Source organism: Micromonospora sp. NPDC049523 (assembly GCF_040676775.1).
GTDB lineage: Bacteria > Actinomycetota > Actinomycetes > Mycobacteriales > Micromonosporaceae > Micromonospora_G.
In genome coordinates this window covers 1-57,671 of record NZ_JBFAPP010000028.1, presented here as the reverse complement: position 1 = coordinate 57,671, position 57,671 = coordinate 1, and the positions used below count along the sequence as shown (strand labels likewise).

General features: G+C 71.4%; 46 protein-coding genes and 1 tRNA gene (1 of these 47 running past the window's edge). 33 read left to right on the top strand and 14 right to left on the bottom strand.

The window, feature by feature from the left end; translation table 11 throughout:
• Together AB0J90_RS31145 and AB0J90_RS31140 are read left to right on the top strand one after the other, a co-directional pair.
• Nucleotides 1-2,045, top strand: partial view of an ExeM/NucH family extracellular endonuclease gene (locus AB0J90_RS31145; RefSeq protein WP_363601994.1) — the final stretch only. Its footprint begins 2,338 nt before the window's first position; 2,045 of the gene's 4,383 nt are visible here — the last part of the coding sequence; its start codon lies beyond the left edge, outside the window; the stop codon is at nt 2,043-2,045.
• 248 nt (nt 2,046-2,293) lie between these two features.
• Complete coding sequence (locus AB0J90_RS31140) at nt 2,294-3,208, top strand: NADP-dependent oxidoreductase (RefSeq protein WP_363601992.1); 915 nt, start codon at nt 2,294-2,296, stop codon at nt 3,206-3,208.
• 48 nt (nt 3,209-3,256) lie between these two features.
• Here AB0J90_RS31140 and AB0J90_RS31135 read toward each other — a convergent pair whose 3' ends face one another.
• Nucleotides 3,257-4,780, bottom strand: coding sequence for a PQQ-binding-like beta-propeller repeat protein (locus AB0J90_RS31135; protein WP_363601990.1), 1,524 nt, complete (start codon nt 4,778-4,780; stop codon nt 3,257-3,259).
• 210 nt (nt 4,781-4,990) lie between these two features.
• Here AB0J90_RS31135 and AB0J90_RS31130 point away from each other — a divergent pair, with 210 nt between their 5' ends.
• The 7 genes from AB0J90_RS31130 to AB0J90_RS31100 all read left to right on the top strand — a co-directional run bounded on the left by AB0J90_RS31130 (nt 4,991) and on the right by AB0J90_RS31100 (nt 16,893).
• Nucleotides 4,991-6,349 carry a hypothetical protein gene (locus tag AB0J90_RS31130; protein ID WP_363601988.1) on the top strand — a complete coding sequence of 453 codons (1,359 nt, stop codon included), beginning with the start codon at nt 4,991-4,993 and terminating at the stop codon, nt 6,347-6,349.
• Nucleotides 6,346-7,386, top strand: a complete 1,041-nt coding sequence (locus AB0J90_RS31125; RefSeq protein WP_363601986.1) for a transporter substrate-binding domain-containing protein — start codon at nt 6,346-6,348, stop codon at nt 7,384-7,386. Before AB0J90_RS31130 ends, AB0J90_RS31125 begins: the two co-directional genes overlap by 4 nt.
• A 7-nt stretch (nt 7,387-7,393) precedes the next feature.
• Nucleotides 7,394-8,707, top strand: coding sequence for a hypothetical protein (locus AB0J90_RS31120; RefSeq protein WP_363601984.1), 1,314 nt, complete (start codon nt 7,394-7,396; stop codon nt 8,705-8,707).
• The gene (locus tag AB0J90_RS31115; protein WP_363601982.1) at nt 8,704-11,148 is read left to right on the top strand and encodes a tetratricopeptide repeat protein; all 2,445 of its coding nucleotides are present in this window, start codon (nt 8,704-8,706) and stop codon (nt 11,146-11,148) included. The genes AB0J90_RS31120 and AB0J90_RS31115 overlap by 4 nt, the downstream gene beginning before the upstream one ends.
• 61 nt (nt 11,149-11,209) lie before the next feature.
• Nucleotides 11,210-12,787 carry a vWA domain-containing protein gene (locus AB0J90_RS31110; RefSeq protein ID WP_363601980.1) on the top strand — a complete coding sequence of 526 codons (1,578 nt, stop codon included), beginning with the start codon at nt 11,210-11,212 and terminating at the stop codon, nt 12,785-12,787.
• Entirely contained in the window at nt 12,787-14,523 is a 1,737-nt protein-coding gene (locus AB0J90_RS31105; protein WP_363601978.1) for an NACHT domain-containing protein, read from the top strand. The genes AB0J90_RS31110 and AB0J90_RS31105 overlap by 1 nt, the downstream gene beginning before the upstream one ends.
• 234 nt (nt 14,524-14,757) lie before the next feature.
• On the top strand, nt 14,758-16,893 hold the full coding sequence (locus AB0J90_RS31100) for a substrate-binding domain-containing protein (protein ID WP_363601976.1): 2,136 nt from the start codon (nt 14,758-14,760) through the stop codon (nt 16,891-16,893).
• Between the two features lie 60 nt (nt 16,894-16,953).
• On the opposite strand, the gene AB0J90_RS31095 is transcribed toward AB0J90_RS31100, so the two are convergent.
• From AB0J90_RS31095 to AB0J90_RS31085, 3 genes are all read right to left on the bottom strand, one after another.
• Nucleotides 16,954-17,610: an HNH endonuclease family protein gene (locus AB0J90_RS31095; RefSeq protein ID WP_363601974.1), complete on the bottom strand. Its 657-nt coding sequence runs from the start codon at nt 17,608-17,610 to the stop codon at nt 16,954-16,956.
• A 138-nt stretch (nt 17,611-17,748) separates the two neighbouring features.
• Nucleotides 17,749-19,584: a maltose alpha-D-glucosyltransferase gene (gene treS / locus AB0J90_RS31090; protein WP_363601972.1), complete on the bottom strand. Its 1,836-nt coding sequence runs from the start codon at nt 19,582-19,584 to the stop codon at nt 17,749-17,751.
• A gap of 534 nt (nt 19,585-20,118) precedes the next feature.
• The gene (locus AB0J90_RS31085; protein WP_363601970.1) at nt 20,119-20,670 is read right to left on the bottom strand and encodes a CGNR zinc finger domain-containing protein; all 552 of its coding nucleotides are present in this window, start codon (nt 20,668-20,670) and stop codon (nt 20,119-20,121) included.
• Between the two features lie 337 nt (nt 20,671-21,007).
• Between AB0J90_RS31085 and AB0J90_RS31080 the strand changes: the two genes are divergently transcribed.
• The 3 genes from AB0J90_RS31080 to AB0J90_RS31070 all read left to right on the top strand — a co-directional run bounded on the left by AB0J90_RS31080 (nt 21,008) and on the right by AB0J90_RS31070 (nt 23,145).
• On the top strand, nt 21,008-21,421 hold the full coding sequence (locus tag AB0J90_RS31080; protein ID WP_363601968.1) for a hypothetical protein: 414 nt from the start codon (nt 21,008-21,010) through the stop codon (nt 21,419-21,421).
• A 20-nt stretch (nt 21,422-21,441) separates the two neighbouring features.
• The gene (locus tag AB0J90_RS31075; RefSeq protein ID WP_363601966.1) at nt 21,442-22,050 is read left to right on the top strand and encodes a hypothetical protein; all 609 of its coding nucleotides are present in this window, start codon (nt 21,442-21,444) and stop codon (nt 22,048-22,050) included.
• Nucleotides 22,051-22,125: 75 nt separating this feature from the next.
• A complete protein-coding gene (locus AB0J90_RS31070; RefSeq protein WP_363601964.1) occupies nt 22,126-23,145 on the top strand; it encodes an NADPH:quinone reductase in 1,020 nt (339 codons plus the stop codon).
• Between the two features lie 86 nt (nt 23,146-23,231).
• Here the strand turns inward: AB0J90_RS31070 and AB0J90_RS31065 are convergent, their stop codons facing one another.
• On the bottom strand, nt 23,232-23,939 hold the full coding sequence (locus tag AB0J90_RS31065) for a TetR/AcrR family transcriptional regulator (RefSeq protein ID WP_363601962.1): 708 nt from the start codon (nt 23,937-23,939) through the stop codon (nt 23,232-23,234).
• A 143-nt stretch (nt 23,940-24,082) separates the two neighbouring features.
• Here AB0J90_RS31065 and AB0J90_RS31060 point away from each other — a divergent pair, with 143 nt between their 5' ends.
• Together AB0J90_RS31060 and AB0J90_RS31055 are read left to right on the top strand one after the other, a co-directional pair.
• The gene (locus AB0J90_RS31060; RefSeq protein WP_363601960.1) at nt 24,083-25,312 is read left to right on the top strand and encodes a DUF418 domain-containing protein; all 1,230 of its coding nucleotides are present in this window, start codon (nt 24,083-24,085) and stop codon (nt 25,310-25,312) included.
• Between the two features lie 277 nt (nt 25,313-25,589).
• Nucleotides 25,590-26,720, top strand: a complete 1,131-nt coding sequence (locus AB0J90_RS31055) for a serine hydrolase domain-containing protein (protein ID WP_363601958.1) — start codon at nt 25,590-25,592, stop codon at nt 26,718-26,720.
• A gap of 72 nt (nt 26,721-26,792) precedes the next feature.
• Here the strand turns inward: AB0J90_RS31055 and AB0J90_RS31050 are convergent, their stop codons facing one another.
• Complete coding sequence (locus AB0J90_RS31050; protein WP_363601956.1) at nt 26,793-28,673, bottom strand: phospholipid carrier-dependent glycosyltransferase; 1,881 nt, start codon at nt 28,671-28,673, stop codon at nt 26,793-26,795.
• 34 nt (nt 28,674-28,707) lie between these two features.
• Between AB0J90_RS31050 and rsmI the strand changes: the two genes are divergently transcribed.
• Complete coding sequence (rsmI, locus tag AB0J90_RS31045) at nt 28,708-29,550, top strand: 16S rRNA (cytidine(1402)-2'-O)-methyltransferase (protein ID WP_363602068.1); 843 nt, start codon at nt 28,708-28,710, stop codon at nt 29,548-29,550.
• Nucleotides 29,551-29,590: 40 nt separating this feature from the next.
• On the opposite strand, the gene AB0J90_RS31040 is transcribed toward rsmI, so the two are convergent.
• Nucleotides 29,591-30,394 (bottom strand): hypothetical protein, encoded by an 804-nt coding sequence (locus AB0J90_RS31040; protein ID WP_363601954.1) that lies wholly within the window; start codon nt 30,392-30,394, stop codon nt 29,591-29,593.
• A gap of 992 nt (nt 30,395-31,386) precedes the next feature.
• Between AB0J90_RS31040 and metG the strand changes: the two genes are divergently transcribed.
• Complete coding sequence (metG, locus tag AB0J90_RS31035) at nt 31,387-33,189, top strand: methionine--tRNA ligase (protein WP_363601952.1); 1,803 nt, start codon at nt 31,387-31,389, stop codon at nt 33,187-33,189.
• A 151-nt stretch (nt 33,190-33,340) separates the two neighbouring features.
• Here the strand turns inward: metG and AB0J90_RS31030 are convergent, their stop codons facing one another.
• On the bottom strand, nt 33,341-36,112 hold the full coding sequence (locus AB0J90_RS31030) for a BTAD domain-containing putative transcriptional regulator (protein ID WP_363601950.1): 2,772 nt from the start codon (nt 36,110-36,112) through the stop codon (nt 33,341-33,343).
• 155 nt (nt 36,113-36,267) lie between these two features.
• Nucleotides 36,268-36,528, bottom strand: coding sequence for a hypothetical protein (locus AB0J90_RS31025; protein WP_363601948.1), 261 nt, complete (start codon nt 36,526-36,528; stop codon nt 36,268-36,270).
• A 174-nt stretch (nt 36,529-36,702) separates the two neighbouring features.
• On the opposite strand from AB0J90_RS31025, the gene AB0J90_RS31020 reads away from it, so the two are divergent.
• From AB0J90_RS31020 to AB0J90_RS31005, 4 genes are read left to right on the top strand one after another with little or no spacing between them, the layout of a single operon-like run.
• Complete coding sequence (locus AB0J90_RS31020) at nt 36,703-37,776, top strand: iron chelate uptake ABC transporter family permease subunit (protein ID WP_363601946.1); 1,074 nt, start codon at nt 36,703-36,705, stop codon at nt 37,774-37,776.
• A gap of 26 nt (nt 37,777-37,802) precedes the next feature.
• Nucleotides 37,803-38,867, top strand: coding sequence for an iron chelate uptake ABC transporter family permease subunit (locus AB0J90_RS31015; RefSeq protein ID WP_363602066.1), 1,065 nt, complete (start codon nt 37,803-37,805; stop codon nt 38,865-38,867).
• Nucleotides 38,864-39,709, top strand: coding sequence for an ABC transporter ATP-binding protein (locus AB0J90_RS31010; RefSeq protein WP_363601944.1), 846 nt, complete (start codon nt 38,864-38,866; stop codon nt 39,707-39,709). The genes AB0J90_RS31015 and AB0J90_RS31010 overlap by 4 nt, the downstream gene beginning before the upstream one ends.
• A gap of 48 nt (nt 39,710-39,757) precedes the next feature.
• On the top strand, nt 39,758-40,780 hold the full coding sequence (locus AB0J90_RS31005; protein WP_363601942.1) for an ABC transporter substrate-binding protein: 1,023 nt from the start codon (nt 39,758-39,760) through the stop codon (nt 40,778-40,780).
• A gap of 100 nt (nt 40,781-40,880) precedes the next feature.
• Here AB0J90_RS31005 and AB0J90_RS31000 read toward each other — a convergent pair whose 3' ends face one another.
• Nucleotides 40,881-42,131: a hypothetical protein gene (locus tag AB0J90_RS31000; protein WP_363601940.1), complete on the bottom strand. Its 1,251-nt coding sequence runs from the start codon at nt 42,129-42,131 to the stop codon at nt 40,881-40,883.
• A gap of 170 nt (nt 42,132-42,301) precedes the next feature.
• Between AB0J90_RS31000 and AB0J90_RS30995 the strand changes: the two genes are divergently transcribed.
• Nucleotides 42,302-43,243 carry a TatD family hydrolase gene (locus tag AB0J90_RS30995; protein ID WP_363601938.1) on the top strand — a complete coding sequence of 314 codons (942 nt, stop codon included), beginning with the start codon at nt 42,302-42,304 and terminating at the stop codon, nt 43,241-43,243.
• Nucleotides 43,244-43,275: 32 nt separating this feature from the next.
• Here the strand turns inward: AB0J90_RS30995 and AB0J90_RS30990 are convergent, their stop codons facing one another.
• Together AB0J90_RS30990 and AB0J90_RS30985 are read right to left on the bottom strand one after the other, a co-directional pair.
• Nucleotides 43,276-44,376 carry an Lrp/AsnC family transcriptional regulator gene (locus AB0J90_RS30990; protein WP_363601936.1) on the bottom strand — a complete coding sequence of 367 codons (1,101 nt, stop codon included), beginning with the start codon at nt 44,374-44,376 and terminating at the stop codon, nt 43,276-43,278.
• Nucleotides 44,376-44,513 (bottom strand): hypothetical protein, encoded by a 138-nt coding sequence (locus AB0J90_RS30985; protein WP_363601934.1) that lies wholly within the window; start codon nt 44,511-44,513, stop codon nt 44,376-44,378. Before AB0J90_RS30985 ends, AB0J90_RS30990 begins: the two co-directional genes overlap by 1 nt.
• 218 nt (nt 44,514-44,731) lie before the next feature.
• Here AB0J90_RS30985 and rsmA point away from each other — a divergent pair, with 218 nt between their 5' ends.
• The 5 genes from rsmA (at nt 44,732) to AB0J90_RS30960 (ending at nt 49,746) form a co-directional block, all read left to right on the top strand.
• The gene (rsmA, locus tag AB0J90_RS30980) at nt 44,732-45,601 is read left to right on the top strand and encodes a 16S rRNA (adenine(1518)-N(6)/adenine(1519)-N(6))-dimethyltransferase RsmA (protein WP_363601932.1); all 870 of its coding nucleotides are present in this window, start codon (nt 44,732-44,734) and stop codon (nt 45,599-45,601) included.
• Nucleotides 45,602-45,688: 87 nt separating this feature from the next.
• Nucleotides 45,689-46,642, top strand: a complete 954-nt coding sequence (locus AB0J90_RS30975) for a 4-(cytidine 5'-diphospho)-2-C-methyl-D-erythritol kinase (protein ID WP_363601930.1) — start codon at nt 45,689-45,691, stop codon at nt 46,640-46,642.
• 105 nt (nt 46,643-46,747) lie between these two features.
• Nucleotides 46,748-48,592, top strand: a complete 1,845-nt coding sequence (locus AB0J90_RS30970; RefSeq protein ID WP_363601928.1) for an ABC-F family ATP-binding cassette domain-containing protein — start codon at nt 46,748-46,750, stop codon at nt 48,590-48,592.
• A gap of 106 nt (nt 48,593-48,698) precedes the next feature.
• Nucleotides 48,699-49,157, top strand: a complete 459-nt coding sequence (locus tag AB0J90_RS30965) for a DUF4383 domain-containing protein (protein ID WP_363601926.1) — start codon at nt 48,699-48,701, stop codon at nt 49,155-49,157.
• A gap of 112 nt (nt 49,158-49,269) precedes the next feature.
• Nucleotides 49,270-49,746: a DUF4383 domain-containing protein gene (locus AB0J90_RS30960; RefSeq protein WP_363601924.1), complete on the top strand. Its 477-nt coding sequence runs from the start codon at nt 49,270-49,272 to the stop codon at nt 49,744-49,746.
• A 37-nt stretch (nt 49,747-49,783) separates the two neighbouring features.
• Here the strand turns inward: AB0J90_RS30960 and AB0J90_RS30955 are convergent, their stop codons facing one another.
• Both AB0J90_RS30955 and AB0J90_RS30950 read right to left on the bottom strand, forming a co-directional pair.
• Nucleotides 49,784-50,386, bottom strand: a complete 603-nt coding sequence (locus AB0J90_RS30955; RefSeq protein ID WP_363602064.1) for a TetR/AcrR family transcriptional regulator — start codon at nt 50,384-50,386, stop codon at nt 49,784-49,786.
• A 136-nt stretch (nt 50,387-50,522) separates the two neighbouring features.
• Complete coding sequence (locus AB0J90_RS30950) at nt 50,523-51,494, bottom strand: acyl-CoA desaturase (protein ID WP_363601922.1); 972 nt, start codon at nt 51,492-51,494, stop codon at nt 50,523-50,525.
• A gap of 153 nt (nt 51,495-51,647) precedes the next feature.
• Between AB0J90_RS30950 and AB0J90_RS30945 the strand changes: the two genes are divergently transcribed.
• The 7 genes from AB0J90_RS30945 to AB0J90_RS30915 form a co-directional block, all read left to right on the top strand.
• Nucleotides 51,648-52,517 carry a helix-turn-helix domain-containing protein gene (locus AB0J90_RS30945; RefSeq protein ID WP_363601920.1) on the top strand — a complete coding sequence of 290 codons (870 nt, stop codon included), beginning with the start codon at nt 51,648-51,650 and terminating at the stop codon, nt 52,515-52,517.
• Nucleotides 52,518-52,530: 13 nt separating this feature from the next.
• Nucleotides 52,531-52,602 (top strand) — tRNA-Gln (locus AB0J90_RS30940).
• Nucleotides 52,603-52,669: 67 nt separating this feature from the next.
• Complete coding sequence (gene glmU, locus AB0J90_RS30935) at nt 52,670-54,250, top strand: bifunctional UDP-N-acetylglucosamine diphosphorylase/glucosamine-1-phosphate N-acetyltransferase GlmU (protein ID WP_363601918.1); 1,581 nt, start codon at nt 52,670-52,672, stop codon at nt 54,248-54,250.
• Between the two features lie 49 nt (nt 54,251-54,299).
• Nucleotides 54,300-55,280 (top strand): ribose-phosphate diphosphokinase, encoded by a 981-nt coding sequence (locus AB0J90_RS30930; protein WP_363601916.1) that lies wholly within the window; start codon nt 54,300-54,302, stop codon nt 55,278-55,280.
• A gap of 267 nt (nt 55,281-55,547) precedes the next feature.
• Entirely contained in the window at nt 55,548-56,231 is a 684-nt protein-coding gene (locus AB0J90_RS30925; protein ID WP_363601914.1) for a 50S ribosomal protein L25/general stress protein Ctc, read from the top strand.
• 77 nt (nt 56,232-56,308) lie between these two features.
• Nucleotides 56,309-56,899: an aminoacyl-tRNA hydrolase gene (gene pth / locus AB0J90_RS30920; protein WP_363601912.1), complete on the top strand. Its 591-nt coding sequence runs from the start codon at nt 56,309-56,311 to the stop codon at nt 56,897-56,899.
• Nucleotides 56,900-57,022: 123 nt separating this feature from the next.
• Nucleotides 57,023-57,671: inositol monophosphatase family protein (locus tag AB0J90_RS30915; RefSeq protein WP_363601910.1), on the top strand; the 649-nt coding region annotated here is incomplete at its 3' end.

The window sequence follows — 57,671 nt, the reverse complement described above, 5'->3', positions numbered from 1 at the left end:
CCGGCCCGGTGCAGGTGCAGCTGCTGGGCATCAACGACTTCCACGGTCGGCTCGAATCGCCGGGCAACGCGCCCGACGGCCGGCCGATCGGTGGAGCCGCCCAGCTCGCCGGCCTGGTCGGTCAGCTCCGTACGGCCAACCCGAACACCGTGTTCGTGTCGGCCGGCGACAACATCGGAGCGTCGACGTTCATCTCGGCCATCGACGGGGACAACCCGACCCTGGACGCGCTGAACATGATGGGCCTGGACGCCGCCTCGGTCGGCAACCACGAGTTCGACAAGGGCTTCGCCGACCTCGCCGGCCGGGTCACCGACCGGGCCGACTTCCCGTACCTCGGTGCGAACGTGTACCGGGGCACCGAGCGGGCGCTGCCCGCGTACGCGGTGAAGACGGTCGGCGGCGTACGCGTCGGCATCGTCGGTGTGGTGACCGAGCAGACCGCGTCGCTGGTCAGCCCGGACGGCATCGCCGGCCTCACGTTCAAGTCGCCGGTTCCGGAGGCCGAGGCGGTCGCCGCCGAGCTGAAGGACGGCAACCCGGCCAACGGCGAAGCCGACGTCGTGGTCCTCGTCGCGCACGAGGGTGCGGCACTGGAGAACATCGCCACCCCGGAGGCGCTCGCCGCCGACCCGGTGTTCGGTGCCTTCGTACGGGCCAGCGCCGACATCGACGTCATCGTCAGCGGGCACACCCACCAGCCGTACGCCTTCGAGATGCCGATCCCCGGCACGGACCGGCTCCGGCCGGTCGTCGAGGCACAGGAGTACGGCCGCAAGCTGGCCCAGGTGACGCTGAGCGTCGACCCGACGACGAAGGCGGTCACCGCCGCCGACGCCGGCCTGCTCGACGTCGTCGGCGCACCGTCCGACCCGGCGATCGCCCAGCTCGTCGCGACCGCCAAGGCCAACGCCGACGTGCTCGGCCAGCAGCCGCTCGGTGCGATCACCGCCGACATCCGGCGGGCGACCACCAACGGCCAGGAGGACCGGGGCAAGGAGTCGGCCCTCGGCAACTTCATCGCCGACGTGCAGCTCGAAGGCACGAAGGACGCCGGTCGCGGCGGGGCGCAGATCGCGCTGATGAACCCGGGCGGTCTCCGCGCCGACCTGGTGTACGCCCCGGACGGGGTGGTCACCTACTCCGAGGCGTTCTCGGTCCAGCCGTTCTCGAACGACGTGGTGACCAAGACGTACACCGGTGCCGAGATCAAGCAGGCGCTGGAGCAGCAGTGGCAGCCGGCGGGCGCGTCCCGTCCGCTGCTCTGGCTCGGTGTCTCGAAGGGGTTCAGCTACACCTACCTCCCGACTGCGGCGCAGGGCTCGCGGATCACGTCGATGAAGCTCAACGGCGTGGCGATCAACCCGACCGCCAGCTACCGGGTGACGGTGAACTCCTTCCTGGCGGCGGGTGGGGACAACTTCCTCGCCCTGGCCGGCGGCATCAACCGGGTCACCACCGGTGACAACGACCTGACCATGCTGACCGACTACCTCGCCGCGAACTCGCCGGTGACCGCCGACGCGGCACCGCGTTCGGCGATCGGTCAGCCCGGCCCGCAGTGCACCACGACGATCACCGGCCGCTACAGCCGGCCGCTGACCGTCACCGCGGGCCTGACCTGCCTGGATGGCGCCACCATCTCCGGCCCGGTCACGGTTGCCTCCGGCGCGTCGCTGATCAGCACCAACAGCACCATCTCCGGTCCGGTCACGGCCAACCGCCCGGTGCTGTTCACCCTCACCGGCACCACGATCTCGGGTCCGGTGACGGTGACCGGCGCGACCGGTGCGGTGCTGATCGAGAAGGGCCGGATCAGCGGCCCGGTCACGGCGACCGGCAACACCGGCGGGGTACGCCTCGACATGCTCACCATCGCCGGCCCGGTCACCGTGACCGGCAACTCCGGCAGCCAGCCGGTGCTGGTGGCGGCGAACGCGGTCAACGGTCCGCTCTCCTGCTCGGGCAACACGCCCGCGCCGGGCAACGACGGCCGGCCGAACAACGTACGTGGTCCGGCGAGCGGGCAGTGCGCCCGGCTCTGACCTGACGACGTACTGAAGCAGTAGCGCACACCCCGGTCCGGGGTCGCCTTCCACGGCGGCCCCGGACCGGTCCCTTTTCCCGGGTGCCGGCGCTCGAATGCGCCGGGTGCCGGCTCTTTCCGGTGTGTGCCGGCTCTCGGATCCACCGATCCGGCAAGATTCGGGAAGGGTCCGGTGTTGTGCCCATCGGCGTCCCGCCGTCGGCGGCGTCACCCGTGATCCAGCGGTATCTGACAAGGGAGTCCGACGTGAAAGCCGTTCAGTTCAGCGAGTACGGAGAGCCGGAGGTGCTGCGGCTGGCCGAGGTGCCCGAGCCGCACGCCGGGACGGGTCAGATCCGGGTGGCGGTACGGGCGGTCGGCGTCAACCCGTGGGAGTGGAAGGTACGCAGCGGCGCCATGCAGGGTTTCCTACCGCTGACCCTGCCCACCATTCCCGGCAGTGAGGTCGCCGGAGTGGTCGACGAGATCGGCGACGGCATCACCGGTGTCTCCGTCGGGGACGAGGTGTTCGGTTTTGTCGTCGGCGCCGCGTACGCCGAGTACGCCGTCCTGGCGCAGGACCACTTCGCCCACAAACCGCCCGCGCTGCCCTGGCCGGAGGCGGCGGCGCTGCCGGTCGCGGCCGAGACCGCCGTACGCGCCCTGGACTCGCTCGACCTCGCGGACGGGCAGACCGTGCTGGTCAACGGTGCCGCCGGTGGCGTCGGACTGGCCGCGGCGCAGTTCGCCCTGCAGCGCGGTGCGACCGTGATCGGCACCGCCAGCGAACCGAACCACGACTTCCTCCGCTCGATCGGCGTCACCCCGGTCAGCTACGGCGAGGGTCTGGTGCGGCGGGTGCTCGACATCTCCCCGACCGGGGTGGACCGGGCCCTGGACGTGGCCGGCCGGGGCGCTCTGCCCGACCTGATCGAGCTGGCCCACGGCACCGACAACGTGCTCACCGTCGCCGACCCCGAGGCCCAGAAGTACGGCGTACGCTTCGCCGCCAACCGCAGCAAGCACCCGTTGCCGGCGCTGGACCAGGTCGCCCGCCTGATCGAACAGGACAGCTTCACCCTTCCCGTCGCGGAGACCTTCCCGCTGGAGCGGGCCGCCGACGCCCACCGGATCAGCCAGGCCGGTCACATCCGCGGCAAACTGGTCCTCGTCACCGTCTGAACCATTCCTGTCGCCAGGGCCCTGACCCCGTAGGACAAGAGCCCTTTCCTACTGGGTCAGGGCGTGGAAGGCGCCGGCTCGGGTGGCGACGTAGATGCGACCGCGCCAGACGGCCGGGGTCGACTCGACACAGCCGCCGAGCTTGACCTGCCACAGGGGTTTCGGCATCACCGTGGTGTCGGCGACGTCGTACGCGTGCAGGACACCGGCGCAGTCGCCGATCAGCAGGATGTCGTCGACCACCACCGGGGACTGCCACGTCGGCCCGGGCAGGTCGAACCGCCAGCGGACCGTTCCGGTGGCCCGGTCGACGCCGAGCACCTCGCCGCCGTTGGTGTCGAAGATGGCCACGTCCCGGTGCAGGGCGGGGGTGCCCCAGGCGCCGGCGGGCCGGCCGTCGGTGTCGTGCACCCGCCAGACCAGCGGGTCGTCCGAGCGCCGGGGATCGAGTTTGACCAACTGGCCGACCTCGCGGGAACGGGCGGTGCCGCGCTCGTACTCGGCGCCGACGTAGAGCGCGCCCTCGGCGTCGACGACCACCGTGGCGTCGGTGTCGTCGCCCATCCAGAACCGGAAGACCCGTTTCGGCGTACGGCCCTCCTTCAGCCCGCCGATGTCCCAGCCCTGCACCAGGCCGCCGGAGTTGGCGAAGTAGACGGTGTCGCCGTACACGGCGACCGAACTCTCGATCGACACCATCTTGTCGCCGATGTCGCGCAGCAGTTGCGCGTCCCAGCCGGGGGCGTGGAAGACGAGCTTCGGCGCGACCGTCACCTTGCCGTCCGGGCCGTAGCCGCGGTTGAGCTTGACGATGTGGAACTGACTGTTCTCGCCGCCCTCGAACAGGTAGTCGTCGATGACGATGGCCGAGCCGTCCCAGTCGTCGTTCCAGAGCGTCGGTGAAACCGCCCGAGCCGACAGTTTCCACAACTCGGTGGACTTGCCCCGGTCGATCGCGATGATCCGGTAGTAGTTGTCCCGGGAGCCGGTGTAGACCAACGGGAAGCCGTCCGGGTCCACCGTGACCGAGCCCTTGATGATGTCGCCGGTGGGGAAGTCGGGCAGGATCCGTTCGCCGGTCATCGCGTCGAGGAAGTGCACCTTGCGGTCGTACGCGCCGAACACCACCCAGGTCCGCCCGGCCCGTTCGAACACGGCCGGTTGGCCAGTCCAACCGGATCCGCACCACTGCCGGGTGCCCTTGTCGTCGGTGGATTCCGCGCACAGCCCGCCGCTGCGGGGGAACTTCCACGCCGGCTTCGGGGCGGTGCGTGGCAGCGGGCCGGTGCCGTACCAGGTGCGGGTCGGGTTGCCGCGGAAGGTGAGCAGACCGGGTACCTTGTCGCCGTACGGCTGACCCACCCCGGCCGGGTTCGACCAGCGGGTGTCGGGCGCGGCGGTCGCGGTGGGCGCGCTCGCGCCGGCCGTCGCGGACCTCGCCCCGCTCACCCAGGACGACCCGGTACGGTCAGGCGCCTCGCCCCGGTCGCAGGAGGCCGCGCCCAGCAGCAGCCCGAGTACGACGATCGCCGCGACGAGCCGGCTCGGGCGCCGATCATGGGGTGGCCTCATCGGGTAAGTCTGCCCACCGTCCCGTCGGTCGACGCTCATCCCATCCGACTGTTTCGATATCTGCGCTGTCAGTGCATGTCGGACGAACGGACGAGCCCGCGCCGCCGTGGCGCGGGACCTCACCTGTCGCATGCCCTCAGTAGCATTGCGTGCGAATGTGGGACGGGTCACCATCGACCCGCCGCACCCGGTCGACGAGGGGTGGTGACGATGACACTGACCGAACTGGACCCCGATCCGCGGCCGGACCTCGCGCTCGCACCGACCGGGCCCGGTCGGCCGGGTCGCCGGCTGCGGGGTGTCCGGCGCCGCCGGTTGCGCCGGTTGCTGGTGCCGACCCCGAACCGGTTCATCCTGGTCGGGATCATGCTGGTGCTGCTGTTCGCGCTGACCGCGGGCGTCGCCGGGCTGGCCGCACGGGCCGCCGTCGATGCCGGGGAGGTGATGGTCACCAGCGCCGCCCAGATGAGCGGCAACGCCCAGGCGATGCACCGCTGGCTGGCCGAAGCGGACGCCGCCGCCACCGGTCGGTTCCTCGCCCCGCCCGATTCCGGTCAGCGGGTACAACTCAACCGCAACTACGAGGACGCGCTCGGCGAGGTACGCCGGCTGCTGGGCGAGTCGGCCGGGCTGACCGGCGGTGACCCGGCCCGCGCCACGGGGCTGGCCCGGGTGGCGAACCAGCTGTCCATCTACACCGAACTCGTCCGGCGCGCCCAGGAGCTTGGCGCGGAGCCGGCCGACGAACCATTCGACGCGCTGCTCGGCTCGGCGTACCTGCGGGAGGCGTCCGGCTACCTGCGCGGTGTCCTGCTGCCCGCCGCGCAGCAGCTCTGGGAGGACGAGACGGCCAGGCTGAGCGAGGCCCGGCGGGACGGTCAGTTCGCCCTCTTCGGGTCGATCGGCACCACCCTGCTCACCCTGGTCGCGCTCTGGTGGGGTCAGCGCTACCTGCGGCGGCGGACCAAGCGCCGGGTCAGCCCCGGACTGGCGCTGGCCACCGCCGCCATGCTCGCCACCACCGGCTGGCTGGTGGTCTCCTGGCGACACTGGCCACAGGCCGAGGAACGGCTGACGGTCGCCGGCCGCAAGCTCGACCAGCACCGGGATCTGATCGAGATCCAGCGCGACGCACTTCGCGCCCGTGCCGACGTCCACTTGCGACTCGGCGGTAACAGCAACCAGTTCGGCATGGTGGCGCTGAACGAGCGGTTCAAGCGGGACGCGCACTGCGACTCGACCGTGGCCGGCTTCACCGACCAGATGCGGATCCTGGTCGGGGTGTGGTGCAGCGGCCACGAGCGGTACATCGTGGAGAACGAGCGGCTCGGCGCCCACCCGGCGGCGGTTGCTGCCGCGCTGCCCGGCGGCGAGGTCGCCACCGCGTTCACCCACTACGACAACGAGCTCACCAAGGAAATCGACCGGGTCGACCGGGAGATCTACCAGGAGCTGACCAACACGCCACCGGCACCGACCTCGCTGGGTGTGGTCACGCTGCTGCTCTGCCTGATCGGCGCCGCCGGGGTGGCGGTCGGCATCGGGGTACGGGTGAGGGAGTACCGATGACGATTTACCCGACCGGACCGCGTCGCGCCACCGCCGTACTCGCCGTGGGGCTGCTGCTTGCCGGGAGCGGCTGCGCGAGCAGTTACCAGCCGCCGCCGGTGGCTTCGCCGTACCCGGTCGGGGCGCAGCAGCCGGCGCCGACGCCCAGCCCGATCAACCCGCCCGACTGTGACGCGCGGCTGAGCCTGCGCCCGGATCCGACCCCGCCGAGCAAGTACGTGGAGCAGGGTTACATCCGGGCCGGGGTGGACCAGACCATGACCCGGATGACCTTCCGGGACCCGGCCACCGGCGAGTTCACCGGTTTCGACATCGAGCTGCTGTACGAGGTCGCCAAAGCGATGTTCCCCGGCAAGGACCCGAAGGAGACGCTCCGGTTCGTCGTGGTCACCTCGGGCGAGCGGCAGCAGCGGCTCAACGACGGGACGGTGGACATCGTCGCCGACTCGATGACCGCCACCTGCGCCCGTGCCACCGAGGTCGCCTTCTCCACCGACTACCTCGACTCCGGGCAGACCGTGCTGGTACGCGGCGACTCGCCGTACCAGGGGATCGGGGACCTGGGCGGCAAGGCGGTATGCGCGGCGACCGGCACCACGTCGCTGGAGCACACCCGGGCCCGGCCGGAGAAGCCGCTGCCGGTGTCGGTGCCGAACTGGACCGACTGCCTGGTCATGTTGCAGCAGAAGCAGGTCGAGGCGATTTCCACCGACCACAATGTGCTGCTCGGCCTCCGGGACCTGGACCCGACCACCAGGTTGGTCACCCAGCCGCCGTCGCGCCCGACCGGCGACACGTCCTGCGACTGGCACGACGAGCCGAAATCGGCCTGCACCTGGTTCAGCGACGAACCGCACGCGATCGCCACCCGGCAGGACGACGTCGCCCTGCTCCGGTTCGTCAACCACGTGCTGGAGCAGATCCGGCAGAACGGCAGGTGGGTGCAGATGCACGAGGAGTGGCTGCCGGAGCACCCGGACAACGGGCCGCCGCCGGCCCGCTACGGCCCCAACCTGTCCTGGCCCCCGGGCATGTGAGGACGGGATGGCCGAACCACGCGCGCGGGAACATCCGGGAGGACGGCACCAGCCGGAGGTGCAGCATCAGCAGGGCGGGTCGGCCCAGCCGGAGGCGGAACTGCGCCGACTGCGGGCCGAGTGCGCCCGGCTGGCCGGCGCGCTGGTGGTCCGCGACGAAGCGGACGGCTACCGGCAGTTGGAGCGGCCGGACGCGGCCGGGGCGACCGCCCGCGCCTGGCAGGACGTCCAGTGGCGGATCGGTGAACTCGCCGCCCAACTCGCCGCCGCACAGCAACTGCTCGACCGGGCGGACGCGCTGCGTCAGCGCCGCTTCGCCGACCCGGTCGAGCCCGTGGGCCCGGTCGTCGCGTCGGACCCGGTCGTGCCGGCGATCGACACCGAGCTGTGGGCGCTGCTGCGCGGCCCGTGCGAGGTGGTGCTGACCGCGGCGACCGGCGCACCCGTCGAGGTGATCCGGTTGCCGCTGCCGGAGGTGATCGTCCGGGCCGGCGAGCACCACGCCGCGATCCTGGCCGTGGCCGAGGCGGTCGCCGCCGCACGAGCCACCATGTTGACCCGACTCGAAACGGTGATCGCGCGACTCGCCGAGGTGCGGGCCCGGGCCGCCGGGGTGGCCGTACCGGACGGGCTGATCGAGGGTCTGCAAAACGAGATCGACACGCTGCGGCGGGCCGGCGAGCGGGACCCGCTGGGGGCAACGGACGGGGTGGCTTGGGCCGCCGCCCGGGACCGGCTCGGCGGTCGGGTCACCGAACTCGGCGTACGGGTGGGACGGGCCGAGGAACTGCGTGGCCGGTTGCCGGGCCTGGTGGACGAGTTGCGGCTGCTGATCGGTCGACTCGACGCGGACGAGACCGAGGCGCGGCATGCGTGGCGCGGCCTCACCCCGATCCCCGGCGATCCCGACTCCGAAGCCGGATCCGGCCCACCGGTGCCCCAGGCCGCGACGCTGCGGGTACGGCTGCGCGCCGTCGAACGACGCTGCCGCCGGGGTGAGTGGTGGGACGCGGTCGACGAGGAGTCCGAACCGGCCGAGATCGGTGCCGCGGTGACCGCGGCGGCGGAGCAGGCCGCGCGAGCCCGGGACGCCGCCGGAGTGCGGCGGCGGCGCCTCTACGACTTCCGGATCGAGCTGCGGGGCCGGCTGGACGCCTTCCAGCGCAAGGCGTTCGGTGCCGGGCGTTCCGAGGACCTGGCCCTGACCGATCTCTACAACGAGGCCCGGCGTCGACTCCGGGCGGACCCGCTCGACGCCCCGGCCGCCGACCGGGCGGTCACCCGGTATCTGCACGCGGTGAACGAGGAGGGCCCGGCATGAACGGCTGTCTCGCCCGGGACTGTCCGGGCGCCGTCGACCTGGACGGCTTCTGCCTCAAGTGGGGACACCGCTGCGCGGGCCAGTCCGGCGAGGACTCCGCCGGCTCCAACGGCTCCAACGGCTCGGAGGGTGACTCTGTCGCGGGATCCGGGCCGGTGCGCGGCGGTGCCCAGAGCGCGTTCGCCCGACCGTCGGTGGCCGCCCGTCCGAGCCGGCCCACCACCGCGCCGCCAGCTTCGGCCGGTCCGAGCGGCCCGGCAGGACCGAGCGGCCCGGGTCCGGTCGGGATCAGTTCGGGTGGTGCCGGCTGGCGTACCGGGTCGGGCAGCGGATCGACCGGTGGCGGCTCCGGAGGCGGTGCGGGCGCTCGACCGCGCGGCGGACCACCACCCGGCTTCGGCGGCGGGACCCGGCGCTGGTTCGGGCTGGTCGAGATGCCGGTGGTGCCACCACGTGATCCGCTCACCGCGATCCGGGCCGACCACGCCGTGCCGGAACATGCCCGGATCTGTGCCCGGTCCTCGTGCCGGCGACCGGTCGGCCGGACCGACGGCACCGATTCCGGGATCACCACCGGCTACTGCCCGCACTGCGGCACCCCGTTCTCGTTCGTGCCGCCGCTGCACGACGGTGACGTGATCAAGCAGCGGTACCGGATCCGCGGCTGCATCGGTTACGGCGGCATGGGCTGGATCTTCGCCGCCCGGGACGAGGACATGGACGGGAGCTGGCGGGTGCTCAAGCGGCAGCGCGCCGCCGAGGACTCCACCGCCGCCGAGGCGTTCGTCGGCGAACGGCGGGCACTGATCGCGCTGGACCACCCGAACATCGTCAAGATCTACGACTTCGTGCCGCCGGAGGCGGGCGACGGTACGCCGTACATCGTGATGGAGTTCGTCGGCGGGCAGTCGCTGGACGAGATGCGACCGCGCCCGTCCGGCTGGGGCGTACCGGGGCCGCTGCCGTTGCCGCAGGTGTTGGCGTACGGGCTGGCCATCCTGGACGCCTTCGAGCACCTGCACGAGCAGGACTGGCTCTACTGTGACCTGAAGCCGGACAACGTCATGCACGTCGGCAACCGGCTCAAGCTGCTCGACCTCGGTGCGGCCCGGCGGGCCGACGATCTCGACAGCCCACTGCTGGGCACCCGCGGCTTCGAGGCGCCCGAGGTGCACAAGCACGGGGCACGGGCCGCCTCGGTCCGCTCCGATCTCTACACCGTCGGGCGCACCCTGGGCGCGCTCAGCCTCGCCGCGAACACCAGCCAGTACGTCAGCCGCTTCCCGGACGGGCGGCTGCCGGACGCGGTGCCGCAGTTGCTCGACGAACACGAGTCGTACCGCCGGTTGCTGGTCCGGTCGACCCACCCCGAGCCGGCCCGCCGGTTCGGCTCGGCCGACGAGATGTACGCGCAGGTGCACGGCGTACTCCGGCAGGTGCTCGCGGAGCAGGGGCAGGAGGTGCCGCCGACGGCGTCCACCCTGTTCGGGCTCGCGCCCCGCCCGTTCGGCGCGTACGACGATCTGACCACGCCGGTGCCGGCGGCGATGGTCGCGACCGCACTCCCGGCGCCGCTGATGGATCTCGCCGATCCCGGCGCCGGTTTCCTCGGCTCGGTCGGCGCGGTCCAGCCCGCGGAGCTGATCGGCCTGCTCGGGCGGGCGCCGGAGCGCAGCCGGGACGTGCTGCTCCGGCTGACCCGGGCCTACCTGGACGCCGGGCAGCCCGAGCTGGCCGCCGGCACCCTGACCGAGCTGGCCGCCCGACCGGACGCCCCGGTCGACGACTGGCGGCTGGACTGGCACCACGGGCTGGTCGCCCTCGCCTCGGGCGAGATCGGCGCCGCCCGCCAGCACTTCGACACCGTGTACGGGCTGCTGCCCGGTGAACTGCCCGCCCGGCTCGGGTACGCGGTCGCCAGTGAACTCGACGGTGACCTGCCCACGGCCGAGCGGCACTACGCGGCGGTCTGGGCCACCGAGCACTCGTCGCTGAGCGCGCTGTTCGGGCTGGCCCGTACCCGGTTGGGACAGGGTGACCGGCGGGGAGCCGCCGCGGCGCTGGACGAGGTGCCGGAGACGGCCAGCTACCGGGTGCCGGCGCAGATCGCGAAGGTCAGGGCGCTGCTGTCCGGTGCCCGGGTGGCGGACCCGGTCTCGGTCGACCTGGTGGACGCGGCCGTCGCGGCGGAGGCGATCGACCTGACCGGCGCCGCCCGGGACAGCCTCACCGCCGAGGTGCTGGAAGTGGCGCTCGCCTGGGCGGTGCCACGCCAGGCCGGCGGCACGGAACAGGTGTTCGGGGTGCCGCTGGCCGAGGAGCGGCTGCGGGAGCGGCTGGCCGAGGTCTACCGCTCGCTGGCCCGGCAGAGTGTGTTGCGCCAGGAGCGGGTCGCCCTGGTGGACCGGGCCAACCAGGTACGCCCCTGGACCTGGCTGTGAACCTCCGTTTCCGCGCAGCGCCGCGCCGTCTCTGCCCGCTTCGATCCGGGGAGGTGCGCCGGTGAGCGCTGGCCCGAACTTCGACATCAGCACCCACTACGAGATGTACCTGCCGACCGAGGGCACCCTGGTGGACGTGGTCGCCACGGTCCGTTCGACCGGCGGGCCGGCCGGGGACGACCGGCCGGGACTGGTCGCTCCGCATCTCGCCGAGGTGATCCTGCTGGACTGTTCGGGTTCGATGGGGTCACCGACGAGCAAGCTGATCCAGGCCCGCCGGGCGGCGATCGCCGCCATCGACGCGCTGCCGGACGGGGTCCGGTTCGCCGTGGTGGCGGGGACCCACACCGCGGAGATGATCTACCCGGCGACGGCCCGGTTGATGGTTGCCGGCGACACCACCCGGACCGCCGCCAAGGACGCGCTGCGGCGTACCGGTGCCGGTGGCGGCACTGCGATGAGTAGGTGGCTGCGGCTGGCCGCGCGGATCTTCGACGAGGCGCCGGGCAGCGTACGGCACGCGATCATGCTCACCGACGGGCGCAACGAGAGCGAACCCGTCACCGAGCTGGACGCGGTCCTGGGCGAGTGCGCCGGCCAGTACACGGTGGACTGCCGGGCGATCGCCGAGCGGCCGGGAGTGCACGCCTGGCGGGGAACCGAGCTGATCCGGATCGCGGACGCGCTCGGCGCGAACCCGGTGGTGCCGGTGGAGGACCTCGACCGGCTCTCCGCCGAGTTCACCCAGCTCGTCGCCGGTGCGCTGGGTCAGCAGACGGCCGACGTGCGGTTGCGCGTACGGACGTCGGCGCTGGCCGGGGTCCGGTTCGTCAAGCAGGTGTACCCGACCATCGCCGACCTCGCCGAGCTGGCCCAACCGCTCGACGGCCAGACCACCGACTATCCGATCGGGTCGTGGGGCGAGGGGCACCGGGACTACCACATCGGTCTGGCGGTGCAGCCGATGGCGGCCAACGAAACCCGCCGGGTGGCCTGGCTGAGCCTGCTGGTGCCGGGCCTGGCCGAGCCGGCCGACCTGGTGCCCGACCAGGACCGGCCGGCCGGCGTCGGGGTCGGGGTCGCGGAGGTCGGGCAGACCGCGGTGGCGGTGGAGTGGACCGAGGACATCGCCCGCTACACCGGGATCAACCCGACCGTGGCCCACTACACCCGGCAGCAGGAGTTGGCGGCGGCGATCCGGGCCGCATGGGAGGCGTTCGACGAGCGCCGGCTGGCCGACGCCGAGGCGTTGATGGGGCGGGCGGTGGCGTTGGCGCACGCCGCCGGGGCGCACGACAAGCTCGCCGTCTTCGACCGGGTGGTGAGGATCGACGACGCCGCTTCGGGGCGGGTGAGGCTCCGCTCCGACGTCGACCCCGGCCACTGGCAGGTGCCGACCGTGACCGGCCACCACACCCGTTCCTGGGACACCGCCGGCCCGACCGGGCTCAGCGGCCCGAACGACGGGCCCGGCAACGGTGCGTCGGGGCCCGGCCCGCTCGGCGCAGTGCCGGGCCAACGCCCGGCCGAGGTGGAGGTTCCCCCGCTGCCGGACGAGTGCCCGGAGTGCGGGACCCGGCGCCGTGGGCGCTTCTGCGAGCGGTGCCGGTACGACTTCCACGCGAGCCGGACCGGCTGATGGCTTTCGACCTGTTCGAGTGGCTGGAACGGTTCGACAACATCTCGTCGATCGTGGTCAGCACGATCGCCGTACTGGCGATGATCGGGGGCAGTGCCGCCTGGCAACGCCGCCGACCGGGCCGATCCGCGGAGACCACGGAGTCCGTACGCGCCCTGGTGGCCGCCCAGCGTGACGCGGTGCCGGCGCACGCGTACCAGTTCCTCGACGGTTCGGTCTCCTCGCTCTCCGCGATCTACGTACGGCAGCGGGTCGCGCCGGGTGGTGGTCCGATCGGGCCGGTGCCGGCGTTCGAGGCCGACGGGCTACTTCGTACCGACCGTCACCTGCTGCTGGTCGGACCGGCGGGCAGCGGCAAGACCACCTTCGTCGGCCACGCGGTACGGGAACTGGCGCGCGGCTTCACCGGGACCGGTCGAGGTCGGGCCGGGGCGCCGGAGCAGGTCGGGCTGGCGCTGCCGGCGACCGCACTGGTCGACCGGTCGTTGCCGGAGGCGCTGGCCGAGGCGTACCGATTCGGGTTGCCGACCGTGTTGACCGGTCAGCCGCCGGGGCGGTCCGGCCGGTGGTTGGTGCTGGTCGACGGGGTGGACCGGATCACCGACCCGAACGTCCGGTCGCGGGTGCTGGGCCAGTTGCGGGAGTGGGCGGCCCGCGGCGACCACCCGTACCGCCTGCTGCTCACCACCCGCCCGCTGGCGGCGGAGGAGACGACCGCGCTGCGGACGTACTTCGCCGAGCATCACCTGTTGCCGTTCGACCCGGCCGACCTGGCGACGTTCGCCGAGCGCTGGTTCCGGGACCGGGTGGCCGACCCGGAGCGGGCCGATCGCGACCGGGACCGGTTCCGGGTGGAGTTGGCCCGGGTGGACCTGGCCGAGCTGACCGGCAATCCGTTGCTGGTCACGCTCGCGGCGCTGAGCTGGGAGGGCCGGTCGGGGGTGTTGCCGCCGGGGCCGGCGGAACTGTTGGACCGGTTCGTCCCGCACCTGGTCGAGAGCGGTGCCGCCGCGGTCGAGGAGACCGGCGCCGCGCTGGGCCGCCGGGGTGGTTCGGGTACGGCGGTCGCCGCCTGGCTGGACGAGCAGGTCGAGGGCCTGTGCGAGGCGGCGGCGGCGGGTTGGCTGCGCGACGGTGCCGCGGTCGCGGCGGCGGTCGGCTGGACCAACGAGCACGCCCCGGTCCCGCCCGGTGGCCTGCTGCGGGACTGGCCCGGTCGGGTCCGCGCCCTGCTCGTCGCCACCGGGTTGTACGTCCCGCGTGGCGCCGACGCCGAGCCGTTGACCAGGGCGGTAGCGGAGTATCTGGCGGCGGGGCCGGTGGCCCGGTCCTGGCAGGAGCCGGAGTGGTTGGCGCTGATGGCCGAGCCGGCCACCAGGGGAACGGCGGTGTACGCGCTGGCGCGGGCGGGCCGGGCCACCGAGTCGACGCTGACCCGGTTGGCCGCCGGAACCGGTGCGCAGGTGCTCGCCTCAGGGCACCTGCTCGGCGCCGGGATCCCGATGTCGGACGGGGTACGGGACAAGATCCTGGCCGAGTTGCTGCGGCACTGGCAGGCCGGCGAGCGCCCGTTGGCCGTCGACTGCCTGGCGGTGCTGGCGGAACTCGCGGTGGCGCCGGTGATCCGGCGGGCGGTGTTCGGCATCTCCGCCGACCCGCGCTGGCCACGTCAGGTGCGCTCGGCTGCCACCACCTTCGCCGCCGTACCGGCCCTGCACCGGCCCACGCAGGATTGAACCAGTTCGATGGTCTGGAGAAATTCACGTTCCGCATGTCCGGCGTACGCGTGCGTTGCCGACGGGCTCACCCGTCGCGCACTACATTCACGCGAGTCCGGCCGGTAACTCCAGGGTGAACGCGGCCCCACCCCGCCGCCGGGCAGGTGCCGCGTACACGTTTTCGCGGCGAGCCGTAAACCACGAGCGGTGCGTACCTGGTGATCCACCGATGCCGGACGAGGAGAGACCAGCATGCCCAGAACGGTCCCTGCGCGCGCAGCCGTGCGTCCAGCCGCAGCCGCCAGTGCGCCCCCGCCCTGGCGACGCCGGTACGTGTTCCCGGCCGGGTACCGGATCCTCGCGGGCCTTGTCTCGCTGCTGCTGCTGCTGACCGGTGCCGTGGTGGTGCCGTCGCCGGCCTGGGCCGAGCCGCAGTCCGCGCCGATCGCCGGAGCGGGCTCCACCTGGAGCGAGGTCATGGTCAACAGTTGGCGGGCGGCGGTGCGGGGACGCGGCCTCGTGGTGAACTACGTGGGTGGAGGCTCCACCCTCGGCCGCAACGAGTTCGCCGACGGCAACTTCGACTTCGCCGTGTCGGAGACTCCCTACGGCCTGGACGACGCGTTCGTCGAGAGCGACCAGCCGCCCGCGAACCGGCCGTTCGGATACCTGCCTGTCGCCGCTGGCGGCCTCGCCTTCATGTACAACCTGCAGATAAACGGACGACGGATCACGAACCTGCGGCTGTCGGGCGACACCATCGCGAGGATCTTCACCAAGGACATCACCCGCTGGGACGATCCGCGGATCAAGGCGGACAACCCCGCTCTCGACCTGCCACCCCAGGACATCACCCCGGTGGTGAGATCCGACGGCTCGGGTACGACCGTGCAGCTCACGCGTTGGATGAGCACGCAGTACCCGGACCGGTGGAACTCCTTCTGCCAGGCCCGGGGCGGAACGCCTCCGTGTGGCGCGACAGCGTACTTCCGATCGCAGGGTTTTGTGTCCCAGCCCCTGTCGAACGGCGTCGCAGGCTACGTCGCGCAAGGCGGCGTCAACGGTGCCATCGGCTACGTGGAAACCCGGTACGCGCTCCAGCACGACCTCCCGGTCGTCAAGGTGCTCAATCAGGCCGGCTACTACGTCGGACCCACGGCCGACGCGGTGGCCGTGGCGCTCACCAAGGCCGAGATCGTCGACAATCCGTCCGACCCGACGGTCCACCTGACGCAGAAGCTGGACCACGTCTACACCAACCCCGACCGGCGGGCCTACCCACTCTCCTCGTACGCGTACATGATCGTGCCCAGGACGTTCCAGGACTCCTTCGGCGCGGGCGAGGGATACACGCTGGCCGAGTTCGCCTCCTTCGGGCTCTGCGAGGGGCAGCAGAGCGCGCCGACGTTCGGGCTCGCACCGCTGCCGCTCAACCTGGTCCGGGCCGGGTTCGACCAGATCGAGCGCATTCCCGGTGCGGTGGTCCGGAACAACCCCGTTGCCACCTGCGCCAACCCCACGTTCTCGCCGGACGGCACGAACACGCTGCTGCTCACCGCCGGCCAGCCGCCGGAGTGCGACAACCGGTCCACCGGCCAGCAGTGCCCGAGCGCTTCCCAGCCGGTGCCGACGACAACGACGCTGACGGCGAGCAGCGCCTCGATCGGTTTCGGTGAGCCGGTGACCCTGACCGCCGTGGTGGTTCCGGCCAGGGCGACGGGCAGGGTCCAGTTCCGGCAGGGCGTCGCGAGGACCCTGATCGGCTCTCCCGTCGAGGTCGGCGCCGACGGCACGGCGTCGATCACCACCAGTGATCTGCCGAGGGGCAGCTACGACCTGTCCGCCGTGTTCACCCCGCTCAGCGCCAACTACGGCGCGTCGACCTCCGAATCGGTCGGCATCACCGTCGGCGCTCCGCCGGCTGACGCGAATTCGACCCGGATCACCGCAGCCGTCGCACCGGGTACCTTCTCGCTCGCCACTTCCGACGCCGCCGCACTTACCGGCGGCGTCGTCGGCGGCTCGGCAACCGGCACCCTCGCGGAGGTCACCGTCGTCGACCTGCGCGGCACCAACTCGGGCTGGAACGTGACCGGTCAGGTCGAGAACTTCACCCACGACGGGCAGCCCGGCGCCACCATTCTCGGCGCCCAACTGGGTTGGACCCCGACGGCGCACAAGACCGACGGCTCCGGCGACGTGCTGGCGGGCAGCCCGGTCGCCGCGGGCACCACGCGGGGTGGTCTCGCCGAGGGCGTGACGCTCTGCTCCGCCAGGCCCGACAGCAGCGCCGGGACATTCGCTTGCGGCGCGGGCCTCGTACTGGACATCCCGGACACTGCGGTGCCGGGCCCTTACTCCGCCACTCTCACCCTGACGCTGGTCTGACCGCTCGCGCCGCCGTACGGGGGCCGGTGGATCGCACCGGCTCCCCGTACGCGGGACGGATCAGAAGGCGTGGGTGACGGTGAGGGTGATGTTGGAGCAGGACGCGGCCCGGCTGGTCAGGGCGTTCTTCTCGGCGGTGTCGACGGTGAGCCGCCAGCGGGTCTTCACCGCTACCCACTCGCCGATGTAGCGGCAGACCTCGCGGGTCGGCACCCAACTCGCCGGGTCCTGGTCGCCCTTGGACTGGTTGACGTTGTCCGTCACCGCGACCAGCGCCCGTACGTCGCCCATGTCGTTGGCGTACGACTGGCGTCGGGAGGTGGTCCACGAGCGGGCGCCGGAGTCCCACGCCTCGGCCAGCGCGACCATGTGGTCGATGTCCAGGTCGGACGGGTTGGTCCAGTAGGCGCCGTCGTAGTACGAGAACCAGCGGCCGCCGCTGAGGGTGCAGCCCGAGCCGACCGACGGGTTGGTGGTGGCCTCGGCGATCAGCACCTCGTAACGGGTGTTGCAGCCGTCACCGTCGGCGTCGACCCAGTGCGGGAAGAGGTCGCGGTTGTAGCCGGTGCGGATCTCGCTGGCGACCGGCAGGTTCGCGACCATGGTGCGCAGCGGCTGCGAGACCGTCGCGGCCTGGGCCGGGTTGGCGAGACCGAGGACGGCGAGGGTGGCGGTGGCCAGCAGGGTGGTGGCCCAGCGCAGGGGGGTACGGGTCATCACGGCTCCATCCGTTGGGGCAGGCGATCTGCCTGGCACCTATATGGACGTACCTAAATTTCGTTTGGACCCACTCGCGCATGAACGATGGTTAAAATGTTTCCGCCCTGTTTCCCGTCCCCGGTCCCGCCGACCCGGTCAACCGGTCGCGACCAGCGAATCCGTCGGCGACGTACGCGGCTTCGGGGTCTTGCTGGTGAGCTGGAACCAGAACGAGCCGTAACCCGGCAGGGTGAGCTGGTACGGCCGACTACTGATCAGCGGGAACGACGTCTGCCCGGTCAGCTCCACCGGCAGGTGGCCGATGAACCGACTGCCCAGCGGCAACTGCGCCGGCTGCGGATGGCGGGACAGGTTGTGCACGCAGAGCACCACCTCGTGCCCGTCCGGCCCGTCGTACTCACGCAGGAAGGCGAGCACGGTGGAGTTCTTGCCACCGAGGTCACGGAAGGAGCCCAGGGCGAGCGCGGGGTGCTGCTTGCGTACGGCGATCATCTGCCGGGTCCACTGCAACAGCGACGCCGGCTGTTCGAGCTGACGCTCCACGTTGACCGCCTGGTACCCGTACACCGGGCCCTGGTTGACCGGCAGGAACAGCGCGCCGGGGTCGGCGCTGGAGAAGCCGCCGTTGCGGTCCGGCGACCACTGCATCGGGGTACGGACCCCGTTGCGGTCGCCCAGCCACACGTTGTCGCCCATGCCGATCTCGTCGCCGTAGTAGAGCACCGGCGAGCCGGGCAGCGAGAGCAGAAGCGAGGTGAACAGCTCGATCTGGTTGCGGTCGTTGTTGACCAAGGGGGCGAGCCGTCGCCGGATGCCGAGGTTGACCCGCATCCGGGGGTCCTTGGCGTATTCGTCGTAGAGGTAGTCGCGCTCCTCGTCGGTGACCATCTCCAGGGTCAGCTCGTCGTGGTTGCGCAGGAAGGTGCCCCACTGGCAGCCCTGTGGGATCTGCGGCGTCTGGGCGATGATCTCGGAGATCGGGAAGCGGGACTCGCGGCGTACGGCCATGAAGATCCGCGGCATCACCGGGAAGTGGAACGCCATGTGGCACTCGTCCCCGCCGGCCTCCGGGTCACCGAAGTAGTCGACCAGGTCGGCCGGCCAGAGGTTCGCCTCGGCCAGCAGGACCCTACCGGGGAACTCCTCGTCCACGGTCCTGCGCAGCCGTTTCAGGTACGCGTGCGTCTCCGGCAGGTTGGCGCAGTCGGTTCCCTCCCGCTCGTAGAGGTACGTGACCGCGTCCAGCCGGAACCCGTCGATGCCGAGCCCCAGCCAGTAGCGCACCACGTCGAGCATGGTTTCGCGTACCACCGGGTTGTCGTAGTTCAGGTCCGGTTGGTGGGCGAAGAAGCGGTGCCAGTAGAACTGCTGCCGGACCGGATCGTAGGTCCAGTTCGACGGCTCGCTGTCGCAGAAGACGATCGGTACCTGCGCGTACTCGGTGTCGGTGTCGCGCCAGACGTAGAAGTCCCCGTACGGCCCGGTCGGGTCCTGCCGGGACTGCTGGAACCACTCGTGCGTGTCGGAGGTGTGGTTCAGCACCAGGTCGGTGATCACCCGGATGCCCCGGCTGTGCGCCTCGTCGATCAGCGTCACGAAATCGTCGATGGTGCCGAACTCCGGCGCGACGCTCAGGTAGTCGCGGATGTCGTACCCGCCGTCGCGGCGGGGCGAGTCGTAGAACGGTGGCAGCCATAGACAGTCGACGCCGAGCCACTTCAGGTAGTCCAGCTTGGTGGTCAGGCCGGGCAGGTCGCCGAAGCCGTCCCCGCTGGCGTCGAAGCACGCCTGGACGAACATTTCGTAGAAGATCGCCCGCTGGTACCACCGCGGTTCGACCGGCATCTCGCGGGCAGTCCGCCGGCTGGTGTTCGGTGTCGGTAGTACGGGCATCTGCCTGGACAGCAGGCCCAGATCCTGGTCCGTGGACGGGATCGTCAGCGCGTTGACGCGCTCAGCTAGATCGGACATGGTTCTCCTCCGGGGTTCCAAGATGGAGGGCCCGCAGGTTCGACGTCGGCGCACCCGCGGGTCACGCGGGAAGGAATCGCCGGCATCGGTGACGGCGGGTTCACCGCCCGTTCATCCGCTTCAACCGGGGCTGACGATCAGCGGTAACGCCGATGTTTCAGTAGCGAATCCGACGATCGAGGCGAGCCCGGCCGATGATCGCGCCACACCGCCTCCCACCAGCACGTACGCACGCTGGACGGGTGCTGTGGAGCCGCTCGGAAGTGAGGCATGTCGGTGGGTTCTGCGGGCTTTTGACCTATTCATGCCTTCTGTACGCACGAGCGGCGGTCGGAAATCTGACTGAACATCACCCGTTGTGTTCGGTGAACAGGCATGGTTAAGCTCATCGTGCGCGCCCCAATCGCCCGCTTCCCCCGTGGCAGGCGATCGGGGCGCGCACCTATTTCCCAGCTCCACGCCGTGTCCGTGTGCCGGCTCCCGCCCCGATCCGGGGATGCGGGCGTAGATGGAGACCAACCAGCACCTGTCGCCCTAGGACGATGCGTCGTGCACGCGGCGAGGACGGGTTGGCTGGCTGGCGCGGTGGCGGCGCACGGCGTCGCGGTTCGCGCAGGTGGGGGAGCAGTAGCGCTGGCGGCCGTTGCGAGAGGTGTCGGCGTAGATGGTGGTGCAACCGGTGCGGGCGCAGCGGCCGAGCCTGCCCATGCCCCGCCCGGCGAGGTGCAGGGCGGTGCCGACCCCGACCAGGGCCCGCAGCACGGTCGCCAAGGGCACCCCGTCGTCGCGGTAGTGCAGGTGCCAACCGGTGCCCTCGTGGTCGGAGAGCCGGGGGTACGCCGACGCCGCCGCCAGCAGTGCGTTGACGAGTCCGGCCCGGTGCACCTCGTCCGGCGCGTCCACTATCGCGCACCACCGGTCGAGCAACTCCGACGTAGCCTCCAGGTCCCGATCGTCGACCGGCATGTCGACCACCAGGCCGGCGGCTCGGCAGCGCCGTACCAGGTCCACGGTTGACGTGGGGCGGTTGTTCGCCAGGTCGACGGCGAGCCGTACCGCGTCCTGCCCGTAAGGGTTGAGATGCACAATGGCATTACATCAGGCTCGGGTACGTGAACACCGAAGACGATCACCACTGGCGTACCCGGTCCCGACACCGTACGAGTCAGGGTGTGGTCACGTACCAGTCCTGCTACTGCGGGCTATGGAGATTACTCAACGTAGTCGCTGTCGAATGGCCCTGTCCGGAGGGTCCGGGCTCGGAGGCGTTCGAGGTACCCGTGGGCGGCCCGGGGTGTCGATCGGCGCTGGCTGGGTAGACCGGCGTCGTGTCGCGTACCGATCGGTCGAAGCGTCCCGCGCCTTCCGGAGCACGGTCGGCGCCCACCTCCGTCGCGCCGGGTGCGGACCGGGTAGGTCCGCGATGACCGGGCCGGCGCCGCGACGGTTCGGCTTCGCGTTCGCGCAGCCCTTCCGGCTGCCGCTGTCGCTCATCGGCGTCCGCCCGGACACCGCCTGGGTCACCGTCGACGACACACTCGTCGTCCGGTACGGCCCATGGCGGCTGCGTACTCCCCGGTCGAACATCGTCGGGGCGGAGCGCGCCGGTCCGTACAAGTGGTGGCGGATCCTGGGTCCGCACGTGTCGATGGTCGACCGGGGTCTCAGCTTCGGCACCACGACCGCCGCGGGTGTCTGTATCCGGTTCCGCGAGCCGGTCCCCGGACTGGCCCCCGGCCGTTGGCTGCTGCACCCCGCCCTCACCGTCACCGTCGACGACCCGGACGGCCTCGTCGCGGTTCTGGAGAGCGAACCGGGCGAACACCAGGACACCTGACGGGTGCCTACGATGCCGTGATGGGCTTCGGTTACAAGACTCAGTGGATCGCCGTACGGGACCGTTCGCCGGCCGAGGTCGCCGACGCACTCGACCTGGACAGGCGGGAGAGCGTCGGCTGGGTCGAGGGGACCCTCCGCGCCTACGACCACGGCGTGTACGTCGCGTCTCCGCGGCCCGGCTGGACGCTGGCTCACGTGGCGTGGCACCTGCCCGACGGGCTCGAGGCGAGCGCCACGGCGTTCCCGGACTGGCTCGCGGGACTGAGTAAGCGGCTGGGCGAGGTCCAGTTCTTCGGCACCCATCGAGTGACGGAATACCACGCCTGGGCCCGGGCGCGGGACGGCGAGATCGTCCGCGCCTACTGCTACCTCGGCGAACGCAACTGCGTCTACCTCTCCGTCGGGGAGCCGACCGCCGCCGAGCAGGGCATCGTCCTGGACCCCGAGGGGCTCGACGTCGACACGGACACGTGGTCGGACGATGACTGGGACGCCTGGACCGACGCGAAGCCGGACGAGGAGGCCGTGCTGCGGATCGCCGGTGCCTGGGGCGTCGGTCCCGACCAGATCGACGATGACGAGGTCACCAGCCTGGGAATCCACGGCGTTCCGGCCGGAGCGGGGTAGGCAGGTCGCGTGTTGTGAGGGCAGTCACCGGTCGGTGGTGGGGAAACGGCTGATCGCTGTCCATAGTCTCGACCTATGAAGGCCATTATCTACACCCAAACCGGCGCGCCGGACGTACTGCAGCCGACCGAGCGGCCCGTCCCCGAGCCCGCTGCCGGCGAGGTACGGGTCCAGGTCAAGGTGTCGGGGGTCAACCCGACCGACTGGAAGGCCCGGGCCGGCGGCCCGGGGCGCCCGCTCGCGTACCCGGAAATCGTGCCCAACCAGGACGGGGCCGGCATCGTCGACGCGGTCGGCGAGGGAGTCTCGCCCGACCGCGTGGGTGAGCGGGTCTGGCTGTGGGAGGCGGCCTGGCAGCGGGCCGACGGCACCGCCCAGGAGTACGTGACGCTGCCCGCGCGCCAAGCGGTCGCTCTGCCCGACGACGCCTCCTTCGACCTCGGGGCCAGCCTCGGTATCCCGGCGTTGACCGCGCACCGCTGCCTGACCGTCGGCGACAACGGCCCGCAGCGGCTGGCCCCGGGTACGCTCGCCGGCCGGGTCGTGCTCGTGGCCGGCGGTGCGGGCGCGGTCGGCAACGCGGCGATCCAACTCGCCAGGTGGGCGGGCGCGAGGGTGGTCACCACGGTCAGTGGACCGGAGAAGGCCAAGCTGGCCCAGGCGGCCGGCGCCGACCTCGTGGTCAACTACCGTACGGGCGATCCGGCCGCGGAGATCCACGAGTTCGCACCCGCCGGGGTCGACATCGTGGTCGAGGTCGCCCCGAACGCCAACGCCGCCCTCAACCACGACGTCACCGCCCCCGCTGCCACGATCGCGGTGTACGCGACCGACGAGCCGGCGGACGTTTCGCTCCCGGCCTTCCGGTTGATGTACAAGAACATCGGCTACCGGTTCGTGCTGGTCTACACGGTGCCCGAGGCGGCGAAGCGGGACGCAGTCGAGGACGTGGCCGCCGCCGTCGCGGCCGGGGCGTTGCAGGCCGGCGAGGCGGCGGGTCTGCCGCTGCATCGCTTCCCGCTCGACCGTACGGCGGATGCCCACGCCGCGGTCGAGTCCGGTGCGGTCGGCAAGGTCCTCATCGACGTCGCCTGACCCCGGCGAGGCCCTGATCGACCAGTGTCCAGCGGCGGCGGGCGGGTCGACCCCTGTCCAGCGGCGGCGGTGGAGTCGGCCCCTGCCTAGCGGCGGCGGGCGATCAGGGCCTCGATGCCGTCGAGGAGCAGGTCGAGCCCGAAGGTGAAGTCGGCGTCGTCGATCCACTCCTCGTTGGCGCCGAAGGCGTTCGCCCGGACGGCGGCGGTCAGATCCGGGTAGTCCGCCGGATCGAGAACCTGGCCGAGGATGTCGCCGTAGTCGGCCAACCCGCCGATGGATCCGTCCGCGGCGGCGGCCTCCGCCGCGCTGATCATGCTGTGGGTGAGGTGCGCCTGGCTGGAGGCGTACCCGGTGAGAGCGGTCGCGATGTTGATCCGCTCGGCGAAGCTGAGCCCGGTGTCGTCGAGTGCGGCGAGCGCGCGGTCGAGCCAGCGCAACATCCGGGGCCCGGCGGGCGGGGTGCGATTCGTGACCCCGAGCAGCCAGGGCCGTTCGAGGAGCATGTCCCGGTTGGCCCGGGTCCAGGCGGTGAGGTATCCCCGCCACGGCCGCCCGTCCACCGGGGGCGGCTCCGGAATGGCCGCGTCGACCATCACCGTCAGCAGTTCGTCCTTGCTGCCGACGTACCGGTAGAGGGACATCGTCGCCATTCCGACTCGGTTGGCGACGCTGCTCATCCGTACGCCCTCCAGCCCCTCGCTGTCGGCGATCCCGATCGCGGCTTCGACGATCCGGCCCAGGTCAAGGCTGGGCCGGGGCCCGTGCCGGGATGCGGTCTCGCGACCCCACATCCGCGCCACCACGGGTGGAAGCGCCCGTTGCGCCACTGTCGCGCCCTCTCCTCGTCCCTGCATGGGTCTTGCCCATACCCTAGATCCCCGTACTCTGTACGACGTACGGTGTATCTCATACGCAGATTACGGGGAGGGTCAGCTTGAGTACGCAGAGTCCTGTCAAAAGAGTTCTCGACGTCGATGCGGTCCGGGGCTTCGCGCTCCTGGGGATCTTCGCCGTCAACGTCACCTTCATGGCCTCCGGCTATCCGGGGAACCTGGTGACCGACCCCGACTTCGACTCCGGGCTGGACAACCTCGTCCGCGCGCTGTCGTCCGTCTTCATCGACATGAAGTTCTACGTGCTCTTCTCGTTCCTCTTCGGATACAGCTTCACCCTCCAGATGGAGTCGGCGAGTCGGGCCGGTGCCGCCTTCTCCGCGCGGATGCTCCGCCGGATCCTCGGGCTCTTCGTCCTCGGCGTGCTGCACACCGTCTTCCTCAACGGCGGCGACGTGCTCACCACGTACGCGGTGGCGTGCCTGTTCCTGCTGCTGCTGCGCAACGTACGGGACCGGACGGCGATCCGGATCGCGTTCGGCCTCTACGCCCTGGTGCTGTTCAGCCTGGTCGCCAGCGCCCTGTTCGTGGACCGGTCCGCGTTCCTGCCCGGGGAGGCCGAAGCACTGGTCAACGCCGAGCACGCGACCCAGGCCCTGCTCGGCGGGTGGGGCTCGAACATCGGGGAACACCTGGACGGCCTGCCGCTGCTGGTCATCCAGGCGGTGAGCCTGCAGGGCCCGACCGCGCTCGGCCTGTTCCTGCTCGGTATGGTCGCCGGCCGGCGGCAGTGGTTGGCGCGGGTGTCCGGCCGTGAACCGGTCCTGCGCCGGATCCAGTGGATCGGCTTCCCGGTCGGGCTGATCGGGTCGATCGTCTACACCGCCAGCGGCGGCAACGGCAACAGCCTCGGGGTCGCCGCCAGCGTGGCGACGGCACCGGTGCTGACCGCCGCGTACGTGGCCACCCTCCTGCGGATCATGCACACCCCGCGCACCGCGGCCGTACGGGCAGTGCTCGCTCCGGCCGGCCGGATGGCCCTCACCAACTACCTGTCCCAGTCCGCGGCCTGCCTGCTCGTCTTCAGCGGCATCGGCCTCGGCTACGCGGGTACGTTCTCGCCACTGGCCCTGTTCGCCTTCGTCGCGGCAGTGTTCGCGGCCCAGGTCGTACTGAGCATGCTGTGGCTGGGGCGCTTCCGCTACGGCCCCGTCGAGTGGGCGCTGCGCTGGTTCACCAACGCCCGCCGCCCGTCATTCGTCGCGCCACCCGGGCACCACGAGGACGCTCCCGAAACGACACCGATCCGCGAGCCGGAGTTGCGCCCGTAGGCCGTACCGACCAACCCGCGACCGGTCCACTGGGCGTATCCGGCCCGGCGGGTCGGTCGCGCGGCACGGCAACAGAGTCGCGGGGCATGGCAGCAGGACCGGGTAGCTGGCTGTACCACCGAAACGGCAGTGCGCTGGATCGAAACCACGGTCGATGTCCGACAGGCTCGAAGGGCCCGGAAGACCACGACGATCCAGCAGGGAAGTGATTCAGGTGTCGAACCCCGAAAACGATTCACCGCGTACGGATGCAAAGCCCCGCCCACGACGGTGGGTGATGGCCGTGACGGGAGCGACCCTCTGCGGTCTGCTCGCCGGAGGCGCGGCGGCCGCACCGATCGCGAACGCCGAAACCGCCGCCGGTGGCGATCGCGCCTTGCGGCAGAGCCTGGAAGGACTGGTCCGGGACGACCGGTTCCCCGCCGCCCTCGCCTCGGTACGCGACCGCGACGGGCGGGTCCGCAACTACACCGCCGGTGTCGCCGACCTGAGGACAAAGGCGAAGGTCCCGGTCGACGGTCAGGTCCGGATCGCCAGCAACACCAAGATGTTCACGGCCACCGTCGTGCTCCAACTCGTCGGCGAGGGGCGGGTCGACCTCGACACGCCGGTAGAGACGTACCTGCCGAACCTGCTGCGCGGCGACGGCATCGACGGCCGGAACATCAGCGTCCGCCAGCTCCTCCAGCACACCAGCGGGCTGCCGGACTACGACGAGGACCTGGTGCCGGACTACTTCTCCGTCCAGCACACCTACTTCGAGCCGTACGAGGTGCTCGACGTGGCGCTGCGCCACCCTGCCCTCTTCGCTCCGGGGAGCGGCTGGGAGTACAGCAACACGAACTACATCGTCGCCGGCCTGCTGGTGCAGAAGGTCACCGGGCGGCCGATCGGTGAGGAGATCACCAAGCGGATCATCGACCGGATCGGGCTGCGGCACACGTACTGGCCGGCGCTCGGCGAGCAGACCATCCGCGAGCGGCACCCGAACGGGTACCTGGCCCTCAGCCCCGACGCGCCGCTGCGCGACGTCACCGAGTCGGAGCCGTCGATGGGCTGGGCGGCCGGGGCGATGGTCGGCACCCCGAGCGACCTCAACCGGTTCCTCGCCGCGCTCGTCGGCGGCAAGCTACTCAAGCCGGAACAGCTCCGGCAGATGCAGACCACGGTGGAGGCGCCGGGCGCAGACACGGTCGGCGACACCAGGTACGGGCTCGGGCTCGCCACGTTCAAGCTGAGCTGCGGCGGCTTCGCCTGGGCGCACGGCGGCGACGCACCCGGCTACGAGACCCGCAACGCGATCACCAGCGACGGCCGCTCCGCCACCATCGCCGTAACCGCCCTCCCCAGAACCCTCGAAGCCGCCACCCACGTAGAAGCAGCCCTGAACACCGCTCTCTGCCAGTGAACGCCTCGTTGATCATGAAGTTAGCGCAGATTTTCCGCGATTCCGGTGCGCTAACTTCATGATCAACGCGGGTCAGATCCAGCGGCTGCCTAGCCACATGCGGGCGGACCATTCGGCGTAGGGGAGGATCTGGCCTACGAAGACGGGGTAGAAGTAGGCGAAGCAGATCGCCACGAGCAGGACGTACGCGCCGGCGATGATGACGCCGACCGTACGGCGGTCCAGGCCGCCGGAATCGGACCCGGCGGGATGGTTGGACAGCTCGGCAGGCAGGGTCTCCTCGGACAGTTCGATGGTGGCCCGCCCGGAGCCGTCCGCCGGCACCGGTGCGCGGACCGCGGCCGCTGCCGCCGGTGCCGGGGATTTCGCCGGACCGATGAGCGCGCCGAGTACGTAGGTGACCGCGAGGATCAGGAACGGCAGCGCGGGAGCGGTGTAGAAGGAGAACATGGTGCGGCCGTCGAAGGCGTACCAGAACCAGGGCAGCAGGCCGGCTGCCACGCAGAGCAGGATCGCCCCGGCCCGCCAGTCCCGGCGGGCGATGCCCAGCCAGGCGGTCGCGGCCAGCGCGGGCAGGAACGACCACCACAGGATCGGGGTGCCGAGCAGCAGGATCTCCGCCGCACAGCTCGACGCGCCGCAGCCGCCGTCGGAGGACCAGTAGAACGCGACCGGGCGGCCGAGCAGCAGCCACTGCCACGGCCACGACTGGTAGACGTGCGGGGTGACCAGTGTGGTGTGGAACTTGTACGCCTCGGAGTGGTAGTGCCACAGGTTCTGCAGCGCCCCGATGACCGGCAGTTCGGTCTTGCCGGAGTCGGCCAGCCAGTGCCGGAAGTAGCCGTGGTCGGTGAGGAACCAGCCCGACCAGGTGGCGATGTACGTGGCCAGGATCAGCACACCGGCCAGTGCCAGCCAGCCGATCTCGCCGAGCAGGGCGTCCCGCCACGGGCGTCGTACGCCGGCCGAGCGGCGGACGCCGACCTCCCAGAAGATGACCAGCAGGGCGAACGCCGGTACGAAGTAGAGCGCGCTCCACTTGACGCCGAGCGCGCAGCCGAGCAGCACGGCGGCGAGCAGTCGCCACCACGGGACACTCTCGGGGAACCGGAGTGGCAGCCGGCCGGCGCGACCGGGGACGCTCGGGTCGAGACCCGCCTCCATCGCGGTCAGCCAGCGGCGGCGCCGGTGGTCCCGGTCGACGACCAGGGCGGCGAACGCGGCGAAGATGAAAAAGAGCAGGAAGACGTCGAGCAGTGCGGTACGCGACAGCACCAGGTGGAAGCCGTCCAGGGCGAGCAGCAGGCCGGCGGCGCAGCCGAGCACGGTCGACCCGAACAGGCGACGGGCGGTCCGGACCAGGATCAGCACCGTCAGGGTGCCGATGATCGCCGCCGAGAAACGCCAGCCGAACTCGGGCGAGGTGGTCATGATGTGGCCGGCAGAGACGACGTTGCCGTCGGCGTCGGAGTAGCCGAAGGCCCACTCACCGATGCCGATCAGCCACTTGCCGAGCGGGGGGTGGACGACGTACGACGGGACGTTGTCCTTGTAGTTCCACTCGACGCCCTTGCTGACCAGGCCCCAGGCGTCCTTGGCATAGTAGGTTTCGTCGAAGATCTTGCCCTTGGGGTGGCTCAGCCCGACGAGTCGCACCACGGCGGCGATGGCGACCACCACCAGGGTGGCGAGCCAGGAGTACGGCTCCAGCCGGGTGTCGAACGGGACCAGTCGGCGCCGCAGGATCGTGGGCAGGCCACGACCACCGGGTGTCTCCGGTACGGCCGCCGTCGAGCTGGCCGGGGGACCCTCCGGTGGTGCGCTGGCCGTAACGCCCGAGTGATCGCGGTCGCTGTCGCGGCTTTGGGTCTGCGCTGTCGACGCCATGGTCACCCCGCGATCGTAGGCTGCGGGAGCGGGAGACGGAGTCCTACGCCGCCCTGTCATTTTCACGTGTATCGATGAGGGGAAGTTTCTGGTGGGAGATATGTCGGGTAACGGGCGACTTGTCGTACTCGGTGCGCCGCTCGGGAACCCCGCCGACGCCTCCACCCGACTCCGGGAGATGCTCGGCGCGGCGGACGTGGTCGCCGCCGAGGACACCCGTCGACTCGCCCGGCTCGCCCGGGACCTCGACGTCACCATCAAGGGTCGGATCATCTCCTACTTCGAGGGCAACGAGGAACGCCGTACCCCCGCACTGGTCGAGGCCGTACTCGCCGGAGAACTGGTCGCGCTGGTCACCGACGGCGGCATGCCGAGCGTCTCCGACCCCGGATACCGCCTGGTCAGGGCCGTGGTCGACGCCGGTGCGCCGGTAACCGCGGCCCCCGGCCCAAGCGCCGTCACCACTGCGCTCGCCCTCTCCGGGCTCCCCGTCGACCGGTTCTGCTTCGAGGGCTTCCTGCCCCGCACCGGCGGCGCCCGCCGTACCCGGCTGCGGGCACTGGCAGCGGAGGAGCGGACCCTGGTCTTCTTCGAGGCGCCGCACCGGGTCGCCGGCACGCTGACCGATCTCGCCGACACCTTCGGCGCCGACCGTCCGGCCGCCGTCTGCCGCGAGCTGACGAAGACGTACGAGGAGGTGCTGCGCCGGACCCTGGGCGAACTGGCCACCTGGGCCACGGAGGGCGACCCGCGCGGCGAGATCACCCTCGTGGTCTCGGGTGCCAGCGCGACACCCGCGATCCGCCCGAGCGACGCCGACCTCCGCGCGGCCGTCGCCGACCGGGAGGCCGCCGGCGTCTCCCGCCGCGACGCCATCACCGAGGTCGCCACCGGGTACGGCCTGCGCCGCCGCGAGGTGTACGCGGTCGTGCACACCGTGTAGGGAAGGCGACCTCCGAAACCCGGGCTCGGCGGTGCTCGGCTCAGAAGGTGGCGGCCAGGAAACCGGCGGTGATCGCCAACGGCCCGGCGAGCCCGACGAGTACGGCGCCCCGGCGGGCCGCCCGGTTCGGCAGCCGGTCCGCCCCGGTGGCCCAGACGATGCCGACGCCGCAGAGCAGCACCAGCGTCAGCCCGAGCGCCCAGCGCAGGTGCAACGACCCGGTGCCGGTGCCGACGTACGCGGTGCCGCTGTCACCGCTGATCATCCGCGCGGTGAGCTGCCAGCCTTCGAGCTTGTCCTCGGCGGGTACCCCGGCCAGCCGGATGTCCTCGGCGGTGAACCCGCCGTCCGCCGAGATGAACTCGCCCCGGCAGCGCTGGCCGATGCCCTGACCGGTGCAGTCGATCACCGTGGCCGTACCGAGGTCGCCGTGGCCGAAGGCGAGCCAGAGCGGTTCCACGCTGACCCAGGCGAAGAAACTGGAGAGCAGCGCCAGCAGGACCAGCCCGGCCAGTCCGGACGCTGGCCGGCGCGGTGGTTTCGGCGGCTGGGCCGACCGCTCCGCCAACGTACGCCGGGTCGGGAACGACCAGAGCCGCCGCGGCCGGTCGTCCGGGTCGGGCCGGGCCGGTGTGCCGTCCCAGTTCACCTGTTCGATCGGCAGCCAGAAGTCGTCCTCGTCCTCGGCTGCAGGTGCGGGCGCCGGCACCGCGCCGACCCTCGTGGAGGTCTGTGTACCGTCCGCGGACGGCACCGTACGCGGCCCCGTGTCGGCGATCCGGGGCACCCGCTGCGGCACCGTGTTGCGCGGTGCGCCGGTGGTCGGCTCGATTCCGGCGGACACCGGCGCGGCGAGCCACGGTGAACCACCCCCACCGGGTACGGCACCCGCCTCCGTCGCCGCTCCGGTCGCCTGCCCGACCCTCGATCCCGCCGCCTGCCCGGGTGTCTGCCCAGGTGTCGGCCCCGATGTCTGCCCGTTTGTCGGCCCAGCCGCTCGGCCAGCCATCTGGTCGGCCGCTGGTTCGGTCGATGGCCGGGTCGATGCCCCGGCCGGCGTGGTCGGTCCGGCTGCGGGACCGGTCGGTCCGACCACGACCGGCCCAGCGGTGGGCGCGGGTCCTCGTGTCGGCGTCGGCCGGGCGAGTGGGGACTGGGCGAGTGGGGACTGGGTGAGTGGGGACTGGGCCGGCGGGGACTGGGTGGGTGGGGGTTGAGTGGGTGGGGGTTGAGTGGGTGGGGGTTGAGCGGGCGGGGCTTGAGTGGGTGGGGGTTGAGCGGGCGGGGCTTGGGGTGGGCCGGCGTGGGGCCGTGTCGGTGGAGTGAGGGGCGCGGGTGGAGTCAGGTGCGCGGGTGGAGTGAGGGGCGTGGGTGGAGCCGGGGGCGTCGGCGTGGGTGACGCCGCCGGCAGGGGTGCCCACGGATCCGGGCGGTCGGCCGGGGTCGGCGGGTTGTCGGCTGGCGTGGCGCCGTCGGTGGAGGACTGTCCGGCGGCCGGCGATTCGCCGCCATCGGCCGGGCCCGGGTCGGTTTCCCCTGGCTGTTGCCCGTCTGGTCTACCGGTCACAGAGAGTATTGGACTATGCACACTCGTTCCGGAGGGGCAGCTTGGGGCGCGTGTCGCCGACAAATCGGGCGCAGAAATCCGACTGGCTTCCGGATGGGATGGCCTTGCCGACCCGGCGCTGGTGTCCCGGACCGGTGGGCTCGGTCGATGGATCTCCGTCCGGGCGAGCCCGCAGCCGAGGCGTCACCGGAGCGCCGGTGGGGCGCCCGGAGCCGGATCGGGCCTATTGGTTCGCGGTCGCCCGGTGACGGTCATTAGGCTTGCTGTCCATGAGTCACGTTCTTGCGGCGGTCGCCTGGCCGTACGCCAACGGCCCGCGCCACATCGGCCACGTCTCCGGCTTCGGAGTGCCCTCCGACGTGTTCAGCCGGTACATGCGGATGGCGGGTCATGACGTGCTCATGGTCTCCGGCACCGACGAGCACGGCACCCCGATCCAGGTGCAGGCCGACAAGGAGGGGGTCAGCCCGCGTGAGCTGGCCGACCGCTACAACCGGGTGATCGTCGAGGACCTGCACGGCCTCGGCCTCTCCTACGACCTGTTCACGCGTACCACCACCGGCAACCACTACGCCGTAGTGCAGGAGCTGTTCGAGGGGCTGCACCGCAACGGCTACATCGTGCCCAAGGTGACCATGGGAGCCATCTCCCCGTCCACCGGCCGTACGCTGCCCGACCGCTACATCGAGGGCACCTGCCCGATCTGCGGCTACGACAGCGCGCGGGGTGACCAGTGCGACAACTGCGGCAACCAGCTCGACCCGATCGACCTGATCAACCCCCGCTCGAAGATCAACGGTGAGACGCCGGAGTTCATCGAGACCGAGCACTTCTTCCTCGACCTGCCCGCCTTCGCCGAGTCGCTGGCAAAGTGGCTGGACACCCGCGAGGGCTGGCGGACGAACGTACTGCGGTTCTCCAAGAACCTGCTGGGCGACCTGCAGCCCCGGGCGATCACCCGGGACCTGGAGTGGGGCGTGCCGATCCCGCTCGACGGCTGGCGCGACCGCAACGACAAGCGGATCTACGTCTGGTTCGATGCGGTGATCGGTTACCTCTCCGCCTCGATCGAGTGGGCCCGCCGCTCCGGCGACCCGCAGGCGTGGCGGCGCTGGTGGGCGGCGGACGGCGAGGGCAAGGACGCCACCGGTTACTACTTCATGGGCAAGGACAACATCGTCTTCCACTCGGTGATCTGGCCGGCGCTGCTGCTCGGCTACTCCGGCGAGGGCGACCGGGACGGCACGCCGGGCGAGCTGGGCCGGCTCAACCTGCCCACCGAGGTGGTCTCCAGCGAGTTCCTGACCATGGAGGGGCGCAAGTTCTCCTCTTCCCGCCAGGTGGTCATCTACGTACGCGACTTCCTCGAACGTTACGACGCCGACGCGCTGCGCTACTTCATCGCCGTCGCCGGCCCGGAGAGCAACGACACCGACTTCACCTGGGCCGAGTTCCTCCGGCGCAACAACGACGAGCTGGTCGCCGGCTGGGGCAACCTGGTCAACCGGTCGATCTCGATGGCGGCGAAGAACTTCGGCGCGATCCCGCCGGTCGACCCGGCCGGGCTCACCGAGGCGGACGAGGCGATGCTGGCCGTCGCGCGTACGGGCTTCGCGACGGTCGGGAACCTGATCGAGCGGCACCGGCAGAAGGCGGCGATCGGCGAGGCGATGCGGGTGGTCGGCGAGGCGAACAAGTACCTCTCCGAGCAGGCGCCGTGGAAGCTCAAGGGCGAGGACTCCAAGGCCCGGATGGGCACCATCCTGCACGTCGCCCTGCAAGTGGTCAGCGACGCGAACACCCTGCTCACGCCGTTCCTGCCGCACTCCGCGCAGCAGGTGCACGAGCTGCTGGGCGGCACCGGCGTACACGCGCCGATGCCCTCGATCGTGCAGGTGGACGACCTGGACGGCGGGCCGTCGTACCCGGTGCTGACCGGTGACTACACGGTCGGCGCCCGGTGGGAGTCGACTCCGATCGAGTCCGGGCGACCGCTCGCCGCGCCGAAGCCGGTGTTCCGCAAGCTCGACCCGTCGATCGTGGACGAGGAACTCGCCCGCTTCGGCGACTGACCACTTCGGCCGCCGGGCATCTCCTACGACAGCACGTGTACCGCCAGGTCCGCTTCGTCCAGCCCCGTGCCGGGACGATGCGGACCTGGCGATGCTGACAGCTTGACCGACCGACCTGGCACAACCCTCGTGGAATTCTTGAATCCGCTGGTCAGAGCGGCTCGGACGAGTCGAGTTTGGCGGCGACCTCTTCGGCCTCCGGGTGGCCGATGTCGGTGAGGATCATCCGGGCCTGCTGCCACGCGGTCCGGGCCGCGACCGGATCACCACCGGCGAGCCGGGTGTCGCCGAGATGGTGCAGTGCCTCGGCCTCGCCGTACCGGGTGCCCAGTTCCCGGGCCAGCTCGATGGCGTGCTGGAAGCACGCGGCGGCCCGGGTGTAGTCGCCGGTGTGGTGGTGGACGAAGCCGAGACTGTCCCAGGTGTTCGCCTCGCCGACCCGGTTGCCGATCTCCTCGTGCAGCACCAGGGCCTTCTCGCAGTAGTCCAACGCCTGCGGGTAGTCCCCGACCTGGGCGTAGTGCCAGCCGGCGTTGTTCAGCGCGTTCGCCTCGCCGCTCTGGTGCCCGGTGGCCCGGTACAGCTCCAGCGAGAGCAGGTCGTGCCGGATCGCGTCGTGGAGTTCACCCTGCTGCTGGTACACCATGCTCAGGTTCAGGTGCGTGTGCGCCTGTCCCACGTGGTCACCGAGCAGGCCCAGCAGGTCGAAGGCTTCGCCCAGGTGCCGGTGCGCGTCCGGGTAGCGGCCGAGCAGGGTGTACGCCCGCGCCAGGTCCCGGTGCGAGATCGCCTGCATCGGCAGGTCCCCGAGCCGGGACGCCGACGCCAGCGCGGCGTGCTGGGTGGCGAGCCGGTCGTGCCGGTGCGCGCGACGGTCGAAGTAGGTGACCATGCACCAGGCCAGTTGCCAGGCCTGGCCGTCGAACCCGTGCTCGGCGGCCTGCCCGATGACCGCCACCAGCACCGAGTGCTCGGCGGTCAGCCAGCCCATCGCCGTCTCGTAGTCGTCCGGGCGCTCGACCACGACGTCCCGACCCGGCGGCTCCGGGTCGATCGGGTCCCGGTGCGGGTCGAGCAACTGCGCCGCCCGGTACGCGGTGTGCAGGTAGTGCTCGATCAGCCGTCGCAGGGCCCGGTGCCGCTCCGGTTCCGGGTCGTCGGCCTGCCCGAGTTCGGTCGCGTACGCGCGCAGCAGGTCGTGGCAGGCGTACCGGCCGGGTGACTGCTCGGCGATCAGGTGGGCGCGGGAGAGTTCGGCCAGCAGTGGGCGTACCCGGTTGACCGGCAGTCCGGCCAGGCTCGCCACCGCCGGCACCGAGATGTCCGGGCCGGGATGAAGTCCCAGCAGCCGGAACACCCGTGCCGCGGGCGGGCTGATCGCCCGGTACGACCAGGACAGCGCGGCCCGTACGTCGAGCAGCGGGTCGCCGCTGTCGAAGGCGTCCAGTGCGCCGTCGGGGTCGTGCAACTCGGCGGCGAGGTCGGCGAGTGGGAAGCCGGGATGGGAGGCGGCCCGCGCGGCGACCACGGCGAGCGCCAGGGACAGCCGGGCGCAACCGGCGACGATCCGGTCCACGGCCTCCGGTTCGGCGCTCACCCGTTCGATGCCGAGCCGGCCGGCGAGCAGCGCGCGGGATTCGTCGGCGGTGAGCAGGTCCAGGGTCAGCGACCGGGCGGCCTCGGTGGCGACCAGCCCGGCCATCTGGTTGCGGCTGGTCACCAGGACCAGGCAGCCGGGGCCGCCGGGCAGCAGTGGCCGGACCTGTTCGGCGTCGCGCGCGTTGTCCAGGACGATCAGCATCCGTTTCTCCGCGACCAGGCTGCGATACAGCCCGATCTGCGCGTCCAGGTCGGTCGGCACCGAGGACGCCGGTACGCCGAGCGAGTCCAGGATGCCGCGGACCGCCGCCGACGGTGGCACCGCCGTGGCCGCCGGTTCGAAGCCGCGCAGGTTGACCCAGAGTTGACCGTCGGGGAAGCGCCAGAGGTTGTCGTGCGCCCAGCGCGACACCAGCCAGGTCTTGCCCACACCGCCGGTGCCGCAGATGACCCAGAGCCGGGTGTCGTCCGGTGCGGTGAGCGCGACCAGTTCGGCGGATCGGCCGATGAACAGCGGCGGGCGGGCGGGTAGTTGCCGGGGTACCGGTGCCCTGGTCGACGTCGGTTCGACGAGGGTGGGCGGTGGGTCGAGCGACGGTTCCGCGTCCAGGATCTGCCGTTGCCGGGCCTGCAAGGCGGGTCCCGGGTCGGTGCCAAGTTCGTCGACGAGGAGTTGCCGGGTGCGCTGGTAGTGGGCGAGGGCGTCGGCCTGCCGGCCGGACCGGTACAGCGCGAGCATGAGCTGGCCGGCGAGCCGTTCGTCCAGCGGGTGGTGACGGGCGAGCGCCGACAGTTCGGGCAGCATGCGGGCGTGCTGTCCGAGTCGCAGCGCCGCCTCGGCACGCTCCAGCTCGGCGCCGAACCGCTCCTGGGCCAGGGTCTCGCGCAGCGAGTTCAGCCAGGGTGTGTCCAGTTCGGCGAATGCCTCGCCGCGCCACAGGCCGAGGGCTTCCTCCAGCAGTGCCAGCGCCTGCTCGTCGCCGGCCGAGCGGGCCTGTCCGATGAGGTGCCGGAAGTGGTGCAGGTCCACTGCGGAGGGACTGACGGTGAGCAGGTATCCGCCGGACTGGCGGGAGATGGCGACACCGTCCGCCTCGACCAGGCACCGGCGCAGCCGGGACAGGTAGCTGTAGAGCGCCGACCTGGCCCGCTGCGGCGACTGTTCGTCCCACACCCGGTAGAGCAGCTGGTCGACGGGGACGGTCCGGTTCGCCTCGACCAGCAGGGCGGCCAGCACTGTCCGCTGTCGGGCGTGACCGAGGTCGACCGGGCGGCCACCGACACGGGCCTCCACGTCGCCGAGCAGCCGGAACTCAACTGCCAACTGGCTGCCCCCCCGGCGTGTGTCGATATTCGTGTCAGCCGGCATGACCAGCCGATTCAAGGATCCTACAAGCTTCCCGGCAGGCCGACCGTCTACTGTCGACGGCCGGCTCGTCGGTGACAGGTTCCGGCGCCCCGCAGGACGTACGCGTGGTGCTAGAAGCCGGCGACGTAGCTGTTGGTGGCCTCGACGGCGCCCTGGGCGAGCGCCGCCGCCTCGTGCAGGCGCTGCTTGGCCTGTTCGAGGCGGACCAGCGCCTCGGCGACCTGGGCGTGGTTCGCACCGCTGGTGATGCCGCGCAGCAGCGCGGAGGTCCGGTCCATCGACTCGGCGATGGACCGGATGGTCGCCGCCTGCCGGGTCGTCTCGTCGTTGAAGCGGCCGATCCCGGCCTTGACCTCTTCCACCGATGCCATCTCCGCATCCCTCCCCATCGCCGGGTGCCACTGGACGTGACGGGGCCGACCGTACCGGAGCGTGACGGTCGGTCGGGTCGACGCAGCCGGTGCCGAGCGCGGAGACGCAGGCCACAGCAGCGAGAACGCAAGGGGGCTTGCGTATCGAAGATTAGGTCAGGCTAACCTAACCCGGTGCCAACCGAGGTCGTCCCGTCCGTCGCCGTGCCAAGCCAGGCCCCGCCATCGCAGTCACGATCACTGCGCCGGGCGGCGGTCGGCTGGCGCCTGTCCGGGCTGGTGCTCGCGCTCGCCGTGGTCGTGCTGGTCGCGCTGACCAGCCTCGCCGTCGGCGCCAAACCGATCGCCTTCGACACCGTCGTCCACCAGCTCCTGCACTACGACGGATCCGACGACGGCATCATCGTGCGCAGCCTACGCATCCCCCGTACGCTGCTCGGACTCGCTGTCGGGGCGGCGCTCGGGCTGGCCGGGGCACTGATGCAGGCGCTCACCCGCAACCCGCTCGCCGACCCCGGACTGCTCGGCGTCAACGCGGGCGCGGCCGCCGCCGTGGTCACCGCGATCGGTGTCCTCGGCGTCACCAACCCCATGGGGTACGTCTGGTTCGCCCTGCTCGGCGCCGCCCTCGCCGCCACGGTCGTCTACCTGCTCGGCTCCCGCGGGCGCAGCGCCGCCACCGCCGTGCGGCTGACCCTCGCCGGTACGGCGATCACCGCCGCCCTCACCGGTTACATCTCCGGCCTGGTACTGCTCGACCCGCAGACCTTCAACGGATACCGGTTCTGGTCCGTCGGCAGCCTCGCCGGCCGGGACCTGTCCGTACTCACCGCGGTCGGCCCGTTCCTGCTGGTCGGTACGGTGTGCGCGCTCGCCCTGGCCCGGCCACTGAACGCACTCGCCCTCGGCGAGGAGAGCGGCCGCGCACTCGGCGCGCACCTCGGCCGTACCCGGGCAATCGGGGTGGTCGCGGTGACCCTGCTCTGCGGCGCGGCGACCGCCGCACTCGGACCCGTCGCGTTCGTCGGCCTGACCATCCCGCACATCGCGCGGGCCCTGGTCGGCCCGGACCAGCGCTGGATCCTGCCCTACTCGATGGTCCTCGCCCCGATCCTGCTGGTCGGCGCCGACATCATCGGCCGGGTCGTCGCCCGGCCCGGCGAGGTCGAGGTCGGCATCGTCACCGCGTTCCTGGGCGCGCCCGTGCTGGTCGCGCTCGTCCGCCGGACCCGGGTGGCCCAACCGTGACCGCCGCCGCACCCGCACCCGCCACCGTGACCGACGCGCCGCACCCCCCGCTCCCGCCGACCCGGCGGGTACGGATCCTCGGTGGGCGGATCACGCTCCGGGTCGACCGTCGCGCGGTGCTCGTCTGCGCCACGCTGGCCCTGGTGGTCGTCGTGATCGCCGTGTTCACCCTCGGCACCGGCGACTACCCGATCCCGGCGCTGGACGTGGTCCGCACCCTGCTCGGCCACGGCACCCCCGCACAGGACTTCATCGTGCAGACCCTCCGGCTGCCGCGCCTGCTCACCGCCGTGCTCGTGGGGGTGGCGCTCGGTATCGGCGGGGCACTGTTCCAGAGCATGTCGCGTAACCCGCTCGGCAGCCCCGACATCGTCGGCTTCGACACCGGAGCCGCCACCGGGGCGCTGGTGGTGATCCTGCTGATCGGTGGCGACAGTGCACAGGTCGCGATCGGCGCGGTGCTCGGCGGGATCGGCACCGCGATGCTGGTCTACCTGCTCGCGGCCAAGCGCGGCGCCCCCGGCTTCCGGCTCATCCTGATCGGCATCGCGATCGGCGCGCTGCTGCTCGCCGTCAACTCGTACCTGATCACACGCGCCGAGCTGACCGACGCCCGCCAGGCCCACCTCTGGCTCACCGGCAGCCTCGACGGTCGCGGCTGGGAACAGGTACGGCCACTCGCCCTCGTCGTGCTCGTCCTGCTGCCGTTGGCCGTGATGCTCGGCCGCAACCTGCGGATGCTCGAACTCGGTGACGAGCCGGCACGGGCGCTCGGCGTACCGGTCGAACTGACCCGGATCGCGGTGCTGCTGGTCGGCGTCGGGCTGACCGCCACCGCGACCGCCTCGGCCGGACCGATCGCGTTCATCGCCCTCACCGCCCCGCAGTTGGCCCGTCGGCTGACCCGCGACGGCGGGCCGAACGTGCTCCCGGCCGCGTTCATGGGCGCCGCCCTGCTGGTCGCCAGCGACCTGGCCGCGCAACGCCTGTTCCACCCCGTCACCCTGCCGGTCGGGGTGCTGACCGCCGGCATCGGCGGGCTCTATCTGGCCTGGCTGCTCGCCGGGCAATGGCGGAAGGGACTCGGATGACCGGCTCGACGAACACCCTGACCCCGGTGCCCGGCACCGCTCCCGGCACCACCCGACTGAGCTGCGCCGACGCCACCCTCGCGTACGACCAGCGGGTGGTCGCCGAGTCGTTGAGCGTGGCCATCCCGGACCACTCGTTCACCGTCCTGGTCGGACCGAACGGCTGCGGCAAGTCCACCCTGCTGCGGGCGCTGGCCCGGCTGCTGACCCCCCGCCGTGGCACCGTCCACCTCGACGGCCGGTCGATCCACGAACTGCGGGCCAAGGAGGTCGCCCGCCGGCTCGGGCTGCTGCCCCAGACGACCATCGCGCCGGACGGCATCACCGTGCTCGACCTGGTCGCCCGCGGCCGGTACCCGCACCAGGGCCTGCTGCGCCAGTGGTCCCCGGCGGACGAGCAGGCGGTCGCGGAGGCGATGTCCGCCACCAACGTCACCGACCTCGCCGGCCGGTACGTCGACGAACTCTCCGGCGGGCAGCGGCAACGGGTGTGGCTGGCGATGGCCCTGGCCCAGCAGACCCCGATCCTGCTGCTGGACGAGCCGACCACGTTCCTCGACATAGCCCACCAGATCGAGGTGCTCGACCTGGTCGCCCGGCTCCGCGAGGAACAGGGCCACACCCTGGTCGCGGTCCTGCACGACCTCAACCACGCCTGCCGGTACGCCACCCACCTGATCGCGATGCGCGACGGGCGGGTGGTGGCCCAGGGCCCACCGGCCGACATCATCACCGCCGACCTGGTCGAAGAGGTCTTCGGCCTGCCCTGCCGGGTGATCACCGACCCCGAGTCAGGCACCCCGCTGATCATCCCGAGAGCGCGCCGCGCCGTACGGCCGTAGTCGCTCGAACCCCCTCACCAACCGCACGTCCACTACGACTGGAGAACCATGTCCAAGCACCTCCTGACCCGGCGCGGATTCCTGCGCGGTGCCGGCGCCACCGGCGTACTGCTCGGCCTGGCCGCCTGCGGGGACTCCGGCGACAAGCCCGGCGCCGGCAGCCCGTCCGGGGCGGCGCAGCCGTTCCGCTACACCGACGGCCGTGGGATCACCGTGGACCTGGCCAGCCGGCCGCAGCGGGTGGTCGCGCAGAGCAGCGCCGCCGCCGCCCTCTGGGACGCCGGTTTCCAGGTCACCGGGGTCTACGGCGAACTGGGCACCACCGACGGCAAGCTCAACTACCAGGCCGGCAACATCGACCTGAGCAAGGTCGAAGTCGTCGGCAAGACGTGGGGCGAGTTCAACCTGGAGCGGTACGCGGCGCTGCGCCCGGAACTGCTGGTCGACCTCTCGTTCGACGACAAGACCCTCTGGTACGTCCCCGAGGCCAGCGCCGACAAGGTGTTCGGGCTGGCGCCCTCGATCGGCATGAAGATGCCCGGTCTCGACCTGCCGGCCATCATCGACAACTTCATGGCGCTCGCGGCCCAGCTCGGCGCCGACCCCGACGCCGCACCCGTCAAGGCCGCCCGGTCGGAGTTCGACGCGGCGGTCGCCGAGATCAAGACCGCCGTCGCGGCAAAGCCCGGCCTGCGGGTGCTGGCCGTCTCCCGCGACGCCACCAAGCTCTACATCGCCGACCCGAAGATGCACCCCGACCTGAAGCACCTGGCCTCGCTCGGCGTCCAGTTCGTACCCACGGCGAAGCCGCTGGGCCCCGGCCAGTACTTCGAGGAGGTGAGCTGGGAGCAGGCCGGCTCGTACCCCGCCGACGCGATCATCTACGACGGCCGCGAGGTGCCCGCCATGGCCGACACCGTCAGCAAGATCGCCACCTGGACCAACCTGCCCGCGGTCAAGGCCGGTCAGGTCTACCCGTGGCAGACCGCCGCGCCGTACAGCTTCGCGGCCAACGCCCCGATCTACCGCGACGTCGTGGGCTGGTTGAACAAGGCGAAGCCGCTGGGCTGAGCCTCCGTACTCCGCCGGCGGCCGGGGTCAGCGGCCCGCCGGCGGGCCGATGCCGTACGGCCGGCTGGCCGATCGCCGTACGCGACCCGCCGCCCGTGGGTCAGCGGCCGTACGGCAGGTCGATCAGCCGGTCGTCGGTGACCTCCGGCGCCGGGGCCCAGGACTCGTAGATGCCGCGTTCGTAACACTGCGCGCCGCAGGCCGCCACGCTGTCCGGGTTCGGCCGGCACAGCCGCAACCGCAGCCAACCGGTCTCCTCGCCCAGGACCAGGCAGAGCACGCCCCGCCAGGTGGCATACCGGGCCCGGCGGCGAACCCCCTCGACCGGGTAACGCGCCGCCCGGGTCATCGCCAGCACCCGGAAACCGCCGGGCAGGTCGGCGATCGCCTCGTACTCCTGGTCGTGGTAGTCGCCGACGAGCTGCGTGGTCCGGGCGGTCTCGCCGATCGGCAGGTACTCCTGGTCCGGCGAGATGCCCGGCACCGAGGCCAGCAGGTGCCGCCAGCGCGGACCGGCCATCCGCAGCCACGCTCGCTGCTCCGGCTGGTACGTGTAGAGCACCACCTCGTCACCGGCCGGCGAGTACGCCACCAGGGCCGCGTTCGCCGGCAACGGCAGGTCGGCCATGTCCCGGGTGACGAACTCCGGGATCAGGTGCCGCCCGCTGGGGGTGAACCCGGTGCCCAGCACCGGCGGCCCGACCCGGTCGTGCGGCGGGATCGCCACCAGGCCCGCGTGCCGGTCACCACCGGGTACGTCGTAGTCGAGCGGGTCGATCGCCCGCCAGCGCAGCGCGTACGCGACGTCCTGCCCCTCCCGGCCCCCCTCCGGGTCGGTACGCAGCAGCGACAGGTCCTCCGGCGTACGCAGGTGGGCGATGTCGTACTCGCGGTAGCAGAACCCGTACGGCAGCCAGCCGCGCAGGTGCCCGGCGAGCTGGCGGGCGGAGAGCACCTTGACCATCGGGGTGCCCCGGCGGACCAGAGCCGAGGCGCGCACGCTCGCCAGGATCGGGTCGGTGGCGCCGGCCGCGGTCTGGCTGAGCTGGTGGATGTCCGCCCAGTTCCGGGCCCGGTTCAGCGGCGCCATCAGCGGTGGCTCCAGCTCCGGGTCGCCGCCCGACCTGGGCCCGTACACGGCGCTCACCTCGCTGGCGTGCACGAACCGGTGCCATGGCCGGCGGGCGTCCGGGCGCGGGTCGCGGGTGAATCCGGGCAGCTCGTCGGCACTGAACAGCTCGTACGCCGCACCGCGGGCGAGTTCTTCGGCCGGGTGGTTCACGCCGGCGTGTGTCACCACCAGCCCGGCTGGCGCCTCGGGCACGTCCCGTGTCTGGGGGGTGACGCTCATGCGCGCGACGCTAGGAGGGTTCGGTGCCGTTGAGGTAAACGGCGGGTAACCGCCAGGGAGTGCGACCGAAGGATGGTCGATGTCGGCTCAACGGGCAGCGACCATCGACCACGCGGCCCAGCCATGATCGGCTCTCCGGGTACGCCTCGAGTGGTCGGGGTCGGTATGTGATGCTGACGGCGATGACTGAGCCGACCGAATCCCGCCGCGAGCGGGCCGCCCGCCGGGCCGGGGAGTTCCCGCCCGCGCCCGAGCCGCTGCCCCTGCCGGTGCTGGACAGCCACACCCACCTCGACATCACCGTCACCGAATCCGGCACCCCCGGAGCCCCCGCGCCCGTACCCCCCGGTGCACCCGGACCGGTACCCGTACCCCCTTGCGGGGATCCGGTCAATCGCCTCATCGAGGTCGCTGCCGCCGCTGGTGTCGACCGGCTGGTCCAGGTCGGCACCGATGTGGAGTCGTCGCGCTGGGGCGCCGAGGCCGCCACCCGGTACCCGGCCGTGCTCGCCACCGTCGCCCTGCACCCCAACGACGCGCCGCGCCTGCCCGACCTCGACGCGGCACTGCGCGAGATCGAGGCGCTCGCCGGCCAGGACCGGGTACGCGGCATCGGCGAGACCGGGCTGGACTTCTTCCGTACCGGCGACGAGGGGCGGGCGGCGCAGGAGGAGAGCTTCCGGGCGCACATCGCGATCGCCAAGCGGTTCGACAAGGCGCTGGTCATCCACGACCGCGACGCGCACGCCGACGTGCTGCGGGTGCTCGACTCCGAGGGCGCACCGGCAACCGTGGTGCTGCACTGCTTCTCCGGCGACGAGGAGTTCGCGGCCGAGTGCGTGCGACGCGGTTACGTACTGAGTTTCGCCGGCACGGTCACCTTCGGCAACGCGGGCGGGTTGCGCGCGGCGGCGAAGGTGACCCCATTGGACCAGCTCCTGGTGGAGACCGACGCGCCGTACCTGACGCCGACGCCGTACCGGGGGCGACCGAACGCGTCGTACCTGATCCCGCTGACGGTCCGCACCCTGGCCGAGACCACCGGTGCCGACCTCGACGAGCTGTGCGCCGCGATCTCCGCCACCGGGAACCGCATCTTCGGACCCTGGTGAAGGCCGAGGGCCGTTCCTGACCGTCGGGCGGGTCAGGAGCGGCGGGCCGGCACCCTCGGCGTACGACGGCCGCCGCGGACTCCCCGGGGGCGGGGAAGCGTCTCCTCGGAGGAGGCGTCGGTGGCGGTGCCGGAGGCGGTACGGGCCGCCGGCCCGGTGCCGGGGCGACCGGCCGTCCACGGGGTGAGCACAAAACCGCGCTTGACGGTGAGCAGCTCCACCCCGGCGCTCCAGGACCGTACGCCGTCGATCCGGGCCAGCGTCCGGGTGGTGAACTCCAGTACGTCGGCATGGGTCGGCAGGATCACCTCGCACATCAGCGACTCCTGCCCGAGGGTCGCCGCGACGTAGCGCACCCCGGTCAGCGCGGCGAGTTCGTGGGCGACCGCCTCCAGCCGGGCCGGGGTCACCGAGAGCCAGAACAGCAGCTCCGCCTCGAACCCGAGCGCCGCCGCCGGGACCAGCGTGATGACCTGTACGCAGCCGGCGCCGTGCAGGGCCTCGAACCGGCGCCGTACGGTGCTCTCGCTGATGCCCAGGCCGAGCGCGACGGCGTGGAAGCTGGTCCGCCCGTCGTGCCGCAGGGCGGCGATGATCCGTTCGTCCACCTCGTCGAGGTGGTCCGGCGGACAGTCGTGCACCGGCGGCGTCGGCGTCCGCCTGTCGTCCCCGAGCAGCCGGCGACTCCACTCATGGTCCGACTTGTACGTGTGCAGCAGCAGGTCGGCGATGGTCGCCTGCACTCCCGGGATCCGCTGCACCGCGCTGAGCACGCTGTGCATGCTGGTCCCGCGCGGCACCAGCAACTCGGCGACCAGATCGTGGGCGCCGGTCAGCACGGCGACGAACCGCACCTCGGGCCGGGCGGCCAACGCCCGCGCGGTCGGCAGCTGACTGCCGGGCGCACAGCGGACCCGGACGATCAGCAGGTCGACCGGGCCGCCACCGGGCTGTGGTGCGACGGCCACCTTGACCAGCCCCCCGGCGATCAGCTGCTGGGCCCGGCGGGCCACCGTGGTGACCGAGGTCCCGATCAGCGCGGCGATCTCCGTCCAACTCGCCCGGCCGTTGACCTGCAGCGCGGCGACGATTCGCCGGTCGGTCGGGTCGAGGTCGTACGGGCCGGAAGCCATCACGCGGGGGAGACGGTCGACGGGGCGCCGGAGATCGGCGCCGCGATCGTCCGGCCGTCACGGGCGGGGATCATCGGGTTCGGTCGTTCCACGGTGACCAGCGTGGGGTACGGAACGCCGGTCAGCAACGCCGCCATGTCCAGTTTTCGGCTAGCTGGTAGGGAAAGCGGAGTTGTACGCGGGGTGTCGGATCGGTAGGTTTCCGGCAGCCGAACGCCGAAGGCACGGTCGCCGTCCCCGGCCGAAGGGCCGGCAGTCCCTCCCGTCGCCCGCCCCGGCGCCTCCCCGGCCGTCCAGGACAGCCGGCACGGCGTGCCGGTCGGCGGCCCGACACCGCCCCGTAGGCTCTGGCCTCATGACCGGACTCCTCGGCCCGGCGGAGATCCGGGAACTGGCCGCCCGCCTCGGCGTCGCGCCGACCAAGAAACTGGGCCAGAACTTCGTCCACGACCCCAACACCGTGCGCCGGATCGTGGCCGCCGCCGAACTCGCCCCGGACGACGTCGCCCTGGAGGTCGGCCCGGGACTGGGCTCGCTCACCCTCGGGCTGCTCACCGCGGCCGCGCACGTACACGTGGTGGAGATCGACCCGACGCTGGCCGCGGCGCTGCCGGCGACCGTCGCCGACCGCGCCGGTACCGCCGCCGACCGGTTGACCGTGCACCGCGCCGACGCGCTGCGGATCACCGCCGCCGAACTGGCCGAGCCGGCACCGACCGCGCTGGTCGCGAACCTGCCGTACAACGTTGCCGTGCCGGTGGTGCTGCACCTGCTCGCCGAACTGCCGAGCCTGCGTCAGGGGTTGGTGATGGTGCAGAAAGAGGTCGCCGACCGGCTGGTCGCCGGTCCCGGCTCCAAGACGTACGGCATCCCGTCGGTGAAACTCGCCTGGTACGCGACCGCGCGGGGCGCCGGCAAGGTCCCGCCGAACGTCTTCTGGCCGGTGCCGAACGTCGACTCCGGCCTCGTCGCCTTCACCCGCCGGGAGCCGCCCCGCACCGACGTACCCCGGAAGAAGGTCTTCGCGGTGGTGGACGCGGCCTTTGCGCAGCGCCGCAAGACCCTGCGCGCCGCGCTCGCCGGCTGGGCCGGTGGCGCGGACCAGGCCGCGGCGGCGCTGACCGCGGCCGGCGTCGACCCCGGCGCCCGGGGCGAGGCGCTCACCGTGGAGCAGTTCGCCGCGATCGCCGCGTCGGCCCCGACCGACGCCGAACGCGCCGAGTAGGCTGGCGCCCGTGCTGTCGACGAGGCCCCTACCGTCCCCACCCGACGTCACCCCGGCGGTGGCGCCACGGGTCCGGGGCCGTGCCCGGTGACCGAGGCATGGCGGCCCGACGACGATGAACGGTCCCGGCGCGCCGCGACCGGCCCGGTCCGGGTACGCGTCCCGGCGAAGATCAACCTGCACCTCGGGGTGGGCCCGCTGCGCCCCGACGGCTACCACGAACTGAACACCGTCTACCACGCCATCGCGCTCTACGACGAGCTGACCGCCCGGCGCGGCGACACCCTCACCCTCACGATGGAGGGGGAAGGGACCGGTGAGCTGGCGCTCGACGACGACAACCTCGTCATCCGGGCCGCCCGTGCGCTCGCCGCACACACCGGGGTGCCCGCACACGCCCGGCTGCACCTGCGCAAGCAGATCCCGCTCGCCGCCGGTCTGGCCGGCGGCAGCGCCGACGCCGCCGCCGCGCTCGTCGCCTGCGACACGCTCTGGGGCACCAACCTGTCCCGCGACCAACTCGCCGCGATCGCCGCCGACCTCGGCTCCGACGTACCGTTCCTGATCTTCGGCGGCACCGCGCTCGGCACCGGCCGGGGCGAGACGGTCAGCCCCGTACTGGCCCGGCCGACCACCTGGCACTGGGTGGTCGCGATCGCCGACGGCGGCCTGTCCACCCCGACCGCGTACCGGGAACTCGACCGGTTGCGCGCCGACGGCGCCGCCCCACCGCCGCTGCCGAACGCCGACGCACTGCTCGCCGCACTGCGCCAGCGCAGCCCCGCCGTACTCGCCGCGACCCTCGGCAACGACCTGCAGGCCGCCGCCCAGTCGCTGCGCCCCGCCCTGGTGGCGACCCTCAAGGCCGGCGAGGCCGCGGGTGCGCTCGCCGGCATGGTCTCCGGCTCCGGCCCCACCTGCGTCTTCCTCGCGGCCGACGCCGTCGCCGCCAGCCGGATCGCCGCCGAACTCGAGACCACCGGGGTCTGCCGCGCCGCCCGTACGGCCACCGGCCCGGTTCCCGGCGCCCGCGTGATCTGACCGGCCGACGGGTACGGCACCCGCGTAGGCTTGAGCTACTCCAGGCGTCCCCTCGTGCCGGCCCGACCGGCACCCGGGGCGCCTTTGATCATGGAAGGTGGGCTCGTGGCCAACATCGTCAACCTGGACCGGGTGTCCAAGGGCTATGGCGCGGCCGGGCAACTGCTCACCGACGTGTCCCTCGGCCTCGACGACGCCGACCGGATCGGCGTCGTCGGACTGAACGGGGCCGGCAAGTCGACCCTGCTCCGCCTGCTCACCAAGCTCGAAGAACCGGACAACGGGCGGGTCACCCACCGCCGTGACCTGCGGGTCGCCTGGCTGCCGCAGACCCTGAACCTGGACGCCGAGGCGACCGTACGGGACGTGGTGCTCGGCACCGCCTGGCTGGACCAGAGCATGGGCGCCGAACACGAATGGGCCGGCGACGCCGGAGTCCGGGGAATCCTGGACGGGCTCGGCATGCCGTACCTCGGGCTCGACCAGCCGGTCGGACCGATGTCCGGTGGCGAACGACGCCGGGTCGCGCTCGCCGCGCTCCTGGTCCGCACCGCCGACCTGCTGATCCTGGACGAACCGACCAACCACCTCGACGTGGCCGGGGTCGACTGGCTGGCCCGCCACCTGGTCAACCGACGGGGCGCGCTCGTGGTCGTCACCCACGACCGCTGGTTCCTCGACGCGGTCTGCACCACCACCTGGGAGGTCGGCGACCAGACCGTACGGGCCTACGAGGGCGGCTTCGCCGCCTGGACACTGGCCCGGGTGGAACGGGAACGGGTCGCCGCCGCCACCGAAGCCCGCCGGCAGAACCTGCTCCGCAAGGAGATCGCCTGGCTGCGCCGGGGTCCGCCGGCCCGTACCTCCAAGCCCCAGTTCCGGATCGACGCCGCGAACGCGCTGATCGCGGACGTGCCACCGCCGCGCGACACCATGTCGCTGCAACGGATGGCCACCTCCCGGCTCGGCAAGCAGGTGTACGACCTGGAGAACGTCACCCTGCTGGCCGGCCCGAAACTGATCCTCGACGACCTCACCTGGCAGGTCGGCCCCGGCGACCGGATCGCGATCGTGGGCGCCAACGGGGCCGGCAAGACCACGCTGCTGCGCCTGCTCGCCGGTGTACGCGAACCGGAGAAGGGCAGGATCAACACCGGTTCCACCGTACGGCCGGCGTTCCTCTCCCAGGAACTCTCCGAGCTGCCCAACCAGTTGCGGGTGCTCGAAGCCGTCGAGGAGGTGGCCCGGCGGGTCGTACTCGGCGACCGGGAACTGGGCGCGTCGCAGCTCGCCGAGGTGTTCGGCTTCGACGACCGTCGACTCTGGACCCCGGTCGGCGACCTCTCCGGTGGTGAACGCCGCCGGTTGCAGATGCTCCGGCTGCTCGCCGCCGAGCCGAACGTGCTTCTCTTCGACGAACCCACCAACGACCTCGACACCGACACCCTGGCCGCACTGGAAGACCTGCTCGACTCCTGGCCCGGCACGATCATCGTGGCCAGCCACGACCGGTACCTGATCGAACGGGTCACCGACGTGGTCTACGGCATGTTCGGCGACGGTCGACTGGTCCACCTGCCCGGCGGCGTCGACGAATACCTCGCCCGCGCCGAGTCGGGCCAGGGCGGCCGGACCCCCACCGCGACCGTCGCCTCCGCAACCGCCACACCCGCGGGCGGCACCGGGCCGGGCGGCAACGGCGACGGAGCCGGTACGCCCCAGCTCAGCGCCGCCGAGGTGCGGCTGGCGAAGAAGGAACTGAGCAGGCTGGAACGGCAGATCGGCAAGCTGGACCAGCGCGAGTCGGCGCTGCACGACCAGATGGCCGAACACTCCACCGACTACGCCAAGGTCGCCGAACTGGACGGCCAACTGCGCGCCGTACGGGCCGAGCGGGAACAGATCGAGGAGAGCTGGCTGTCCCTCGCGGAGCAGGTGCCGGGGTCCTGACCCCGGGCGCCCCGACCGCTGGGGGCGGGCGTGTGCGGCGTCACACCGCCGCATGCGGGACAATAGTTGACGACCCCCACCGGCACGGCGTTGGAGAGTTACGACTATGGCCCACAACCCCGTCAACCACCCCGCACGCCCGATCTACCGGGCGATCGGCGGCCTGACCGGTCTATACCTGGTCATCTTCGGTGTCCTCGGGCTCATCGAGACCGGTGGCAACGAAGCGTTCGCCCAGGACGAGACCACCACCGTGCTCGGCCAGGGCACCAACCTCGGCCACTCGGTGCTCGCCGTGGTACTCGGCATGATCGTCCTGATCGCCACCGGTCTGGGCCGCAACATCGACGCCGCGGTCAACAAGTGGTTCGGCTACCTGCTGATGGTGGTCAGCCTGGCTGGCCTCGCGGTGATCCGTACGGACGCCAACTACCTCAACTTCAGCATCGCCGGAGTCGTGGTCACCATGATCGCCGGGCTGGTCCTGCTGATGGCCGGCATGTACGGCCGGGTCGGCTCCGAGGACGAGGCACAGGCGTGGCGGGACGGGCGCCTGGTCCTCTGAACCGGGGCGGGCGCCGGGTGCGCTGACCGGGGCTGATCCGTGTTCGCCGGAAACCGCCTCCTCATCTGGGTGACAATTCGGAAGAATCATCACCCGTACGGAGGAGAAGTCGGTGGCGCACATCCCCATCAACCACCCGGCGCGCACGCTCTACCGGGTCATTTCCGGACTGGTCGGCCTCTACATCCTGATTTTCGGGATCTTCGGCATCGTCGAAACCGCCGGTGAGTCGCTCTTCGCACGCGAGGGCAACTACGCCCTCGGTCTGCGTACCAACCTGGCGTTCTCGCTGGTCTCGGTGGCCTTCGGGATCGTCATCATGATCGGCGCATCGCTGCGGGGCAACCTCGGCCACTTCATGAACCTGACCGCAGGCGTGGTCTTCCTGGTCGTCGGACTGGTCATGCTCAGCGTGCTCCAGACCGACGCGAACATCCTCAACTTCTCCGTCGCGACCGTCGTGGTGTCGCTGATCTTCGGCCTGATCACGCTCGCCACCGGCCTCTACGACAAGATCGGGCCACCGGAGCACGCCGAGGAGGAACGGCGATACCGTCGGGCCGCCTCGTCCGAAACCTCACCCGGTTGACCGGTAGTACGGCGTGCCCCGACCGGGACGAGAACGTTCAACGCCCCCGGCGGGTCAGCAGGGTCGGCTTCGCCTCCAGGTGCGAAAGCCCGTGCCAGGCCAGGTTGACCAGGTGCGCCGCCACCGTCTCCTTGCGCGGCTTGCGTACCTCCAGCCACCAGCGACCGGTCAGGGCCACCATGCCGACCAGCGCCTGCGCGTACAACTCGGCCAGTTTCGGGTCGTAACCACGACTTTTGAACTCCGCACCCAGGATGTGCTCCACCTGGTGCGCGACGTCGTTGAGCACGCTGCTGAAGTTCCCCGTCGCCGACATCACCGGCGACTCGCGCACCAGCACCCGGAACCCGCTGGTCTCCTCCTCGATGTAACTGAGCAGCGCCAGCGCGGCCTGCTCCAGCAACTCGCGGGGATGCCCGGCGGTCAGCGCGGCGGCCACCCTGTCCAGCAGGGCCCGGACCTCCCGGTCCACCACCACCGCGTAGAGGCCTTCCTTGCCACCGAAGTGCTCGTAGACCACCGGCTTCGACACCTTGGCCCGCGACGCCACCTCCTCGATGGAAGTGGCGTCGAAGCCCCGTTCGGCGAAGATCTGCCGCCCGATGGAGATCAGCTGCTCGCGGCGCTGCGCCGCTGACATCCGTACCCGGGAAGATGGCTTGGTCGGCGCCGCCGGTGGTCGCCCACGCCCGCTGCCCCCGCTGCTGCTCGGGCTCTCTGTCACCCGGCCATCCTGCCAGGTGGCAGGTTCCGGGACGGTGCCCGGCGCGGCGCGGTCACTGTGGCGCGGCCGGTTTCACCAGTTTCGCCGCAATCCGCTCCGGCTTCGGCCACCGTACGTCGAACGCCGCACCGGCCTTCTCGAAGATCCAGATCACCCGCGCCGAGATGTCCACCTGGCCGCGCAGCACCCCGTGTCGGGCGCAGGTCGGGTCGGCGTGGTGCAGGTTGTGCCAGCTCTCGCCGAAGGACAGGATCGCGAGCGGCCAGAAGTTCGACGCCTTGTCACCCTGGCGCACCTCGAACGGGCGCTCGCCGTAGACGTGGCAGACCGAGTTGATCGACCAGGTCACGTGGTGCAGCAGCCCGACCCGGACCAGGCCGGCCCAGAAGAACGCGGTCAGCGCGCCCTGCCAGGACCAGGTGACCAGGCCACCGATGGCGGCCGGCGCGAGCAGCGAGATGCTCACCAGCAGCGGGAAGAGCCGGTCCACCCGGCTGATGTCCTTGTCTGCCAGCAGGTCCGGGGCGAACCGCGCGCGGTTGGACAACTCGCGGTGGAACAGCCAGCCCATGTGGGCGAAGAAGAGGCCCTTGGTCAGACCCCAGACGCTCTCGCCGAACCGCCACGGCGAGTGCGGGTCGCCTTCCACATCGGAGAAGGCGTGGTGGCGACGGTGGTCGGCCACCCACTGGGTGATGTTGCCCTGGACCGCGAACGAACCCGCGACCGCCAGGGTGACCCGCAGCCAACGCTTGGCCTTGAACGAGCCGTGGGTGAAGTAGCGGTGGAAGCCGACCGTGATCCCGATCCCGGCGACCACGTACCAGACCGCGGCGATCGCGACGTCGGTCCAGGTCAGCCAGCCGCCCCAGGCCACCGGAACGGCGGCGATCAGGGCGATGAACGGCACGATGACAAAGGACCAGAGGGCGATCAGGATGCCCGTCTGCTGCTTACCTTCGGTGAGCGGCTTCGGGCCCTTTTCGGTGGTTTCCGTGGGCGGTCCGGTCAGGGTGGTCGACATGGCACCTCGCTGGGCGGAGACGGGGACGAGATCGGTAACTTACGCCTACGTCACCGTAACCTACGGCACCGTAACTCGCCATGGGTGCGTTCCTGGCAGTTCCCTACGAGCTCTTGACGAAACCTGTCGTACGCGCGTACTAATCTGCTGTTCATGACCGACGATCTCGCCACCGAGGCCCGGCGGCTGCGTACCGTCGAAGGCCTTTCCGTGGGCCAGATCCGGGCCCGTCTCGGCATCGGCAAAGACCGGCTGTACGCGCTGCTGCGCGGTGTCCCGGCACCGGAGTGGACCCGGCGGCCGAACGCCAAGGACGAGGTGCGCGACCGGGCGGTGCGGTTGCGGGAGGACGGCTGGTCGGTCACCGACATCGCCACCGAACTCGGCGTCGCCAAGTCCACCGCCTACCAGTGGGTCCGGCACCTGCCGCTCGATGTCGACTCCGAGCGGGCCAGGCGGAAGCGGGCGCATTCGAAGGTGATGACCGACGCGCGTTGGGCGCGGCACCGCCAGGAGCGCGACGAACGGCAGGCGGAGATGCACGCGGTCGAGGCCGCCCGGGTCGGTTCGTTGAGCGAGCGCGACCTGTTGTTGGTGGGGGCCGCTGTCTACTGGTGTGAGGGAAGCAAGTCGAAACCGTGGCGGCGCAACGATCGGTTGACCTTCACCAACAGCGACGCGGGGCTGCTGGCACTCTTCCTGCGCTTCCTGGAGTCGTGTGGCGTCGATCGAGCCGCGCCGACGTACCGGGTGAGCATCCATGAGTCCGCGGACGTGGAGGCGGCGACGGCCTGGTGGATCGAGGTGCTGGGCCTGCCCGCCGACCGATTTCGAACGCCGACGCTCAAGCGGCACCGGGCGGTCACGAACAGGCACAACACCGGTGAGTCCTATCGTGGCTGCCTGGTCGTGGACGTGCCGGGCAGCAGGGAACTGTACTGGCGGATCGAAGGCGTCGTCCGTGCGCTGGCCGGTGAGGCGCTAAAGCGATTCGGTGAGGGCTCGGCCGAGGCGCTACGCTGACACTGCTCTTCCTTCGGCCGTGGTGTAATTGGCAACACCCGGGTCTTTGGTACCCGTATTTCAGGTTCGAACCCTGGCGGCCGAGCTGTTCCCTTAGTCCGTTTTGTTCGGTTCGAGGGAACCCCGCGACCGGTTCCGGTGGCGCGGTTAGCATGGGGCCGCAGACTGCCAACCGTTCTGACGGGAGCTCCCTCGTGTCCCAGCCCCGCGTCCGCACCGTAGTCGTCCTCGCCGCGGGCGAGGGCAAGCGGATGAAGTCGGCACTGCCCAAGGTGTTACACCCACTGCTCGGCCGTACGTTGGTCGGTCATGTGCTGGCCGCCGCCGCCCCGCTGGCCCCGGACCACACCCTGGTCGTGGTCGGGCACGGCGCCGACCAGGTCACCGGGCATCTTGCCGAGGTTGCCCCCGACGCCAACGCGGTCCTCCAGGCCGAGCAGCGCGGCACCGGACACGCCGTCCGGATCGCCCTCGACGCCGCCCCCGACCGGGCCGGCACGGTGATCGTGATCAACGGCGACGCGCCGCTGCTCCGGCCCGAGACCGTCGCCGCGCTGGTCGAGGCGCACGAGACGGCCGGCGCCGCGGCAACCGTGCTCGCCGCCGAGGTGCCCGACCCGACCGGCCTGGGCCGGATCGTCCGGGACGAGGCCGGGCGGCTGGAGCAGATCGTCGAGGAGCGCGACGCGACCGCCGCGCAGCGCGCCATCCGGGAGATCAACGCCGGCATCTACGCCTTCGACGCGGCCCGGCTGCGGGACACGCTGGGCAAGCTGTCCACCGACAACGACCAGGGCGAGGAATACCTCACCGACGTCTTCGGCCTGTTCGCCGCGACCGGCGAGCCGGTGGTCGTACACGTCGCCGCGGACGCGAGCGAGACGCTCGGCTGCAACGACCGGGTCGAGCTTGCCGCGCTGCGGCAGTTGCTGCGCGACCGGGTCAACACCGGCTGGATGCGCGCCGGGGTGACCTTGCTCGACCCCGCCACCACCTGGATCGACGTCACGGTGACGCTCGACCGGGACGCGGTGGTGGACCAGAACACCCAGCTTCGCGGGGCGACCACGGTCGGTGCCGGTGCGGTTGTCGGCCCGGACGTGACCCTGATCGACACGAGCGTCGGTGCCGATGCGACGGTGCTGCGCAGCCACGCGGTCAGCGCGGTGATCGGTGACCGGGCGAGCGTCGGACCGTACGCCTATCTGCGGCCGGCCGCCCGGCTTGCCGAACAGGCGAAGGTGGGTACGTTCGTAGAGGTGAAGAACTCCGAGGTCGGTGTCGGCGCCAAGGTGCCGCACCTGACGTACGTGGGTGACGCCACCATCGGTGCCCGGGCCAACATCGGCGCGGCGACGATCTTCGTGAACTACGACGGGGTGGCCAAGCACCACACCACGGTCGGTGAGGCGGCTTTCGTCGGCTGCGACACGACCCTGATCGCCCCGGTCGAGGTCGGCGCGGGCGCGTACGTGGCGGCCGGCAGCGCGATCGACTCCGACGTGCCGCCCGGCGCGCTGGGGGTGGCCCGGGGTCGGCAGCGCAACATCGAGGGTTGGGTGGCCCGTCGGCGGGCCGGTACCCGGTCGGCGGAGGCGGCGGAACGTGCGCAGGCCGCGGCGGCGGAACGTGGACCTTCGGGGGCCGGCGGCGCAAGCCAGGGTGAGGCAATCCACGCGGCGGCCGATGCGGGTGGCGTCAGCCCGGCCAAGGGAGATACTGCAACCGAATAGTCCCTGGTCCACCGCCAGGAACCACCGACCAACGGGAGCAGACGAGCCGATGGGCAGCATCGTCGCCGAAAACCGCAAGAGCCTGATGCTCTTCTCCGGGCGGGGCTTCCCGGAGTTGGCGAAGGAGATCGGCGAGGTACTCGGAGTGGCGCCCACGCCCTCCGATTCGTACGAGTTCGCCAACGGCGAGATTTTCGTACGGTTCAAGGAATCGGTACGTGGTTCGGACGCCTTCGTGGTCCAGTCCGTCACGCACGGGGTGAACCGTTGGGTGATGGAGACGTTGATCATGGTCGACGCGCTGAAGCGCGGTTCGGCCAAGCGGATCACCGTGGTCCTGCCGTTCTACCCGTACGCGCGGCAGGACAAGAAGCACCGGGGGCGGGAGCCGATCTCGGCCCGGCTGGTGGCGGACCTGCTCAAGACCGCGGGTGCGAACCGGATTCTCACCGTCGACCTGCACACGGCACAGATCCAGGGTTTCTTCGACGGGCCGGTGGATCACCTGTTCGCGATGGACATCCTGGCCGAGTACGTCGAGCGCCAGTACGCGGGGCGGCCGATGACGGTGGTCGCGCCGGACTCCGGTCGGGTACGGGTGGCGGAGCGGTGGACGGACCGGCTCGGCGGTTGCCCGCTGGCGTTCATCCACAAGACCCGTGATCCGCTCAAGCCGAACCAGGTGGTGGCGAACCGGGTTGTCGGTGACGTGGAGGACCGGGTCTGCCTGATCGTGGACGACATGATCGACACCGGTGGCACGATCCGCAAGGCGGCGGACATCCTCTACGACTCGGGTGCCTCGGACGTGATCGTCGCCTCGACCCACGCGCTGCTGTCGGATCCGGCGACCGAAAGGTTGAAGAACAGCCGGATCAGCGAGGTGATCGTCACCAACACGCTGCCGTTGCCGGCGGAGAAGCAGTTGGACAAAATCACCGTATTGTCGATCGCGCCGCTGTTGGCTCGGGCGATCCGCGAGGTGTTCGACGACGGCTCGGTGACCACGCTCTTCGGTGGTCTGAGCTAGGCCGGATCTGGCCCGCGCCGGGGTCCCTCAGTGGCGTCGGCGCGGTTACCCGGGGTACCGCCTGAATGCTTTGCTCGGCCTCGGGTAGGATAGTGCGGTTGCCACGGCGAGGGTGCCCAGCGGGCCGCTGACAGAAGCGCCGCACGGAGGTTCCGTCATCGACGCGGTGCTCCGGGCAGTGCTCTGCACGCAAGAGCCCCAGCGAGCCCCTCGCCCCAGCACCGCCAGCCGACGTTCCGCCGTAGCGACGATATCAGGAGTTTCCCCGTGTCCGAGGTAAAGATCAGCGCCGAGCCCCGTACCGAGTTCGGCAAGGGTGGTGCCCGTCGTACCCGTCGGGCAGGCAAGGTGCCAGCCGTGCTGTATGGCCACGGTGAGGCCCCCAAGCACATCGCGCTTCCCGCGCGTGAGTTCGCCGCGGCCATCCGCCGTGGCGGCGCGAACCAGCTCTTCGCCATCGACGTGAGCGACGGTACCCAGGCGCTCGCCCTGCCGAAGGCGATCCAGCGTGACCCGATCAAGGACACGTTCGAGCACATCGACCTGCTCCTGGTCCGCCGGGGCGAGAAGGTCACCGTCGACATCCCGGTGCAGCTCGTCGGTGAGGCGGCCCGCGACACCCTGATCATGCACGAGCACGACACGCTGTCGGTGAGCGCCGACGCGACCCGGCTGCCGGACCACCTCGAGGTTTCGATCGAGGGCCTGGGCGCCGGTTCGCAGGTCACCGCCGCTGACGTGAAGCTGCCGGAGGGCGTCGAGCTGGTGGCGGACCCGGAGTCGGTGCTCGTGGTGATCACGGGTGCGCCGACCGCCGAGCAGCTCGAGGCCGAGGGTGCCGGGGTTGTCGAGGAGGCGCCGGCCGAGGAGGCCGAGGCTGCCGAGGGCGAGGAAGCCGCCGAGGGCGAGACCGCCGAGGCGAACGAGGCCGAGGCTCCGGCCCAAGCCTGATCGATGTCGTGACACAGGCGCCCCCGACGAGGTCGGGGGCGCCTGTTCCGTACTGCTGACACGCAGGGGAGACGGGTGTGGCGGACGAGGCGGAGCCGTGGCTGGTCGCCGGGCTGGGCAACCCCGGCCGGGAGTACGCGGGCAACCGGCACAACGTCGGTTTCATGGTCGCCGACCTGCTCGGGTCCCGGATCGGGGCGAAGTTCGGTCGGCACAAGCGGGCCGTCGCCGAGGTCGCCGAGGGGCGGCTGGGCTTCGGCGGTCCGAAGCTCGTGCTGGCGAAGCCGCTGACGTACATGAATCTTTCTGGTGGCCCGGTGGTGGCGCTGGCGCAGTTCTACAAGGTGCCGGCGGCGCAGGTGATCGCGGTGCACGACGAGCTGGACATCCCGTACGGGCAGATCCGGGTGAAGGTCGGTGGCGGCGAGGGCGGTCACAACGGGCTGCGGTCGATGTCGAAGTCGCTGGCGACGAAGGATTACGTACGGGTCCGGGTGGGTGTCGGGCGACCGCCGGGGCGGCAGGACCCGGCGGACTACGTGCTGTCGGACTTCTCCCCGGCTGAGCGCAAAGAACTGGACTTTCTGGTCGACCGGGCGGCCGATGTGGTGGAGTCGGTGATCCTCCGGGGAGTGGAGTGGACGCAAAACGCGTACCACAGCGCCTGACCACCGGACGGTCGGCGGTAGTGTGCCGCAGAGGGTGGGGAGGCGGGTTCCGTCAGCGAGGAGGCGGTCAGTGATCGTGCGTGTTGTGGTGGCCGTGGCTGCCCTGACCCCGGGAGTCCGCTGATGGCCACGCCGCCGGTGATCGACAGTGCCTTCGCCCGTTGGCTGGCGGCCCGGGCCGGGGATGCGCTGATGGAGTTGCGGACCGAGGTCGGTCATGCGGATCCGGCAGCGCTCAAGGCGGCCGGGGACAAGGTTTCGCACGATCTGCTGCGTACGGAACTGGCCCGTTGGCGGCCGGCGGACGCGGTGCTCTCCGAAGAGGACGACGGGGCACGGCGGGCCTGGTCGGCCGACCTGGGTCCGGCGGCTCCGCCGAGGATCACCGCCGACCGGGTGTGGATCATCGATCCGCTGGACGGGACGCGGGAGTTCTCCGAGGAGGGCCGGTCCGACTGGGCGGTGCACGTGGCGCTCTGGGCGCGTACCGCGACGACCGAGCACGGGCTGGTCGGCGGGGCGGTGGCGTTGCCGGCCCAGCACCGGGTGCTGGGTACGGACCATCCGCCGGCGTACCCCCCGATGACGCTGCTGTCCGCGACCGCGCCGGGCGGGCAGACGATCCGGCTGGCGGCGAGTCGTAGTCGGCCGCCTGCGTTCCTGACCGAGTTGGCGGACGAGGTGGGTGCGGAGTTGGTGCCGATGGGGTCGGCGGGTGCGAAGATCGCGGCGGTGATCAGTGGTGAGGTCGACGCGTACGTGCATGCGGGTG

Bases quoted from the DNA above. Each gene is read 5' to 3' on its own strand.
- AB0J90_RS31135 (WP_363601990.1), bottom strand. From the start codon at position 4,780: ATGAGGCCACCCCATGATCGGCGCCCGAGCCGGCTCGTCGCGGCGATC.
- AB0J90_RS31130 (WP_363601988.1), top strand. From the start codon at position 4,991: ATGACACTGACCGAACTGGACCCCGATCCGCGGCCGGACCTCGCGCTC.
- AB0J90_RS31125 (WP_363601986.1), top strand. From the start codon at position 6,346: ATGACGATTTACCCGACCGGACCGCGTCGCGCCACCGCCGTACTCGCC.
- AB0J90_RS31120 (WP_363601984.1), top strand. From the start codon at position 7,394: ATGGCCGAACCACGCGCGCGGGAACATCCGGGAGGACGGCACCAGCCG.
- AB0J90_RS31115 (WP_363601982.1), top strand. From the start codon at position 8,704: ATGAACGGCTGTCTCGCCCGGGACTGTCCGGGCGCCGTCGACCTGGAC.
- AB0J90_RS31105 (WP_363601978.1), top strand. From the start codon at position 12,787: ATGGCTTTCGACCTGTTCGAGTGGCTGGAACGGTTCGACAACATCTCG.
- AB0J90_RS31100 (WP_363601976.1), top strand. From the start codon at position 14,758: ATGCCCAGAACGGTCCCTGCGCGCGCAGCCGTGCGTCCAGCCGCAGCC.
- AB0J90_RS31095 (WP_363601974.1), bottom strand. From the start codon at position 17,610: ATGACCCGTACCCCCCTGCGCTGGGCCACCACCCTGCTGGCCACCGCC.
- treS (WP_363601972.1), bottom strand. From the start codon at position 19,584: ATGTCCGATCTAGCTGAGCGCGTCAACGCGCTGACGATCCCGTCCACG.
- AB0J90_RS31080 (WP_363601968.1), top strand. From the start codon at position 21,008: ATGACCGGGCCGGCGCCGCGACGGTTCGGCTTCGCGTTCGCGCAGCCC.
- AB0J90_RS31075 (WP_363601966.1), top strand. From the start codon at position 21,442: ATGGGCTTCGGTTACAAGACTCAGTGGATCGCCGTACGGGACCGTTCG.
- AB0J90_RS31070 (WP_363601964.1), top strand. From the start codon at position 22,126: ATGAAGGCCATTATCTACACCCAAACCGGCGCGCCGGACGTACTGCAG.
- AB0J90_RS31065 (WP_363601962.1), bottom strand. From the start codon at position 23,939: ATGTGGGGTCGCGAGACCGCATCCCGGCACGGGCCCCGGCCCAGCCTT.
- AB0J90_RS31055 (WP_363601958.1), top strand. From the start codon at position 25,590: ATGGCCGTGACGGGAGCGACCCTCTGCGGTCTGCTCGCCGGAGGCGCG.
- rsmI (WP_363602068.1), top strand. From the start codon at position 28,708: ATGTCGGGTAACGGGCGACTTGTCGTACTCGGTGCGCCGCTCGGGAAC.
- metG (WP_363601952.1), top strand. From the start codon at position 31,387: ATGAGTCACGTTCTTGCGGCGGTCGCCTGGCCGTACGCCAACGGCCCG.
- AB0J90_RS31025 (WP_363601948.1), bottom strand. From the start codon at position 36,528: ATGGCATCGGTGGAAGAGGTCAAGGCCGGGATCGGCCGCTTCAACGAC.
- AB0J90_RS31010 (WP_363601944.1), top strand. From the start codon at position 38,864: ATGACCGGCTCGACGAACACCCTGACCCCGGTGCCCGGCACCGCTCCC.
- AB0J90_RS31005 (WP_363601942.1), top strand. From the start codon at position 39,758: ATGTCCAAGCACCTCCTGACCCGGCGCGGATTCCTGCGCGGTGCCGGC.
- AB0J90_RS31000 (WP_363601940.1), bottom strand. From the start codon at position 42,131: ATGAGCGTCACCCCCCAGACACGGGACGTGCCCGAGGCGCCAGCCGGG.
- AB0J90_RS30995 (WP_363601938.1), top strand. From the start codon at position 42,302: ATGCTGACGGCGATGACTGAGCCGACCGAATCCCGCCGCGAGCGGGCC.
- AB0J90_RS30990 (WP_363601936.1), bottom strand. From the start codon at position 44,376: ATGGCTTCCGGCCCGTACGACCTCGACCCGACCGACCGGCGAATCGTC.
- AB0J90_RS30985 (WP_363601934.1), bottom strand. From the start codon at position 44,513: ATGGCGGCGTTGCTGACCGGCGTTCCGTACCCCACGCTGGTCACCGTG.
- rsmA (WP_363601932.1), top strand. From the start codon at position 44,732: ATGACCGGACTCCTCGGCCCGGCGGAGATCCGGGAACTGGCCGCCCGC.
- AB0J90_RS30965 (WP_363601926.1), top strand. From the start codon at position 48,699: ATGGCCCACAACCCCGTCAACCACCCCGCACGCCCGATCTACCGGGCG.
- AB0J90_RS30955 (WP_363602064.1), bottom strand. From the start codon at position 50,386: ATGTCAGCGGCGCAGCGCCGCGAGCAGCTGATCTCCATCGGGCGGCAG.
- AB0J90_RS30950 (WP_363601922.1), bottom strand. From the start codon at position 51,494: ATGTCGACCACCCTGACCGGACCGCCCACGGAAACCACCGAAAAGGGC.
- AB0J90_RS30945 (WP_363601920.1), top strand. From the start codon at position 51,648: ATGACCGACGATCTCGCCACCGAGGCCCGGCGGCTGCGTACCGTCGAA.
- glmU (WP_363601918.1), top strand. From the start codon at position 52,670: ATGGGGCCGCAGACTGCCAACCGTTCTGACGGGAGCTCCCTCGTGTCC.
- AB0J90_RS30930 (WP_363601916.1), top strand. From the start codon at position 54,300: ATGGGCAGCATCGTCGCCGAAAACCGCAAGAGCCTGATGCTCTTCTCC.